The 50,384-nt window shown below is 64.1% G+C and carries 55 protein-coding genes, 1 tRNA gene and 1 pseudogene (1 of these 57 only partly in view); 40 read left to right on the top strand and 17 right to left on the bottom strand.

Annotation, left to right across the window (positions count from 1 at the left end; translation table 11 throughout):
* The first annotated feature begins 173 nt into the window (after positions 1-173).
* From KBZ14_RS09685 to KBZ14_RS09660, 6 genes are read left to right on the top strand one after another with little or no spacing between them, the layout of a single operon-like run.
* A complete protein-coding gene (locus tag KBZ14_RS09685; RefSeq protein WP_255118121.1) occupies positions 174-1,340 on the top strand; it encodes an HsdM family class I SAM-dependent methyltransferase in 1,167 nt (388 codons plus the stop codon).
* On the top strand, positions 1,333-1,869 hold the full coding sequence (locus tag KBZ14_RS09680) for an ATPase (protein ID WP_255118120.1): 537 nt from the start codon (positions 1,333-1,335) through the stop codon (positions 1,867-1,869). Before KBZ14_RS09685 ends, KBZ14_RS09680 begins: the two co-directional genes overlap by 8 nt.
* On the top strand, positions 1,866-2,063 hold the full coding sequence (locus tag KBZ14_RS09675; RefSeq protein ID WP_255118119.1) for a hypothetical protein: 198 nt from the start codon (positions 1,866-1,868) through the stop codon (positions 2,061-2,063). The genes KBZ14_RS09680 and KBZ14_RS09675 overlap by 4 nt, the downstream gene beginning before the upstream one ends.
* Entirely contained in the window at positions 2,053-2,256 is a 204-nt protein-coding gene (locus tag KBZ14_RS09670; protein WP_255118118.1) for a hypothetical protein, read from the top strand. Before KBZ14_RS09675 ends, KBZ14_RS09670 begins: the two co-directional genes overlap by 11 nt.
* Entirely contained in the window at positions 2,253-3,311 is a 1,059-nt protein-coding gene (locus KBZ14_RS09665; RefSeq protein WP_255118117.1) for a virulence RhuM family protein, read from the top strand. Before KBZ14_RS09670 ends, KBZ14_RS09665 begins: the two co-directional genes overlap by 4 nt.
* Positions 3,308-4,678, top strand: coding sequence for a restriction endonuclease subunit S (locus KBZ14_RS09660; RefSeq protein ID WP_255118116.1), 1,371 nt, complete (start codon positions 3,308-3,310; stop codon positions 4,676-4,678). The genes KBZ14_RS09665 and KBZ14_RS09660 overlap by 4 nt, the downstream gene beginning before the upstream one ends.
* 111 nt (positions 4,679-4,789) lie before the next feature.
* Here KBZ14_RS09660 and KBZ14_RS09655 read toward each other — a convergent pair whose 3' ends face one another.
* Together KBZ14_RS09655 and KBZ14_RS09650 are read right to left on the bottom strand one after the other, a co-directional pair.
* Positions 4,790-4,975 carry a hypothetical protein gene (locus KBZ14_RS09655; RefSeq protein ID WP_255118115.1) on the bottom strand — a complete coding sequence of 62 codons (186 nt, stop codon included), beginning with the start codon at positions 4,973-4,975 and terminating at the stop codon, positions 4,790-4,792.
* On the bottom strand, positions 4,972-5,340 hold the full coding sequence (locus KBZ14_RS09650) for an addiction module protein (protein ID WP_255118114.1): 369 nt from the start codon (positions 5,338-5,340) through the stop codon (positions 4,972-4,974). The genes KBZ14_RS09655 and KBZ14_RS09650 overlap by 4 nt, the downstream gene beginning before the upstream one ends.
* Before the next feature lie 95 nt (positions 5,341-5,435).
* On the opposite strand from KBZ14_RS09650, the gene KBZ14_RS09645 reads away from it, so the two are divergent.
* The 12 genes from KBZ14_RS09645 to KBZ14_RS09590 all read left to right on the top strand — a co-directional run bounded on the left by KBZ14_RS09645 (position 5,436) and on the right by KBZ14_RS09590 (position 18,150).
* Positions 5,436-5,672: a hypothetical protein gene (locus tag KBZ14_RS09645; protein WP_255118113.1), complete on the top strand. Its 237-nt coding sequence runs from the start codon at positions 5,436-5,438 to the stop codon at positions 5,670-5,672.
* A gap of 57 nt (positions 5,673-5,729) precedes the next feature.
* Entirely contained in the window at positions 5,730-5,966 is a 237-nt protein-coding gene (vapB, locus tag KBZ14_RS09640) for a type II toxin-antitoxin system VapB family antitoxin (protein ID WP_255118112.1), read from the top strand.
* Positions 5,967-5,974: 8 nt separating this feature from the next.
* Positions 5,975-6,373, top strand: coding sequence for a type II toxin-antitoxin system tRNA(fMet)-specific endonuclease VapC (gene vapC / locus KBZ14_RS09635; RefSeq protein WP_255118111.1), 399 nt, complete (start codon positions 5,975-5,977; stop codon positions 6,371-6,373).
* 109 nt (positions 6,374-6,482) lie between these two features.
* Positions 6,483-9,611, top strand: coding sequence for a type I restriction endonuclease subunit R (locus KBZ14_RS09630; RefSeq protein WP_255118110.1), 3,129 nt, complete (start codon positions 6,483-6,485; stop codon positions 9,609-9,611).
* Positions 9,612-9,734: 123 nt separating this feature from the next.
* Positions 9,735-10,703, top strand: a complete 969-nt coding sequence (locus tag KBZ14_RS09625; protein WP_255118109.1) for an ArdC family protein — start codon at positions 9,735-9,737, stop codon at positions 10,701-10,703.
* Between the two features lie 196 nt (positions 10,704-10,899).
* Entirely contained in the window at positions 10,900-12,570 is a 1,671-nt protein-coding gene (gene kdpA, locus KBZ14_RS09620) for a potassium-transporting ATPase subunit KdpA (protein WP_255118108.1), read from the top strand.
* A gap of 1 nt (position 12,571) precedes the next feature.
* Positions 12,572-14,668, top strand: coding sequence for a potassium-transporting ATPase subunit KdpB (gene kdpB / locus KBZ14_RS09615; protein WP_255118107.1), 2,097 nt, complete (start codon positions 12,572-12,574; stop codon positions 14,666-14,668).
* Between the two features lie 9 nt (positions 14,669-14,677).
* The gene (locus KBZ14_RS09610) at positions 14,678-14,866 is read left to right on the top strand and encodes a potassium-transporting ATPase subunit F (RefSeq protein ID WP_255118106.1); all 189 of its coding nucleotides are present in this window, start codon (positions 14,678-14,680) and stop codon (positions 14,864-14,866) included.
* The gene (locus tag KBZ14_RS09605; protein ID WP_255118105.1) at positions 14,866-15,405 is read left to right on the top strand and encodes a potassium-transporting ATPase subunit C; all 540 of its coding nucleotides are present in this window, start codon (positions 14,866-14,868) and stop codon (positions 15,403-15,405) included. The genes KBZ14_RS09610 and KBZ14_RS09605 overlap by 1 nt, the downstream gene beginning before the upstream one ends.
* Positions 15,402-16,505, top strand: a complete 1,104-nt coding sequence (locus KBZ14_RS09600) for a universal stress protein (protein WP_255118104.1) — start codon at positions 15,402-15,404, stop codon at positions 16,503-16,505. The genes KBZ14_RS09605 and KBZ14_RS09600 overlap by 4 nt, the downstream gene beginning before the upstream one ends.
* Positions 16,502-17,503, top strand: coding sequence for a sensor histidine kinase (locus tag KBZ14_RS09595; protein WP_255118103.1), 1,002 nt, complete (start codon positions 16,502-16,504; stop codon positions 17,501-17,503). The genes KBZ14_RS09600 and KBZ14_RS09595 overlap by 4 nt, the downstream gene beginning before the upstream one ends.
* Before the next feature lie 2 nt (positions 17,504-17,505).
* Positions 17,506-18,150 carry a response regulator gene (locus KBZ14_RS09590; protein ID WP_255118102.1) on the top strand — a complete coding sequence of 215 codons (645 nt, stop codon included), beginning with the start codon at positions 17,506-17,508 and terminating at the stop codon, positions 18,148-18,150.
* Between the two features lie 228 nt (positions 18,151-18,378).
* Here the strand turns inward: KBZ14_RS09590 and KBZ14_RS09585 are convergent, their stop codons facing one another.
* The gene (locus KBZ14_RS09585) at positions 18,379-18,642 is read right to left on the bottom strand and encodes a Nif11-like leader peptide family RiPP precursor (protein WP_255118101.1); all 264 of its coding nucleotides are present in this window, start codon (positions 18,640-18,642) and stop codon (positions 18,379-18,381) included.
* Between the two features lie 278 nt (positions 18,643-18,920).
* Positions 18,921-19,160: pseudogene (locus KBZ14_RS09580) on the bottom strand (nuclear transport factor 2 family protein); the annotation flags it as partial.
* Between the two features lie 70 nt (positions 19,161-19,230).
* Here KBZ14_RS09580 and def point away from each other — a divergent pair.
* Positions 19,231-19,776, top strand: a complete 546-nt coding sequence (gene def, locus KBZ14_RS09575) for a peptide deformylase (RefSeq protein ID WP_255118100.1) — start codon at positions 19,231-19,233, stop codon at positions 19,774-19,776.
* Here def and KBZ14_RS09570 read toward each other — a convergent pair.
* Positions 19,727-20,281 (bottom strand): VOC family protein, encoded by a 555-nt coding sequence (locus KBZ14_RS09570; RefSeq protein WP_255118099.1) that lies wholly within the window; start codon positions 20,279-20,281, stop codon positions 19,727-19,729. The genes def and KBZ14_RS09570 overlap by 50 nt on opposite strands.
* Before the next feature lie 315 nt (positions 20,282-20,596).
* On the opposite strand from KBZ14_RS09570, the gene KBZ14_RS09565 reads away from it, so the two are divergent.
* The 3 genes from KBZ14_RS09565 (at position 20,597) to KBZ14_RS09555 (ending at position 22,155) form a co-directional block, all read left to right on the top strand.
* Positions 20,597-20,782, top strand: a complete 186-nt coding sequence (locus KBZ14_RS09565) for a hypothetical protein (RefSeq protein ID WP_255118098.1) — start codon at positions 20,597-20,599, stop codon at positions 20,780-20,782.
* 22 nt (positions 20,783-20,804) lie between these two features.
* A complete protein-coding gene (locus tag KBZ14_RS09560) occupies positions 20,805-20,990 on the top strand; it encodes a hypothetical protein (RefSeq protein ID WP_255118097.1) in 186 nt (61 codons plus the stop codon).
* Between the two features lie 409 nt (positions 20,991-21,399).
* Positions 21,400-22,155: a carbonic anhydrase gene (locus tag KBZ14_RS09555; protein ID WP_255118096.1), complete on the top strand. Its 756-nt coding sequence runs from the start codon at positions 21,400-21,402 to the stop codon at positions 22,153-22,155.
* 8 nt (positions 22,156-22,163) lie between these two features.
* Here the strand turns inward: KBZ14_RS09555 and KBZ14_RS09550 are convergent, their stop codons facing one another.
* Positions 22,164-23,333 (bottom strand): ligand-gated ion channel, encoded by a 1,170-nt coding sequence (locus KBZ14_RS09550; RefSeq protein WP_255118095.1) that lies wholly within the window; start codon positions 23,331-23,333, stop codon positions 22,164-22,166.
* Positions 23,334-23,807: 474 nt separating this feature from the next.
* Positions 23,808-24,512: a hypothetical protein gene (locus tag KBZ14_RS09545; protein WP_255118094.1), complete on the bottom strand. Its 705-nt coding sequence runs from the start codon at positions 24,510-24,512 to the stop codon at positions 23,808-23,810.
* 331 nt (positions 24,513-24,843) lie between these two features.
* On the opposite strand from KBZ14_RS09545, the gene KBZ14_RS09540 reads away from it, so the two are divergent.
* On the top strand, positions 24,844-25,110 hold the full coding sequence (locus KBZ14_RS09540) for a hypothetical protein (protein WP_255118093.1): 267 nt from the start codon (positions 24,844-24,846) through the stop codon (positions 25,108-25,110).
* A 255-nt stretch (positions 25,111-25,365) separates the two neighbouring features.
* Here KBZ14_RS09540 and KBZ14_RS09535 read toward each other — a convergent pair whose 3' ends face one another.
* The gene (locus KBZ14_RS09535) at positions 25,366-26,664 is read right to left on the bottom strand and encodes a site-specific integrase (RefSeq protein ID WP_255118092.1); all 1,299 of its coding nucleotides are present in this window, start codon (positions 26,662-26,664) and stop codon (positions 25,366-25,368) included.
* A gap of 238 nt (positions 26,665-26,902) precedes the next feature.
* Positions 26,903-26,974: transfer RNA gene (locus tag KBZ14_RS09530), tRNA-Lys, on the bottom strand.
* A 94-nt stretch (positions 26,975-27,068) separates the two neighbouring features.
* On the opposite strand from KBZ14_RS09530, the gene KBZ14_RS09525 reads away from it, so the two are divergent.
* The 6 genes from KBZ14_RS09525 to KBZ14_RS09500 all read left to right on the top strand — a co-directional run bounded on the left by KBZ14_RS09525 (position 27,069) and on the right by KBZ14_RS09500 (position 31,796).
* Positions 27,069-27,593 (top strand): gamma carbonic anhydrase family protein, encoded by a 525-nt coding sequence (locus KBZ14_RS09525; RefSeq protein ID WP_255118091.1) that lies wholly within the window; start codon positions 27,069-27,071, stop codon positions 27,591-27,593.
* A 90-nt stretch (positions 27,594-27,683) separates the two neighbouring features.
* Complete coding sequence (locus tag KBZ14_RS09520) at positions 27,684-27,806, top strand: photosystem II protein Y (protein ID WP_255118090.1); 123 nt, start codon at positions 27,684-27,686, stop codon at positions 27,804-27,806.
* Positions 27,807-27,883: 77 nt separating this feature from the next.
* Positions 27,884-29,266 (top strand): FADH(2)-oxidizing methylenetetrahydrofolate--tRNA-(uracil(54)-C(5))-methyltransferase TrmFO, encoded by a 1,383-nt coding sequence (gene trmFO, locus KBZ14_RS09515; protein ID WP_255118089.1) that lies wholly within the window; start codon positions 27,884-27,886, stop codon positions 29,264-29,266.
* 39 nt (positions 29,267-29,305) lie between these two features.
* Positions 29,306-30,868, top strand: a complete 1,563-nt coding sequence (crtH, locus tag KBZ14_RS09510; RefSeq protein WP_255118088.1) for a carotenoid isomerase — start codon at positions 29,306-29,308, stop codon at positions 30,866-30,868.
* An 80-nt stretch (positions 30,869-30,948) separates the two neighbouring features.
* Positions 30,949-31,245, top strand: a complete 297-nt coding sequence (locus KBZ14_RS09505; RefSeq protein ID WP_255118087.1) for a hypothetical protein — start codon at positions 30,949-30,951, stop codon at positions 31,243-31,245.
* 23 nt (positions 31,246-31,268) lie between these two features.
* On the top strand, positions 31,269-31,796 hold the full coding sequence (locus tag KBZ14_RS09500; RefSeq protein WP_255118086.1) for a hypothetical protein: 528 nt from the start codon (positions 31,269-31,271) through the stop codon (positions 31,794-31,796).
* Here KBZ14_RS09500 and KBZ14_RS09495 read toward each other — a convergent pair.
* Positions 31,756-32,535, bottom strand: a complete 780-nt coding sequence (locus tag KBZ14_RS09495; protein WP_399219632.1) for a response regulator transcription factor — start codon at positions 32,533-32,535, stop codon at positions 31,756-31,758. The genes KBZ14_RS09500 and KBZ14_RS09495 overlap by 41 nt on opposite strands.
* 93 nt (positions 32,536-32,628) lie before the next feature.
* On the opposite strand from KBZ14_RS09495, the gene KBZ14_RS09490 reads away from it, so the two are divergent.
* The gene (locus KBZ14_RS09490; RefSeq protein WP_255118085.1) at positions 32,629-32,895 is read left to right on the top strand and encodes a DUF6761 family protein; all 267 of its coding nucleotides are present in this window, start codon (positions 32,629-32,631) and stop codon (positions 32,893-32,895) included.
* 7 nt (positions 32,896-32,902) lie between these two features.
* On the opposite strand, the gene grxD is transcribed toward KBZ14_RS09490, so the two are convergent.
* Genes grxD through KBZ14_RS09470 form a run of 4 tightly spaced genes read right to left on the bottom strand, consistent with a single transcriptional unit; the run spans position 32,903 to position 34,818 of the window.
* Entirely contained in the window at positions 32,903-33,223 is a 321-nt protein-coding gene (gene grxD / locus KBZ14_RS09485; RefSeq protein ID WP_255118084.1) for a Grx4 family monothiol glutaredoxin, read from the bottom strand.
* 20 nt (positions 33,224-33,243) lie between these two features.
* Entirely contained in the window at positions 33,244-33,477 is a 234-nt protein-coding gene (locus KBZ14_RS09480; protein WP_255118083.1) for a BolA family protein, read from the bottom strand.
* 57 nt (positions 33,478-33,534) lie between these two features.
* Positions 33,535-34,059 carry a hypothetical protein gene (locus KBZ14_RS09475; protein ID WP_255118082.1) on the bottom strand — a complete coding sequence of 175 codons (525 nt, stop codon included), beginning with the start codon at positions 34,057-34,059 and terminating at the stop codon, positions 33,535-33,537.
* 27 nt (positions 34,060-34,086) lie between these two features.
* Positions 34,087-34,818, bottom strand: coding sequence for a lysophospholipid acyltransferase family protein (locus KBZ14_RS09470; protein ID WP_255118081.1), 732 nt, complete (start codon positions 34,816-34,818; stop codon positions 34,087-34,089).
* A 128-nt stretch (positions 34,819-34,946) separates the two neighbouring features.
* Here KBZ14_RS09470 and KBZ14_RS09465 point away from each other — a divergent pair, with 128 nt between their 5' ends.
* Entirely contained in the window at positions 34,947-35,696 is a 750-nt protein-coding gene (locus tag KBZ14_RS09465) for a pyridoxine 5'-phosphate synthase (RefSeq protein WP_255118080.1), read from the top strand.
* Positions 35,693-36,013 (top strand): MgPME-cyclase complex family protein, encoded by a 321-nt coding sequence (locus KBZ14_RS09460; RefSeq protein WP_255118079.1) that lies wholly within the window; start codon positions 35,693-35,695, stop codon positions 36,011-36,013. Before KBZ14_RS09465 ends, KBZ14_RS09460 begins: the two co-directional genes overlap by 4 nt.
* A gap of 48 nt (positions 36,014-36,061) precedes the next feature.
* On the opposite strand, the gene KBZ14_RS09455 is transcribed toward KBZ14_RS09460, so the two are convergent.
* Positions 36,062-36,391 (bottom strand): hypothetical protein, encoded by a 330-nt coding sequence (locus KBZ14_RS09455; protein WP_255118078.1) that lies wholly within the window; start codon positions 36,389-36,391, stop codon positions 36,062-36,064.
* A gap of 94 nt (positions 36,392-36,485) precedes the next feature.
* Between KBZ14_RS09455 and KBZ14_RS09450 the strand changes: the two genes are divergently transcribed.
* The 6 genes from KBZ14_RS09450 to KBZ14_RS09425 all read left to right on the top strand — a co-directional run bounded on the left by KBZ14_RS09450 (position 36,486) and on the right by KBZ14_RS09425 (position 48,123).
* A complete protein-coding gene (locus KBZ14_RS09450; protein WP_255118077.1) occupies positions 36,486-37,151 on the top strand; it encodes a metallophosphoesterase in 666 nt (221 codons plus the stop codon).
* 5 nt (positions 37,152-37,156) lie between these two features.
* On the top strand, positions 37,157-40,426 hold the full coding sequence (locus KBZ14_RS09445; RefSeq protein WP_255118076.1) for an exodeoxyribonuclease V subunit gamma: 3,270 nt from the start codon (positions 37,157-37,159) through the stop codon (positions 40,424-40,426).
* The gene (locus KBZ14_RS09440) at positions 40,423-44,094 is read left to right on the top strand and encodes a UvrD-helicase domain-containing protein (protein WP_255118075.1); all 3,672 of its coding nucleotides are present in this window, start codon (positions 40,423-40,425) and stop codon (positions 44,092-44,094) included. Before KBZ14_RS09445 ends, KBZ14_RS09440 begins: the two co-directional genes overlap by 4 nt.
* Positions 44,091-45,752: an exodeoxyribonuclease V subunit alpha gene (gene recD / locus KBZ14_RS09435; RefSeq protein ID WP_255118074.1), complete on the top strand. Its 1,662-nt coding sequence runs from the start codon at positions 44,091-44,093 to the stop codon at positions 45,750-45,752. The genes KBZ14_RS09440 and recD overlap by 4 nt, the downstream gene beginning before the upstream one ends.
* Positions 45,753-45,777: 25 nt before the next feature.
* Complete coding sequence (locus KBZ14_RS09430) at positions 45,778-46,155, top strand: phosphomannose isomerase type II C-terminal cupin domain (RefSeq protein ID WP_255118073.1); 378 nt, start codon at positions 45,778-45,780, stop codon at positions 46,153-46,155.
* A 93-nt stretch (positions 46,156-46,248) separates the two neighbouring features.
* The gene (locus KBZ14_RS09425) at positions 46,249-48,123 is read left to right on the top strand and encodes a DEAD/DEAH box helicase (protein ID WP_255118072.1); all 1,875 of its coding nucleotides are present in this window, start codon (positions 46,249-46,251) and stop codon (positions 48,121-48,123) included.
* Between the two features lie 78 nt (positions 48,124-48,201).
* Here the strand turns inward: KBZ14_RS09425 and KBZ14_RS09420 are convergent, their stop codons facing one another.
* Positions 48,202-48,402 carry a hypothetical protein gene (locus KBZ14_RS09420; RefSeq protein WP_255118071.1) on the bottom strand — a complete coding sequence of 67 codons (201 nt, stop codon included), beginning with the start codon at positions 48,400-48,402 and terminating at the stop codon, positions 48,202-48,204.
* A 242-nt stretch (positions 48,403-48,644) separates the two neighbouring features.
* On the opposite strand from KBZ14_RS09420, the gene rbp reads away from it, so the two are divergent.
* Positions 48,645-49,064 carry an RNA-binding regulator gene (gene rbp, locus KBZ14_RS09415; protein WP_255118070.1) on the top strand — a complete coding sequence of 140 codons (420 nt, stop codon included), beginning with the start codon at positions 48,645-48,647 and terminating at the stop codon, positions 49,062-49,064.
* Positions 49,065-49,194: 130 nt separating this feature from the next.
* Here the strand turns inward: rbp and KBZ14_RS09410 are convergent, their stop codons facing one another.
* The gene (locus tag KBZ14_RS09410) at positions 49,195-49,347 is read right to left on the bottom strand and encodes a hypothetical protein (protein WP_255118069.1); all 153 of its coding nucleotides are present in this window, start codon (positions 49,345-49,347) and stop codon (positions 49,195-49,197) included.
* A gap of 644 nt (positions 49,348-49,991) precedes the next feature.
* Here KBZ14_RS09410 and KBZ14_RS09405 point away from each other — a divergent pair.
* Positions 49,992-50,384 carry the 5' end (the start) of an ABC transporter ATP-binding protein gene (locus KBZ14_RS09405; RefSeq protein ID WP_255118068.1) on the top strand. 1,407 nt of this gene lie beyond the right edge of the window, so only the first 393 of its 1,800 coding nucleotides appear in the window; the start codon lies at positions 49,992-49,994; the stop codon falls past the right edge of the window.

Here is a 50,384-nt window from a genome sequence, read left to right as displayed (position 1 = left end):
GTACCAGGCCGGAATGCGGACACCCCGCCGCATCCGAGCATCCGGGATCGCCTTGAGGTAGCTGATCAGATCGAGATCGGTTGCGGCAGAAACGCTTTGGAGCACTGAGAGGGGGCAATTCCACCGATCTCACCCCATGCTCGCAGCCATTGCAAGAATGCCTGTGACACACTTTGAATCAGCCCTGGACGCAACCGGGCATTGTCCGCAGCCTCTATGACCCCACAGCGGGAACGGGAGGAATGCTGAGCGTGGCCGAGGAGCACCTGGTGAGCCATAATCCCTCAGCCCGGCTGGTGCTGAGCGGCCAGGAGTTGAACGCCGAGAGCTACGCCATTTGCAAGGCGGACATGCTGATTAAGGGGCAGAACATCCACAGCATCTGCTACGGCAACACCTTGTCGGACGACCAGCTGCCGGAGGAGAAGTACGACTACATGCTCTCCAACCCGCCGTTTGGCGTGGAGTGGAAGAAGATTCAGAAGGAGGTGCAGCGGGAAGCTGAGCTGATGGGCTACAGCGGCCGCTTTGGCCCTGGCTTGCCCCGAGTTAGTGATGGCTCCCTGCTCTTCCTTCTACACCTCATCAGCAAAATGAGGCCTGCCCAGGACGGCGGTTGCCGCTTCGGCATCGTCCTCAATGGCTCACCCCTGTTCACGGGAGGAGCGGGCTCAGGCGAGAGCGAGATCCGCCGCTATGTGCTGGAGAACGACCTGGTGGAGGCGATTATCGCCCTGCCGACAGACATGTTCTACAACACCGGAATCAGCACCTACATCTGGATTCTCAGCAACCGCAAGCCTGCCGAGCGAAAGGGCAAGGTTCAGCTGATTGATAGCAGCAGCTTCTGGCAGAAGATGCGCAAGAGCCTGGGCAGCAAGCGGAAGGAGCTAAGCACCGAGCACATTGAGGAGATCACGAAACTGTTCGGGGCGTTTGAAGAGGCCGAGAAGGATGGCAAGCCCATCAGCAAGATCTTCCGCAACGAAGACTTCGGCTACCGCACCATCACGGTGGAGAGGCCACAGCGGGACGACGCAGGGAATGTTGTCCTGGGACAGCGAGGCAAGGCAAAAGGAAAGCCCCAGGCCGACAGCAGCTTGAGGGATACGGAAAACGTGCCTCTCTCGGAAGATGTGGAGAGCTACTTCGAGCGCGAGGTGTTGCCGCATGTGGCGGATGCCTGGATTGACCACGACAAGACCAAGACTGGCTACGAGATTCCGTTTAACCGGCACTTCTATGTATTCACGCCGCCGAGGCCACTGGAGGAGATTGACGCCGAGCTCAAGCAGGTGACGGACCGGATCCTGGAGATGATCGGAGGGCTGAGTGGCTGAGCTACGCAGCAATGAGAAACGAATCATCATCATCGCTGGCCCCAATGGCGCCGGCAAAACCACGTTTGCCCGCGAGTACCTGCCTGTTGAAGTAGGCATAACCACCTTTATCAATGCCGATCTGATTGCGGCCGGCCTGTCGCCCTTTGCGCCGGAACTGGCCGCTCGGCGGGCGGGGCGGTTGATGCTGGAGGAGATTGATCGCTGCGTGGGCGACGGAATCAGCTTCGCCTTTGAAACCACACTAGCGGGCAAAGGCTATGCCCATCGGATTGGCTATTGGCAGACCCTGGGATATTCGGTGAAGCTTGTCTTTCTGCAACTGCAATCTGTGGATCAAGCGATGGCGAGAGTTCAACTACGTGTCCGACAGGGTGGACATGCGATCCCGCCGGATGTGATCGCCCGGCGCTTCAAGGCTGGCCTCAGCAACTTTGAGAGCCTGTACCGGCCGTTGGTCAACGAGTGGCAGAGAATCGATAATGGTGGCTCAACCCCACGGCTGCTGAGCGAAGGAGGCCAAGCGTGACGGCAGGATTCACCACGGAGCGCCAGGATCCTGATCTGCAGCGGGTCTCCGCTGCCCTGCTCCGCGCCGGCCAGCAGGCCAGACAGCTGGCGCGGCAGACCGATACAGGCATTGCTGTTCAGATCGATGGCGAACTGCGCATCCTGCAAGGCGCAGAGCTGGACAGGGCCATGGAGACCAGCGATGAGGACTGAGGCACTGGAGCTGGATACCGCTCCCGCACCCGCCGCCTGGATCCATCACGACAAGACCAAGGTGGGCCACGAGATCCCCTTCAACCGGCACTTCTATGTGTTCACGACGCCGAGGCCACTGGAGGAGATCGACGCTGAACTCAAACAGGTGACGGACCGGATCCTGGAGATGATTGGGGGGCTGTCGGCGTGAGCGACACGAAGGAACCAGCCCCAGGCTCGGATCTGATTCTGTATCAGACAGAAGATGGCAAGACCCGCATTCAATGCCGGCTTGAAGACGAGAGTATCTGGCTGACGCAGGCACAAATTGCGGAACTTTATCAAAAAGATGTCAAGACGATTAATGAGCATCTTCTGAACATCTATGAAGACAAAGAGATCGAAGAGGATTCAACCATCCGGAAATTCCGGATAGTTCGACTCGAGGGCAAACGCGAGGTATCCAGAGAGATCAGCCACTACAGCCTCCAGGCAATTCTGGCTGTGGGCTTCCGCGTGCGCAGTAAGCGCGGCACGCAGTTTCGCCAGTGGGCGAACGAGCGCCTGAGCGACTACCTGGTGAAGGGCTTCGCCATGGATGATCAGCGACTGAAGGAGCCGGTGACATCTGGTCTCCCTGATTACTTTGATGAGCTGCTGGAGCGGATCCGCGACATCCGCGCCAGCGAGCAACGCTTGTATTTGCGCGTTAAAGACATTCTGGCCCTTGCTGCCGACTACCAGCCTTCTGATGCCCAGACCCAAACGATGTTCCAGACAGTGCAAAACAAGCTGCACTACGCCGTCACAGGCCTCACAGCCCCTGAAATCATTGCCCAACGGGTTGATCCGAAGCTCCCCAACATGGGGCTGACCAGCTGGAAGGGGACGCGAGTGCTCAAAGGCGATGTCAAGGTAGCCAAGAACTACCTGAAGGAGGATGAGATCAAGGAGCTGAATCGGATTGTCGGAATGTTTCTCGACTATGCCGAGGACCAGGCCCAACGCCGCAAACAGGTATTCCTCAAGGATTGGCCAGAACGGCTGGATGCGTTTCTGTCCTTCAACGATCGCAACGTGCTGCCAGGGTTGGGCAGCATCTCCCGCGATGCTGCTGAGCAGCGTGCATTCGCTGCCTATGAGCAGTTCAGTGCGCGCCGCCGGCTCACCGCTGAAGAACAAGGCGCCATCGACTCCATGATTGCTTTAGAGGATGCTGCACAGATTGCAGAGCAGCGCCGCGGTGATCGGGAGGTGCAGCGATGAGCTTTCCCCGTTACCCGGCCTACAAGGACAGCGGCGTGGAGTGGCTGGGGGAGGTGCCGGAGCATTGGGAGGTCAAGAAGCTAAAGAATATTGCCTCCTTTACTGGAGGAGGCACGCCAAGCCGAGAAAACCTTGACTTCTGGGGTGGTCCAATTCCATGGGTTTCGCCCAAGGATATGAAGGCCGAAAAGATCACCCAGGCCGAAGAAGGAATTACGCAAGAAGGCCTTGATGGGAGCACTTCAGCTCTGATCGAGCCTGGACACGTCCTGCTTGTCGTCAGGTCCGGGATCCTGAGGCACACTATCCCGGTGGCAGTCAATGCTGTTGAGGTGGCGCTCAATCAGGATATGAAAGCAATCCGGCTAAACGACGAGATTTGCTCAAGCTCATTCCTTCTTAGATGGATCCAGGGCTTTAACGATCAGCTCCTCCTTGCATGGGGAAAACAGGGAGCGACTGTCGAAAGCATTGAGCAGGACTATCTATCCAGGTCATTTGTGCCTCTGCCACCCCTGACTGAGCAGCACGCGATGACCAACTTCCTTGACCGCGAAACCGCCAAGATCGACGCCCTGATCGCCGAGCAGCAGCGCCTGATTGAGCTGCTGCAGGAAAAGCGCCAGGCCGTTATCTCCCATGCCGCCACCAAGGGGCTGAATCCAGACGCACCGATGAAGGATTCGGGGGTGGAGTGGCTGGGAGAGGTGCCCGAGCATTGGGAGGTTCAAAAGGTTAAACACCTTTGCAGGCATATTGAACAAGGCTGGAGTCCTCAATGTGAAAACGAGGCGTCCGAAGGCGATGCACCTGGAGTCCTTAAGGTTGGATGCGTGAATGGGGGTATTTTTCGGCCAGGCGAGAACAAAAGACTGCCCCCAGATCTCAGCCCAATTCGTGAGTACAGCGTAAGAACGGGTGACCTCCTTATTTCGCGGGCAAACACAAAGGAGCTAGTAGGAAGCGCAGCAGTAGTCGGCGAGGACTATCCATGGCTATTTATCTGTGATAAGCTTTACAGGATTACCGTCGACCGATCCTTCGCTTCTACCTATTTTTTGGCGCTCTATCTAGGGTCAAGCGCGGTCAGAAGCCAGGTTGAGCTTGGTGCATCCGGAGCGAGTCAGTCGATGCAGAATATTTCTCAGTCTGTTCTCATGGATCTACCCATAGCACTGCCGAATTTGGACGAACAAGAGGCAATTCAAAATGCCATCGCAAACGAGTGTTGCTTGATTGATGAATTAGTAGCCGAGGGGAGCAGAGGCATACAGCTCCTCCAAGAACGTCGCTCCGCCCTGATTTCCGCCGCCGTCACCGGCCAGATCGATGTGCGGGGCTTGGTGCCTGAGGCCAGCGCCGTCTGAGCAGCACCCAAGACGATTCAGATTGCCCTGCATGGCGGTGAGCCCCATGGCATCCGCATCGCCGTAGGTTGCTTATTTCACCATCCCTCATGGTGACTCTGAACAGCCTTTTCAGCGATCATCCATGCGGCCGTGCCAGTAGCATAGGCGGCGCGCGTGATGGGCAAGGGCACGAGCCGTTGCTTCTTGAACTGCAGCAAGAAAGCGTCCACTAAGTCCCGGCTCCTTGTCTTCGTAATAAGAAATTTCGGCAAGCAACTCGCTTTTTGTCGGGTCAACAAAGCGTGCGTGCTTCACCGCAGTGTTTGGCGGGCTTCGGCAAAAACCTCATCCGCAGAGGACGAAGATAGTTCGCCTCGCTCAAATGCACTGACGCGCTTTTCAATCTCTTCGGCCCAGGCGGCTTCAATGCCTGCGATCGATGGCTGGAGTGATTCCAGCATGCTCTCAGCAAGCCTGGCGCGATCTTCGGCGCTGAGGGCACTTGCTTGCTCTTCAATACTCTTCAGTAGGGCTGACATTGCACGACTCCCAATGTGCCACCTTCTCAGATCACTCCATTTCAGCGGCTGAGAGGTGTCTTGGATCCAGGCCCTGAACCGGGCACGTTCTGCGGGATCCAGCTGCTCCACGGCAGCCTCGATGGCTTGAACAGTGGTCATGGAGTGACGCTAGTCGCCCTCAACAGACCGCCCACACCTCAAAGGCTGACGACAAGGAATCCGCCATTACGCTGCTAGCAATGAGCAAGCAGGAGATGCCTGTGACGCGCACGCTCTACATCCGCCACGTGCCCGACGACGTGGCCGAACGGCTGGAACAACTGGCCAGCCGTGCCGGCGTGCCGCTGAGCACCTTCGCGTTGCAGGAACTGAGCGAAACCGCTCGGCGGGCCGACAATGCCGAGCTGCTTCAGGCGTTGCCCTCGGCGGACCTCGAGACCAGTGAGATTCTCGAGGCCCTGCACCAGGTACGCGCTGCTCGGTTGAGCTGACCGCGAGACCACCCCAAACCAGGGGATAGACTACTCGTATATCCAGTGAGGGTGGCCATGGTTGCGATCACCAAGTTGTTCCTCAGCAATCGCAGCCAGGCGGTTCGCATCCCGGCCGACCTGCGTCTGCCCGAATCCGTGAAGGAGGTGGAGGTGCGTGCATGCGGTCAGGAGCGGATTATTGCCCCGGCGGGCCGCAGCTGGGACAGTTTTTTTCTGGATGGCTCGAGCGTGAGTGACGATTTCCTCCCAGAGCGTGCCTCGCAGGAGCAGGCCGATCGCGACACCTTCTGAGCCAGGCCATGCTCCGTTATCTCTTGGATACAAACATCTGCATCTACGTGATCAAGCGGCGACCGGCCCAGATGCTGGAACGCTTCAATCGGCACTCCGGGCACATGGCGATCTCAGCCATCACGCTGTCTGAGCTCCTCCATGGCGTTGAGAAAAGCGCAGCACCAGATCGCAATCTTACCGTTGTCGAGAACTTCTGCGGCCGTCTAGAGGTGCTGCCCTACGGCGGCAAAGCCTGCCTCCACTACGGCCAGATCCGTGCCGGTCTGGAGCGCCAGGGTCTGCCGATCGGCGTGACCGATCTGCACATTGCCGCCCATGCCCGCAGCGAGGGCCTAACTCTGGTGAGCAACAACCTGCGTGAGTTCCAACGGGTTGACGGCCTGTTGCTGGACAACTGGGCCTGAAGACTTGGGCGGCCTGAGCTATGCAATCTCTGCATCAATACCCAGGCCTGAAGCGGCGCCTGCGATTAACTTGCCTGAATCGACCGGTGTTGACGCCGCCGCCCAGCCCATGAGCGTCCACCTCGAAAACGCCTTCGAAACAGAGGTCTGTGATCACCTCGGCTGCCACGGCTGGCTCTACGAAGACAAGACGGCAAACCACTACGACCGCAAGCTGGCCCTCTACCCGCCAGACCTCATCGGCTGGCTTGAGGAGTCGCAGCAGGACGCCTGGGAGACCTACAAACAAAAGAACGGCAGCAAAGCGGAAGCCAACCTGCTGCAACGCATCCGCAAGCAGCTCGACCAGCAAGGCACCCTCGACCTCCTGCGCAACGGCATTGAGGTGATGGGTCTACCCAAGGCCCTCAAGCTGGCGGAGTTCAAACCCGCCTTGGGGCTGAACCCAGACATCCTGGCCCGCTACAACGCCAACCGCCTGCGGGTTGTGCGCCAGGTGCGCTACTCCCTGCACAACGAGAACTGCATCGACCTCGTTCTCTTCCTCAATGGCATCCCGGTGGCCACCGTTGAGCTAAAAACCGACAACACCCAGACCATTGAGGACGCGGTGTGGCAGTACAAGAGCGACCGCCTGCCCAAGCTTGCCGGCAAAACCCCTGAACCCCTGCTGAGCTTCCCCAGCGGTGCCCTGGTGCACTTCGCCGTGAGCAACCGCGAGGTGCGCATGACAACCAAGCTGGCAGGCCCTGCGACGGTGTTCCTGCCCTTCAACAAAGGCAGTGACCCCGGCGGCAAGACCTGTGGTGCCGGCAATCCTATGCCCGACGGGCCTGGCTACCCCACGGACTACCTGTGGCAGGAGGTGTGGGAGCGGGAGAGCTGGCTGGAGATCCTTGGCCGCTACTGCATTGCCGAGCGGAACAAGAAGAAGCAAATCTCCCGAGTGCTCTTCCCCCGCTACCACCAGCTGGTGGTGACCCGGAAGCTCCAGGAGGCTGTGAGAACTGAGGGACCGGGGCAGAAATACCTGATTCAGCACTCGGCCGGCTCGGGCAAAACGAACTCCATCGCCTGGACCGCCCACTTCTTTTCCGAACTCCACGACGCTGAGAACAAGAAGGTGTTCGACTCGGTGCTGGTGGTGAGCGATCGCAACGTGATCGACACCCAGCTGCAGGAAGCCCTGGAGGCGTTCGAGCGCAAGAAGGGCGTCGTCGCTTCGATCACCAGCGAGGACGGCAGCAAGAGCGGCAAGCTCGCCCAGGCCCTGGGCGGCGACAAGAAGGTGGTGGTTTGCACGATTCAGACCTTCCCCTTTGCCCTGGAGGCCGTGCGCGAGCTCACGGCCACAGAGGGCAAGCGGTTTGCCGTGATCGCCGACGAGGCCCACAGCTCCCAGACCGGCCAGGCCGCCGAGAAGCTGAAGAAGGTGCTCAGTGCTTCAGACGCAGCGGACCTGGCCGATGGGGGTGAGGTTGCTATGGAGGAGGTTCTGGCGGCCCAGATGGCCGACCGGGTAAGGGAGAACGGCATCACCTACGTGGCCTTCACCGCCACGCCCAAAGCCAAAACCCTGGAGCTATTCGGCCGGCGACCCAATCCCAACGAGCCAGCTAGCGAAGGCAACCTGCCGGAACCGTTCCACGTGTACTCCATGCGGCAGGCCATCGAGGAGGGCTTCATCCTCGATGTGCTGCAGAACTACACCGCCTATTCCATGGCCTTCCGCCTGGCCCAGGACGGCCAGAGCTTCAGCGATGAGGAGGTGGAGCGCAGCGCCGCCAAGAAGAAGCTGATGGGCTGGGTGAAGCTCCACCCCCACAACATCGCCCAGAAGGTGCACATCATCGTGGAGCACTTCCGGCAGTTCGTTTGGCCGCTGCTGGACGGCAAAGCCAAAGCCATGGTGGTGGTGGGCTCCCGCAAGGAAGCCGTGCGCTGGAAGCTGGCCATCGACAACTACATCCGCGACAAGGGCTACCCCCTGGGCACGCTCGTGGCCTTCAGCGGTGAGGTGAACGATGCCGAATCAGGCCCCGAACCCTTCACCGAACGCAGCAGCACCCTCAACCCCGGCCTCAAGGGCGACATCCGCGAGGCCTTCAAGGGCGACGAGTTCCAGATCCTGCTGGTGGCCAACAAGTTCCAGACCGGCTTCGATCAGCCCCTGCTCTGCGGCATGTACGTGGACCGCCGCCTCTCCGGCATCCAGGCCGTGCAGACCCTCTCCCGCCTCAACCGCTGCCACCCCGGCAAAACCACCACCTACGTGGTGGACTTCGCCAATGAGCCCGATGACATCCTGGCGTCGTTCAAGGCCTACTACGAAACCGCCGAGCTGGCCGAGGCCACCGATCCCAACCTGATCCTTCAGCTCAAGGCCAAGCTCGATACCCAGGGCCACTACGACGAGTTCGAGATCGAGCGGGTGGTGAAGGTGCTGCTCGATCCCAACGCCAAGCAGAGCCAACTGATCGGAGCCCTTGAGCCGATCGCCCAGCGGCTCATGCACGCCTACAAGGAGGCTCGCCTGGCCATGCGCCATGCCGAGGACAGCAACGACCCCGATGGCATCAAGGCCGCCAAGGACGAGCTGGATGCCCTCACCCTGTTCCGAAGCGACCTGGGCACCTACGTGCGCTTCTACACCTTCCTGTGCCAGATCTTTGACTACGGCAACACAGCCCTGGAGAAGCGGGCGATGGTCTTCAAGCGGCTACTGCCGCTGCTGGAGTTCGAGCGGGAGGTGGCCACCGTGGACCTCAGCAAGGTGGTGCTCACCCACCACACGCTGAGACACAAGGGGCAGACAAAGCTGAACCTCAGCCAAGGCGAATCGGTGCAGCTGGCCGGGCTGGCCCCCGGTGGCGGAACCGTGCAGGACAAGGACAAGGCCCTGCTCTCCGAGATCATCGCCAAGCTCAACGATCTGTTCATCGGCGACCTCACGGAAGAGGACAAGGTGACCTATGTGCGGGCGGTGATCCGCGGCAAGTTGCTCGAATCCACCACCCTGCAGCAACAGGCCTCAGCCAACAGCAAAGAACAATTCGGCTCGTCTCCGGACCTGGGCACGGCCCTGATGGACGCCATCATCAGCGCCCTGGATGCCCATCAATCCATGAGCAGCCAGGCGCTGGGCTCTGAGTCCATTCGCGCTGGCATGAAGGAGATCCTCCTCAACCAAACCGGCCTCTACGAAGAGCTGCGGGAACGCGCGGCTGTGTCCGCCTAGCCATGCCCACCGATCCCAGCACCGCCTGATTCTCCCCCGCCGCAGCCGCTGAAACACCGGTGGCATTGGCTTCCTTGAGCGCTGTGGCCAGCCCGGCGCTTGCGGTCCTGCGCTTGCCCCTCCGTGGCTGTTTCATCTCCTGCCCGCTCCAGCCGATCCGCTGGTGCGGCTACGGCCAAAGTCTCCAGCGAGGACAAGCTGGTGGCCTCGCTGATCACCCTGCTGGAGGCCGGCACCAGCCCCTGGCGGCGGGAGTGGGATGCCGCCGCCGGCGGACACCACGTGAATCTGCTCTCGGGACGCCGCTACCGCGGGGCCAATCCAGCACTGCTCACCCTGGGCCTGCACCTGCGGGGATCGGCCCTGCCCTACTGGTGCGGCTTTGCCGAGGCCAAGGCGTTGGGGATCGTTCCCCGCAAGGGCAGCAAGGCGGTGCATGTGCTGCGGCCCCAGGTGCATCAGCGGGGCGAAAGCAAGCTGGCGGAGCCGGGTTCAGCGGCTGAAGCGGAGCGCAGCTGGGTGAGCTACCGGCCGGTGCCGCTCTTCAATGCCGGCGATCTAGTGGGTGAGCCCCTCGAGGCGCTGATCCGCAAGCGCCGGCTGGCCGAGGGCGCCATGCAGCGGCCTGAACCCGAGCGGCTTGCAGCAGCGGAAGCGGTGCTCAGCCGCTGGCCCGTGCCGGCGGCCTTCGCAGGGGATCGGGCCTGTTACCTGCCAGGGCCAGACCGCATCCAGCTGCCCGATCGCTCCGCCTTCCATTCCGCCGGGGCCCTCTATGCCACCTGGGCCCATGAGGCCATCCACTCCACGGGCCACAGCTCCCGACTGGCCCGTGATCTCTCCGGTGGCATGGGTGCTGATCGCGAGGGCGGCCGCGCCTATGCCCGCGAAGAACTGGTGGCCGAGCTGGGCGCAGTGCTGCTCGGCGATCGCCTGGAGATCGGCAGTGCCATGGCCAATCACGCTGCCTATCTGGGCCACTGGGTGGAGCTGCTCAAGGAGTCGCCGCGGGTGCTGCTGCAGGTGCTCAGCGATGCCCGCAAAGCCGCCGAGCTGATCTGCCCCGAGGCACCAGAAGTGAGTGGCCGTTGAGGCGGCTGATCCAGATCCAAAAAAGCCGCCAGGATGGCGCGATCCTCCTCACAGTCGTAGGCGCCGCATCGGCCGGGTGCAGGGGAAGCCCACTCCTGGAAGAAGGCGATCAGAGCACAACTGGGGCCTCTACCTTTTGGTAGTTGCTGCCGCTCCGCTGCCCAACCATGATTGCAGCGTCTGGTTTCCAGCGGACATGCTTCCTTGGTTGTTGGCCGCCTTGACCCTGGCGGCGGCCGCGTTGACCGCTCCGGCTCTGGGCAGTCATCTCTACGACGTCTTTGATGACCGCCCCAACCCGGCCTGGGATCGCTGGATCACTCCGTTTGAAACAACCCTGCTGCGCTGGATCGGGGAGACCGGACGCAGTGCCGAATCCGTTGCCTCCTATCTGCAGCCGCTCCTGCTCAGCAATCTCCTCTGCGGGGCGGTGGCACTGGCGCTGCTTCTGGCGCAGCCCGGTTGGCTCAACACGCGGGGCTTCACAGGGCTGCGCTGGGATCTGGCCCTCCACACCACCATCTCCTTTCTCACCAACACCGATCAGCAGCACCTGATCCCCGAGCAGAGCCTCGGGAACCTGGCGCAGCTGGGAGCCATGCAGTTTCTGATGTTTGTCTCGGCGGCGAGTGGGCTTGCCGTGGGCTTCGCCGTGATTCGTGGCTTCAGCGGCCGGCCGATCGGCAACTTCTACCGCGATCTGCTGCGCTCGCTCACCCGGGTGTTGATTCCAGCCTCGGTGTTGCTGGCGCTGTTCTTCCTGGTGAGCGGTGTGCCGATGACCCTGGCGCCGCCCCTGCAGATCACCACCCTGGAGGGGGCCAGCCAATGGCTACCGCGGGGGCCGATCGCCCTGTTCGAGGCGATTAAGCAGCTCGGTGAGAACGGCGGCGGCTTCCTCAGCGCCAACTCCGCCCACCCCTACGAGAACCCCACCCTGCTCACCAACCTGGTGAGCACCTGGGCGATGTTGATCATCCCGGCGGCCACGCTTGATGCCTTCGGGCGGTTTATCGGCAACAGGCGTCAGAGCAATCAGCTCCTGGCGCTGGTGTTCGGGTTGTTATTGCTCGGCGTGACGGTGGCGATGGCCGCTGAGCAGGCCGGCAATCCACTGCTCACCAGCTGGGTCAGCGGCGGAAATTTGCAGGGCAAAGAGCTGCGTTTCGGGCCGGCGCTCACGGGGTTCTGGTCCGTGGTGACCACCGGCACCATGACCGGCGCGGTGAACGGCTCGATCGATGCGGCGATGCCTCTCACCATCCTCACTGCCCTGTTCAACCTGTTTCTGCAGGTGGTGTTCGGCGGCCAGGGCACCGGCGCGGCCTACTTGCTGGTGTTTGCCCTGCTGGCGGTGTTCCTCACCGGGCTGATGGTGGGGCGCACACCGGAATTCCTCGGCCGCAAGGTGGAGAAGGCCCAGGTGGTGTGGGCCAGCCTGATCTTGTTGATCCACCCCCTGTTCGTCCTGATTCCCGCCGCCCTCACCCTGGCGGCTGGCGCCGGGGTGAACGGCATCACAAACCCTGGCTCCCATGGCATCAGCCAGGTGGTGTACGAGTACGCCTCGGCAGCCGCCAACAACGGCAGCGGCCTGGAGGGCCTGATCGATGGCACCCGCTGGTGGAACCTCACCACCAGCCTCAGCCTGCTTGGCGGCCGCTATCTGCCGATCGCCGCGCTGCTGGCCCTGGCCGAGGGCTTCCGCCGCAAACCGGCCCTTGAACCCAGTCCCGGGACCCTGCGCACCGACACCGCCCTGTTCACCGGCGTCACGGCCGTGGTGTTGGTGATCCTCGGGGCCCTCACCTTCTTCCCGGTGCTGGCCCTCGGGCCGATCGCGGAAGCACTCACCCTGGCGTCCTGAGATGACCACCACAACCCGTGTGATGTTCCCCCGCATGCCGCGGGGGCCCCGCCAGGAGCGCCGCTATCTCGAACGCCCACGCCAGCAGGGGCTGGTGCAGCGGGCGGTGGTGGAGTCGTTTCGCAAGCTCGACCCACGCCAGGCGGTGGCCAATCCGGTGATGTTCGTGGTGTGGTGCGGCACGGCTCTGTGCCTGCTGCTCACCGTTGAACCCAGGCTGCTCGATGCACAGGCCGGAGCACCGGAGCGCGGCTTCAACGCCCTGATCAGCCTCACGCTCCTGGCCACGCTGCTGTTCGCCAACTTCGCCGAGGCGCTGGCGGAAGGCCGAGGCAAAGCCCAGGCGGATGCCCTGCGCCGCACCCAGGCCCGCACCCAGGCCCGGCGTCAAGGCGCCGATGGCTCCATCGAGCTGGTGGATTCCTCCGATCTGCGCCGCGGAGACCTGGTGTTGATCCAGGCCGGGGATGTGATCCCCGCCGACGGGGAAGTGATCGCCGGCGTGGCCTCTGTGGATGAATCGGCCATCACCGGCGAATCAGCCCCCGTGCTCAAGGAAGCCGGCTCTGATGTGGCCGGGTCGGTCACCGGCGGCACGCGCATCCTGTCCGATCAGCTCACGCTGCGGATCACCGCTGATCCAGGCAAGGGATTCATCGACCGGATGATCGCGCTGGTGGAAGGTGCGGAACGCAGCAAAACACCAAATGAGATCGCCCTCACCGTGCTGCTGGCGGTGCTCACCCAGGTGTTTCTGATTGCGGTGGCCACCCTGCCGCCCGTGGCGGGTTTCCTCCAGGACGCCCCATCGGTGGTGACACTGGTGGCGTTGCTGGTGGCTCTGATCCCCACCACGATCGGCGGCCTGCTCAGTGCGATCGGCATCGCCGGGATGGACCGGGTGGCCCAGTTCAACGTGATCGCCACCTCGGGCCGGGCCGTGGAAGCCTGCGGCGATGTGAACACCCTGGTGCTCGACAAGACCGGCACGATCACCCTGGGCAATCGGCTGGCGGAGGAGTTTCTGCCCGTCGGTGGTCACAGCGTGGCGGAGCTGGCCGAGGTGGCTCTGGGTGCCAGTTGCTTTGATCAGACGCCGGAAGGGCGCTCGATCGTGCGGCTGGCCGAGAAGCTCGGGGCTGTGCTGCCTTTTGCGGCCGAGTCCGCCAGCGGGATCGACTTTTCAGCCCGCACCCGCATGAGCGGATCTGACATCCCCGATGGCAGCGAGTTCCGCAAGGGAGCCGTTGATGCCATCAAGGGGTTCGTGCGCTCCCGCGGTGGGGAGGTGCCCGAGGCCCTCGACCAGTGCTTTGAGCGGGTGTCACGGCTGGGGGGCACCCCCTTGGCTGTCTGCCGCGGCGCCGACGTGTTCGGGGTGATCTACCTCAAGGACATCATCAAGCCCGGCATTCGCGAGCGCTTCGAGCAGTTGCGGCGCATGGGCATTCGCACGGTGATGCTCACCGGCGACAACCCGATCACCGCTGGTGTGATTGCCCGGGAAGCCGGCGTAGACGACTTCATCGCCGAGGCCACACCGGAAGACAAGATCGCGGTGATTCAGCAGGAGCAGAAGCTCGGCAAGTTGGTGGCGATGACCGGCGATGGCTCGAACGACGCCCCTGCTCTAGCCCAGGCCAATGTGGGTGTTGCCATGAATTCCGGCACGCAGGCCGCCAAAGAGGCGGCCAACATGGTTGATCTCGATAGCGATCCCACCAAGCTGATCGACATCGTGACGATCGGCAAACAACTGCTGATCACGAGAGGCGCGCTCACCACCTTCTCGATCGCCAACGACATCGCCAAATACTTCGCGATCCTGCCCGCGCTGTTTGCTGGTGTGGGGTTGGAAGCGCTGAATGTGATGAAGTTGGCGTCACCGCAATCAGCCATTCTCTCGGCGATGGTGTTCAACGCCCTGATCATCCCGGCGTTGGTGCCCCTGGCCTTGAAGGGTGTCAAATTCCGGCCGCTGAGCGCCGAGCAACTGTTGCGCCGCAATCTCCTGGTGTACGGCGCCGGCGGCGTTGTGGCGCCATTCCTGGGGATCAAGCTGATCGACCTGGCGATCGGTGCGCTCCGTTTGATCTGAGGACCTGAGATGACACGTTTTCTGCACATCCGCTTCTGGTTGCCGCTTCTTCTGGTCGCCGGCACCCTTCTGCTCACCCCGCTGTTTCGCAGTAGCCAGCCCCCCTTGCAGAGCCACACCCTGGCCCTGCTCCTATGCGGCACCGTTGCCCTATCGGGCTACCTGTTCGCCGTGATCGCCCAACCGGAGAAGTTCTGATGTCATTCACGGCCCAAGTGCTGCGGGGCGTGCGCGTCACGCTCATCCTCTGGCTGCTCACCGTGGTGGTGATCACCCTGCCGATGCTCGGTCTGGCGAGGTTGGTGGCCCCCGGTTCTGCCGATGGCAGCCTGCTGCGGCGCGGCGAGCAGGTGGTGGGTGCCCGCCTGATCGGCCAGAGCTTCCGCTCCCCCCGTTACCTGCAGGGCCGGCAGGCCGGTGCTCCAAACCTTGCCGCCAGCAACCCTGAGCTGGCTGTCCGAGTCGCTGATGTCGCCAGTGGGTGGGAGCTGGCCGGCGTGAGCCAACCGGCTCCTGATCTGCTGCTCGATTCCGCCTCCGGCGTGGATCCCCACATCAGCTTGGTGGCGGCCCGCCAGCAGTTCCCGCGTCTGGCGCGCGAACGCAAGATCGCCCTGGCCGAACTGGAGGCCCTGTTGCGCCAGGCCCAGGAAGGGCCCCTGGGGCTGCAGGCGATTGAGCCGGTGGTGAATGTGCTGCGCTTCAACCTGGCGCTCGACAACCTGCGGCCGTCATGATCCGCTCCACCCACCGGCGCGGCCGCCTCAAGGTGTTCATCGGCATGGCGCCGGGTGTGGGCAAAACCTGCCGCATGCTCCAGGAGGGCAAGGAGATGCTGCGGGAGGGCACCGATGTGGTGGTGGGCCTGCTGGAAACCCATGGGCGCGTGGAAACGGCACGCCAGGCCGAGGGGCTGGAGCAGATCCCGCGCAAACGCATGCGCTACCAGGAGGTGGACCTGGAGGAGATGGATGTCTCGGCTGTCCTCGCCAGGCGCCCGCAGCTGGTGCTGGTCGATGAGCTGGCCCACACCAACGTGCCGGGCAGCGAACGGGAGAAGCGCTGGCAGGACGTGGAGATGTTGCTGCTCTCCGGGCTGGATGTGTACTCCACACTGAACATCCAGCACCTCGAAAGCCTGAACGATGTGGTGGCGGAACTCACCGGTGTGGTCGTACGCGAACGCATCCCCAACCGGATGCTTGAGAACGCCGATGAGGTGGTGCTCGTGGATGTCACACCGGAAACACTGCAGGAGCGGCTGAAGGAAGGGAAGGTGTACGCCTCGGACAAGGTGGGCCAGGCGCTGGCCAACTTCTTCCAGCGCCGCCATCTCGTGGCCTTGCGGGAACTCTCGTTGCGCGAGGTGGCCGATCGCGTTGAGAACGACATCCTTCCCTCGCTGACGCCCCTACGCGAACGGGTCATGGTCTGTCTGGCGAATTACCAGACCAGCAAACGCCTGTTGCGCCGCGCGGCCCGACTGGCTGCGGCCATGGATGCTCCACTGTTGGCCCTGACGGTGCAGGATCCCAATCGATTTCTCAGTCGCGAGGAATCGTTGCTTCAGGAAGAATGCCGCCAGCTCTGCGACGACGTGGGCGGCACCTTTCTGCGGGAGGAAAGCGCAGATATTCTCCCCACCATCGCCCGGGTGGCCGCGGAGAAACGCATCACGCAGATCGTGTTGGGTCAGACGATGCGCTCACGCCTCAAGGCCCTGTTTCGTCGACCCCTATCCGAGCGACTGCAGCACCAGCTGCGGGGACTCAGTATCGACCTGCACCTGATCTCTGAGGGCCTGCCGCTCCAAGATCCAGGGTCGAACGAACCATGACCAGGCCCGGCCTGCCCATCGGATTGGTGTGGGCAACTTGGTTGGGGATCCTGCTGCTGGAGCTTGCCACACCGACGGGCGTCGTGCTCGGCATTCTTTACGTGATCCCCTTGGTGATCGGAGCAGCGCAGCGCTCCAGCCAACAGGCCTGGCGATTTCTGATCGTCTGCTGCGTCGCAACACTGCTCAATCTGTTTGTACCTACTCCTCTGGCGCTCAACGTCAGCCTGGATCTGGCGAACCGGTTGCTGGTCTGTTTCTGCCTGACCATCACCACCCTGTTGCTCATCCGCAATCAGGCGTTGCAGCAGCAACGCATTGCCCTCGATGTGCAACTGGCTCAGGCTCAGTTGCGCGGTGACGTGATTGCCACCCTGGCCCACGACCTCGAGACGCCGATCCTCGGAACACTAGCAGCGATCACTTCCCTGGAGAGCAACCCGGCTCTTGCCGCGATTCGCACCAGTCAACAGCGCTGTCTTCGCTTGATTGATGATCTGCTGCAGGTGTTTCGTGCTGAACAGGAAGGCCTCAAACCCAATCTGGTCCACTGCAATCTGCTTTGCATTGCCCAGGACGCGCTGCAGACCGTGGAGCCGATCGCCACGCAACGGCAGATCAGCGTGGTGCTTCGTCAGGGAGGCCAGGTGGATCAGACCCTTTTGGCTGATGCCACCTTGTTGCAGCGATTGATCGAAAACCTGTTACTCAATGCCCTGCACCACAGCTGCCGTGGGCAGCGCATCTGGTTGCAACTCAGTCGCGCAGAGGAGGCGTGGCGATTGGAGATCCGCGATGAAGGGCAGGGGTTCCGCTCCGGTGAGCTACCTGGGCTATTTCAGCGGTTCTCACCCGTGAGTTCCGATCGGCCCGGCGCAGGCCTGGGCCTTTATCTCTGCCGCTTGATCGCTGAGGCTCACGACGGCACAATCAAAGCCGGCAACTGCCAAGGCGGCGGCGCCAGCGTGGTTGTGCAGCTACCGCACAGGAGGGATTGAGCGTGCGGCTGCTCTTCATTGAGGACGACCAGGCCTATCAACTAGCGATGGCCACCCATCTGCGAGCACTCCCCGATGTGGATGCAGTGGCTGTTGCCTGCGACGGCGAGCAGGGTCTGGAGATCCTCGAGAGAGAAGCGATGGATCTGGTGCTGCTCGATCTGGTGCTGCCGGGCATGGGTGGTCTTGCAACCTGCTCCGAGATCAGCGGCAGGCAATGGGCTCCCGTACTGATGCTCACCAGCCAGGACGATCCACACTGGGTGCAACGCATCTGGCAAGCCGGTGCGCTGGGGTACCTACACAAGGAACACGCTTTTGACCAGGTTGCTTTGGCGCTGGGCTCCCTCATGGCTGGTGCCAGTTGGTGGGATCAGCGCGCGACTGCCGCCCTGCGGCCACCGGCACCAGTGGATCCGTGCCGCCCTCGTGATGTGCAGGCCAAGCTCAACGGCCTCACGCCGCGTGAGCGTGAGGTGCTCGAGTGCTTGGCCGCTGGTGCGAATAACCGCCTCATTGCCTCAACGCTGGGTATAGGAGAAGGAACGGTCCGCAGCCACGTGCACGTGCTGTTGCAGAAGCTCCAGGCCGACAACCGCACTGAGGCAGCACTGCTTTGGATGGCTGCAGAGCGCGACAGGGGTTGAGGCAGGCGTTGCTGAATGAAGTCGCCAGCAGCGCCTGATCGTTCGCAGCCTGTCAAAGCGGGGAACCCTGAAGAGTTTGCTGAAACAACTACCGAAACAGGGCTTTTGCCCTGTTCGTGACCGCCATCAGCACCGCGCCCATCAGGTTGACCGGCCTCTGGCCTGGATCGGCTTGGCATAACCCTGATGACGGGCGGTGGCTTTTTGCCGGTTGACGTTCAACGAGTGCTACATGGGGTTACTCCATCGCCTAAACCATTCCAGTCCAGCTTCCAGCCTTGCGGCTTGATCTGAGTTTCCTCCACACAAATCAGCCAAATCGTCAGACGAAACATCTTTCCCTAGCCTTATCTCTTCAACAGAAATGGTAAATCCCGCATCCTTTGCAATCGCTACAGCTGCTTCTGCATTTACTGCCGCATCAAGCTTCTCCTGGAGGGTTGAATCTGCTTGAACAGCTTCCAGAAACGACTTGAACTGGCCAGCTGACATAGGCCAGACGTGCATCGACAACCACCCTGGCAACCACCGCCTGAATTCACAACCAACCGTTACCGGATCTCGCCACCAGCTAGCTCCAGACTCGCCCCATGGCAGAAGGCTGGCTGCAGGCACCTGATGAGCGTGAGGCCAGGTGCTATCACCGAGACCCCGAGTGCTGTTGGCGAATCGCGATGGTGCCCATTGACCCGGCGAGCCACCGCTCCTGAAGCGCCGGCGTCGAGCTGCGCAATCAGCTTCCAAACAGTCATCCCCTAACTGCTCCGACTTCACCCTCCGGACAGGGGCAAAGCATGGAGCAGTACCAGCTTCCATTCACCGCCTTCCAGTGCCAACACCACCGTGGTTGGGGCAGTGATGGTTTGCTGCTTGCCATCAAGGGTGTAAGTCTGCTCTAGCCAGGCCGTGATCCAGGCCGTTTCAGCCTGCTGCTGGCAATGGATATCCCCCAGTTGGGATTTCACGGTTTCCGTAGCAGCGAGGGTTTTGAGGAGGTAAGCTTCAACGTCAGCACGTCCTCTTCAGGGGTGCGATTGCTCTTTGTCTTGGGTGCAGAGTCCTTAGGTGTGAGTTCTCATCATGGTCGTCCGCCCAGTTCTGCGCCTTGGTGATCATCGCCTGCGCTTACGCAGTGCCGAGTTGGAGGCAGCTGATTTCGGCAGCGTCAAACTGATGGCCTTGGTTGATGATCTACGTGACACCATGGCGGCCTCTGCCGGTGCTGGCCTAGCGGCTCCACAGATCGGGGTCCCCCTGCGGGTGGTGCTCTACGGGATCGACGCGAATCCGCGCTACCCAGAGGCTCCGCCCATTCCGGAAACGCTGTTGGTGAATCCCGTGATCACCCCCATCGGTGAGGAGGTTGAGCTGGGCTGGGAGGGCTGTCTGAGCGTGCCTGGGCTGCGGGGTCAGGTACGGCGCTGGCAACACATCCGAATTGCCTGGCGCACGGCGACAGGCGAGCCACAGGAGCACATTGTGAGCGGCTTTCATGCGCGGGTGGTGCAGCACGAGTGCGATCACCTGGATGGTGTGCTGTTCCCCGATCGGCTAAGCGATCCGGCGGCTTTTGGCTTCATTCCAGAGCTACAGGCGGCTGGATTGATTCCTGCCGTGCCTGGATAAGGGGCCGGGCAGCATTTTCAAACAGCCCCAGACTGGCTGGAAATTGCCGCTGCTCTGGGTCCCGATCCGTTGCCCCAGGCAATCGCAGCCTGGTGGTGTACTCAAGCCTCAGACCATTCACCGGATCGTCAAAAAAGAATGACCGGTAAGGGTCGAGATCAAGCAAATCTCCCACCAGTACCTCGGCAGCAATCAGCTCCTGCCTGCGCTGCTCAAGGGCCCCCTGGGATACGCACCGCAATGCGAAGTGGAAGGTGCCCCTGGGCACCCCCAATCCACGATTGATGCCGCAGTCGTAGGCGCCAGCCACGCCAGGCACGTTCTGCCATTGCATGAAGGCCAGAGCACAATCACCACCGCAGTCAAAGAAGATATGCTCAACCGTTCCACCTTCCCGAATCAACATGCGCTCGTGGATCAACACGGGAAATCCAAGTCTTTCGGCATAAAACGTGCGCGTTGCGGCGATGTCGTGGGTGCCAAAGCTCAAGTGGTCAATCGTCATCTCGGGATAATGAATGAGGGATTCATGATCTCTTTAGATCGCGTGCTATAGAGACAGTTCTCCATGGTTCACGTTAAAGGATCCCATGATCCACGTAAACCATGGGTGATAGTGAGCGGACATTCTAGATGTGCTTGCTCACTGAGATGATCGGCCATTGGGATCATCCAGTCAGTCGCCGAGCCAGGGCGATGGGCACCAACCGGTTGCCGGTGCTGGTGGGGATGGCTACCGCCATCTGGCGCTTTCAATGGAGCAAGGCGATCCCCTGGCGCTTGTGCCTGAGGTTGCTACCAGCCTTTTTTGATCAGCGCCGTGGTTCTGGCCCTGGTGCTGTTGATGCTCAAACCGCAGCGCTGGTTACGTGACGGTGATCCCGAGAGCACCAGTCACAACCCCAGCCTGACCTGGCTAGTCCTGACCGCAGGCATAGGACTGTGGACCGGTTTGATCGTGCTCGATTCCGGTGCTTACCTTCTGATGAGCATGGTGTTGGTTTGACGGCGCCGCCACGGTGGTGTCCTTGGCGGTCTTCATCCACAGCGGCGAGGTGGCCTGGGGAGCCGCCTTGCCATTGATGCTTGGCAGTGCGCTGGGGCCCAATGCCCGTCTGTGGATCTACCGACTGTTGATTGCTGCCTTGGCCCTCGAGCTCCTAGGAATGGCATTGGGCTGGCATCAGCCTGGGATGCGCATGATGCAGGTCTGATGGCAACCCCAATGTCCTCGGATGTCGGCCTGGCTGGCCTGGCCTTTCAGTACGGCCACTGATCGCCTCCATGGCGACTCTGGCCTTGAACTGGGCTGTGGATGCGGCGCTTGCTCATGGGTAGGAGCCCCTTTCAGGGGCAGGACCTCGCCTCATCAGTACAGACCGGGTCTTTCTGTGTTGGGTCAATCGGTCCCCTCTCAACAGCGGTGTGGAAGAACGCATGACTGCGGAAGCCATCACAGGAGCATCCAGCACGACAAGACTTGTGATTAATCCGCAATCATGTCCGATCACCAGTGAATGACCAATAAGACAGCAGCAACACGACAACACCAACGGCAACGTTATGACACCCTAGTTTGTACTAGGCATTAGACTTTCATCGCGGAACAAGAATCTGCATCCTATGAGCAAGCCATCCAGAAACTCGCGGCGCCACATTTTGCAAGCCGGCCTCGCAATGGGCGGCCTGTCCTTATTCGGCGCAAGAGGACTAGCCCAAAAGCAGCAAACGGGCTCACCCGTCGCGAGCAGCTTAAAACGCTGCACGCCAAAAGGAGATCTTTTAACAGCCTTGCTGACAGGCAATCGTCACTTTGCAATCGCCTGGCAAGAAATTAGATCCATATCTGATCCTTCCGAGCGTGCCCTCAGGCTTCGCAACCATCTGAACAGCAACTGCCAGGTGGATCCCCAAGCACTAGAACAGGGGCAACAGCCTTGGGCAGCGGTTCTCACCTGTTCAGACTCAAGAATCCCGCTTGAATGGATCTTTGGGGTGGGTGACGGCGAAATCTTTGGTGTGCGCAGCGCTGGCAATACAGCATTTACAGAAGGGATAGCCTCTCTGGAATACGCAGTAGCAGAGCTACAGGTGCCCATCATCCTTGTCATGGGCCATCGTGGATGCGGTGCAGTCAAAGCAGCTTTATCAAGAAAGAAGATCTCCAGCCCTTTACTGCGCAGCCTTGTCGAACAAATCAGTTCCAACACCAAAGCCACAAACAACTTAGAAGACGCGGTCAAGGCCAATATTCAAGCAACCGTTGAACAAATCAAAAGCCGAAGCACGCTGCTGTCCGAAGCAATTCAAAGCAAGTCGGTTTCCTTGGCATCCGCCTACTTTGACATTGACCTTGGCACGGTTGAATTACTTCGTTAACACGTCGATTAATACAGCCATGCCTCCAGGCTGACTGCCGCCAACATAGCGATGGCGGCAAGCTGGAATCGCTGATCGTAGGCATCAAGGCGACGAACCAAGGCTTCTCGCTGCTCAGGAGGCGTGCGTTCGTAAACGTTAGAAGACCATGCGAACAACACAAACAGCAAAACACAGATTAGATATGAAACCGCATAGAGACGATCTAGATAGGTGAGATAAGGCGACGGTGGGACTTCGGAATGATAACCCTGCTGGAGAAACACCATCGTGAGAAGCGCAGTCGATGGAATGGCGATCCGCACATCACCCAGTGAACCCTCAAGATACGGTGAGATCAAAACGATCAGCAAGACGATGGCGAGTGGCAATACATCTGACACGAAGGCCGGCCAGAAGGTGTGACGGAAATGGAGAACTTCCTCCAACTGGCTCACCTTGACCATTCGCATCAATCCGTAATCCGTCCGATAGGTGCGAACACGTGAAAAAACATCCGCAGAAATAAGCTCATATCCCTCCAGATTCGCATATTCACCAATAATTCCACGCTCATTTCTTATGGGAAGAAGAAATAGCTTGCGGCCATCCAAACTCGAGTACGCCGGTGTAACCTGCAGGGTGATCGGCAGTGTCAGTGTATTAAACGGATAGCGTCGTAGATCGAGAGTATGAAGATAAAAGCGCTGAGAGAAACGAAAGCTCTGATGCCACTTGCCATTCCACTTGACAGGCTCAAGCACATCGGGAACGAGCTTACCGTTCCAATCTTCTACTTGGTTAACAAAGTCGATTAGCTGAACAGGCTGTGTATTCTGGCTCAGCAGAATACGTTGAACATCCTCGCCCCACTCGAGCCAGATCCGACCATCGGCCGAGTAGGTTTTGCTTCTGAGAGATAAATCATAGATATTTTCAATATGAATTCCAGTGTCAATTCGAATTTCATTATCAGCAAGGGCAAATGCAGGAGCTAGTGTCTGAATTAAAGGCTGCTGGGAAACTTGCCGACTCCAGGACATCAGCCGCTCCATCTTTGGAGCTTGCCGCGCCATTCGAACGACACTGGCAACAGGCACCCATAACAAAAGGAGGATTAAAAGGGATGCCACAAGGATTGGCAGCCAACCCAGCTTCAGCGACGGTGTGCGCCAACCTTGCTTTGGAATGAGGGACACTACTGACAACCTCTCAGATACAGAGGGATTTTTGATACATTATCTCATACTCGTCGAAATGCCACTTTCAAGACGATTCTCAAAATAACTCCGGAAGCGAAGTCAGCCAAGTGGATCATGTGCCTACGCTGATGCCTCAAGACCTATCACCTAGCGCCCTGATCCGGCTCGAAATCCGAGCCCGGCTACGCTGGGCATTCTGTTGCGATCATCATTTGGGCTTCACGATCGCTGTCATCCAGGTGGGAGCAAATCTCGGCGGCGGTCCCGATGATCTGCACGGCGACACGTGACGGCAGCAGTGTCTGAACGCAAGCGTCAAACCAAAGCTCGACCATGCACCTCAGACACTGGATCATCGCCCTGGCTTGTGTGAGCGGGGTTGTGGCTGTGGTCGCCACTGGTCGGAAGGGAGTGGGATTGCACGAAAAAACAATTCAACACAGAACAACGCTCCTCGAATTCTGGCCACATTCATTTGCTCTGCCTAGATGTATCAAGCCGCTCAATAAGCTGTTGCAGTCGTTGATCTTGCTGCTTGATCTGGCTCGTGAGTGAGACTCCAAGCACTGCCAGGGCAGTCAACCAGACGGCAGAGGTCAGCGTGATAGCCCTCCAGGGCAAGCTTTGCCCACAATCAGCAGACTGCTCTTCATCGAAAGATGTCTTCTGCTTCTTGGTCTTGGCGCTGAGGACAGGCTCGACCTCTGGTTCTTCAAGGGTCAGAATCAGACGCAGGAGAGCTTCTGGCGTGGCGGGTACAATCGAGCTTGCTGTTGATTCTGTCTCCATCAGCTTGGTGAGCTCGCCACGGCATTGATTGAGGCCACCACCTGCCCAGAACAGCCCCCATGCCTTCTTATGGCGGTGCAGGACAACCCAACGCTCGGGTCTTCTGTCGTTGCGGACCAGTTGGCACGCCTTAGCCAGTGACCAAGTTCTCCCAGCGCTGACAGAGGGTTCAGAGCTAAGGAGGAGCCTGCCTTGTGGGTCTTTGCTATAGCCAGTGGCCAGCTCAAGAGCAAAGACGTCAATGATCTGAACTTTGACTCCCTTTTGGTCTGGATTCCACGTAGGGGACATGAAGAGCTGGGCTCCTCCGACCTTGTGGAGGCAGTCACGCATTGCAGTGTTATCAGGCATCCAATGTTGATCGATCCATGACAGTGTATACAACACCAGCCTAGATTATGCCACTCAAAAATGGATGGAGCAGCATCGTCGTGATACCAGTGCAACATTCTCCCGATGACCAATCGTTGAGCAATCCACAGGTCAGTTGTGGAGCAACCAACGGTGGCTGAGGTGATCGCCATGGCTGATCCGGCTGGATAGCAAGACCTTCTGATCGAGGTAGGGCCAAGCGTCGATGGGGATCTCGCCGGCGGCGGGATCGTGACTCGGGCCACGGGAGCGAACGCGAGCAGGGGTGCAGGGCTTGGCGCCCCTCCAGCAGGGGTGAGATCTCCAGCGCTGGATAAGGTCGGAACCCTTTAGGGCCTTGCACCGTTTGCCTTGTTCCCCCGCCGACCGGCATCCCCTCCAGGAGCACCACGCCCTTGCCGCCTTGGAGCAGGGTGACTGGCTCAGGGAACTGGCTCTACTCCATCTGGGCGATGACCTGCATCGCAGCGCCCTTTCCCACAACGGTTACGACGACACCGCCTTTGATGTGATGCTTGGTATCGCCGATCTGCTCGAAAGCGATCACGGCTGGAGCACCGAGCAATCAGAGGCCTGGCTCGATCGCATGGGCCTCTGGGAAGAGAACTTCTAAGTCCGCAAAACGCCGCCGGTAGCCTCCAGCTCTGCCGCTGGCAGCAGCGCAAGGTGTTCCGGCCGGGCGTCCACTGGGTGCGCAAGAACCCTGCAGCTCTCTGCTCAACAAGCCATAACCACAAGAAAGGGGGCCGATGGCCCCCTTTGGCTACTCAGTGGGTGAGGAATCTCCTTGTGATCAGGCCGCCTCGCTCTGGTCCCCGAGCATCCGCCGCGCCACAGACGCCTTGGTCTGTTCGCCTGTGATCTCACTTCAATAGGTGCGGCGGTGCACCTCGGGGCTGTGGCCCATCACCGCTGCCACGTCCGCGTCGTTCCAAGTCGTCGTCTCACGCGCCCGGATCGCATAGGCGTGCCGCAGGTCATAAGGCACGCAGCGCTCCTTGCGTTTCTGCGCCTTCTTCTTGCCCTGGGCAGGCGCTGTTTCCACCCAGGCATAGAGCTTGGTCTTGAGCTCAAACTCCGCCTTGGCGTCTGAGCTGCGCAGCTTGTGGCAACACACCGCCCCCAGCCGTTCGTTGTTGTCGCAGCGTTTCACCAGGTCGCGCTCGGAATCAAACGGCTGGCCGTCCTCATTCACAAACTTGGGCACATAGCGGCGGCGCAGCTCCTCGAGCCGCTGCTCTCCCTTGGCCCCGCCCAGCTGATAGCGCTCCACCCACTCCGCCGGCAGCGGCAGGGCCACCCGGAAGCCCGTTTTGGTCACCTTGATATGGCGGGCTGCCACGCCGATGCTCACCATTCCCTGCGCATCCGGCAGCTCCGCGATGTGCCACACCTCATGGGGCCTGAGCCCGTAGGTGGCCACCATCGCGAACACCCACCCCCACAGCGGGTCTTCCTCCACCACCTGATCCAGCCACTCCTGAATCGCGGCCGTGCTCGGGATGCGCCGTCTGGATTCACCTGCGGCCACCAACGCGCCCTTCTTGCGGTTCACCATCCCCTTGAGCTCTTCGCTCAACGACTCAGGCGCAATCGCCCCATACCCGGCCCGCCGCAGCAGCGACACCACCTCCCGCTTCTGGCGGAACCCCTGGCGATGCGTCGCCATCGGGATCAGCGGGGCCGTCGGGTCCTCCAGCCGCGCCTTGAGGCTCTCGCTGCTGTGCAAGGCAAATCTCCGCACATCCGCCTCCGTGGCCGCACGGTCCGCCGGCAAGAGGCAGAAGTAGCCCTTGCCCTTGAACGGGCCCACCAGGTTCATGTTCACCCCCTGGCCCCGTTGGAACGCCACCACGGCGGCGCAGATCTCCGGCCAGCAGGGAGCGGCGAGATGGGCAGCGCTGCCAGCACTCGGCTCCGCCAGAGCCGTCCACGGCTGGGGCCGATCGCTCCGGCCTTGCTCCACCAGCGAATCGCAGAGCCGCTGCACATCCACGTCGCTCTGGGCTGAGTAGCCCCGCATGGCCCGCTCACGCGTGCCCCCACCAGGAAGGATTTCGTAGACGCTCAGCCACTGGCTATGGCGGCGCACACGGATGCGCAGGGGCAGGTCATGGAGGCGCAGGATCCCGTTGGCGCGCTCCAGGGGAGAAACGAGGCAAGGCATGACGGTGGAACCACTGAGGTGAGGGTTCCCCGCTTCTGTGAACGAGGGCCATGAGACGGACCCTGAGACGGCGTGCGTCCTTGGCAGTTTCTTGGCAGTTATGCCAAGGAAATGACACAACTACGGTTTTCGGCGTCCTTGTGCGGTCTCATTTCGACCGACTCAGAAGCCTTCTGAAAAACCTGGAATCCCTTGTGCCGCAGGGCTTGGCCCTTACAGTCCAAACGAACTCACTAAGTGGGTCGCCTGAGATTCGAACTCAGGACCAATCGGTTAAAAGCCGAGTGCTCTACCGCTGAGCTAGCGACCCGCGCCCGTTGGGCACAGGGAAAACGTATCACCTGGGGGTGCCCTGCTCCAAGCCGGCTGAGGATGGTGGCCCTGCCTGCTGCCGCTCTGCCGCCATGGCCTCCTTCCCCTGGCCTGAACCCACCGTGCATCCCGATGCCTGGGTAGCCGAATCCGCCGTGATGATTGGGGATGTGCGCCTGGAGGCCGGTGCCAGCCTCTGGCCCACCGCCGTGGCCCGGGGCGATGTGTGCGCCATCGTGATCGGCGAGGGCAGCAATGTGCAGGACGGAGCTGTGCTGCATGGCGATCCCGGCCAACCGGTGCGGATCGGCTGCGACGTGACCATTGGCCACCGGGCTGTGGTGCACGGGGCCACCCTGGGAGATGGCTGCCTGATCGGCATCGGCGCAGTGGTGCTGAACGGTGTACGCGTGGGTGAGGGCGCCCTCGTGGCAGCTGGCGCGGTGGTAACCAGGGATGTGCCCCCCCGGGCCGTGGTGATGGGCGCCCCCGCCCAGGTGAAGCGCGAGCTCAGCGACACCGCGGCCGCCGACCAACGGGACCACGCCCGCCGTTACCGCCAGCTGGCCATGGCCCACGCCGGCCGCTCCCAGGATCCCGGCTTCCACCCCGGTTGAAATTGCTGCGATTTGGATCAACCCGGGCCGTGGGCGTCACGCTGCCCCTGGAGAGTCCGTAGGATCCGCCCACGCAGTTTTTTCCCAGCCATGGACGCACGGCTCCTGCTCGTAGTCACCCCCGTTCTTCTGGCCGCAGGCTGGGCCGCCTTCAACATCGGTCGCGCCGCTGTGGGTCAGCTCCAGCTGATGCTCAAGCGAGCCAACGGCTGATCCACACAAGGCCCCACGTTCCAGCACCAAGCCAACCGGCTCCTAGCCTGATGTCCTCAGGCAGAGCCGGTTTTTTCATGGGCACCTCCAATCCAGTGCTGGTGATTGGGGCCGGCCTGGCCGGCACAGAAGCCGCCTGGCAGATCGCCAGGGCCGGTATTCCGGTGCGGCTAGTGGAGATGCGGCCGGTGCGCCGCTCGCCCGCCCACCACAGCAGCGAATTCGCCGAGCTGGTGTGCAGCAACAGCTTTGGCGCCCTGAGCAGCGATCGGGCCGCTGGGCTGTTGCAGGAGGAATTGCGGCGGCTGGGTTCCCTGGTGATCCGCACCGCCGATGGCCACGCCGTTCCCGCCGGCGGCGCCCTGGCGGTGGACCGAGGCCGCTACAGCGCCGCCCTCACCGCCGCCCTGGAGCAGCACCCGCTGGTGAGCGTGGAGCGGCGTGAGCACACCACCCTGCCGGAACCAGGGGAGATTGCGGTGCTGGCCACCGGCCCCCTCACCAGTGAACCCCTGGCCGAGCAGCTACGGGCTTTCACCGGCCGCGACGACTGCCACTTCTTCGATGCCGCCAGCCCAATCGTGGAGGGAGAGAGCATCGATCTCTCCGTGGCCTTCCGGGCCAGCCGTTACGACAAAGGCGACGCCGACTACATCAACTGCCCCATGGACAAGGAGCAGTTTCTGGCCTTCCGCGAGGCCCTGCTGGCGGCGGAGCAGGCCGAGCTCAAGGATTTTGAAAAAGAGAACGCCACCTTCTTCGAGGGCTGCCTGCCCATTGAAGAGCTGGCCCGCCGCGGTGAAGACACCATGCGCTACGGGCCGCTCAAGCCCATCGGTCTGTGGGATCCCCGCTGGGGCGACGTGAGCGACCGCGACGTGCGCCGCGCCAACCGCGCCTATGCCGTGGTGCAGCTGCGCCAGGAGGACAAGGATGGCCGGCTGTGGAACCTGGTGGGCTTCCAGACCAACCTCAAGTGGGGGGAACAGAAGCGGGTGCTGCGGATGATCCCAGGCCTGGAGAACGCCGAGTTCGTGCGCTTCGGGGTGATGCACCGCAACACCTTCCTGGAGGCCCCCCAGCTGCTGGACCCCACGCTGCAGTTCCGGCAGCGGCCCACCCTGCTGGCGGCGGGCCAGATCACCGGCACTGAGGGCTATGCCGCAGCCGTGGCGGGGGGCTGGCTGGCGGGCACCAACGCAGCGCGGCTGGCCCTCGGCCAGGAGCCCATCAGCCTGCCGGCCACCTCCATGATCGGCGCCCTCACCCACTTCATCGCCGAAGCTCCCAGCGAGAAGTTCCAGCCCATGCCACCAAACTTTGGCCTGTTGCCGGAGCTGCCGGAGCGCATCCGCGACAAGCGCCGCCGCTACGGCGCCTACCGGGACCGGGCCCTGGCGGACCTGGAACCCTTCGGGGCCGCTGCGGCTCCCCCTGCGACCCAGCTCTGCGCCGCCTAGGGCAGCCTGACTCCTAGGGTCGCCCCAGTGGCCACCAGCGTGTTGACCAGCCCCGCCCCCAGTTACGACGTGATCGTGATCGGCTCCGGCATCGGCGGCCTGGTGACCGCCTCCCAACTGGCAGCCAAGGGCGCCAAGGTGCTGGTGCTCGAGCGCTACCTGATCCCCGGGGGGTCAGGCGGCAGTTTCACGCGCGATGGCTACACCTTCGATGTGGGCGCCTCGATGATTTTTGGCTTCGGCCAGAAGGGGCACACCAACCTGCTCACCCGCGCCCTGGCGGATGTGGGCGAGGTCTGCGACACCATCCCCGATCCGGCCCAGCTGGAGTACCACCTGCCCGGTGGTCTGAACGTGGCGGTGGATCGGGACTACGACAGTTTTGTGGCCCGGCTCACTGCCCTGTTTCCCCACGAAGCCCAGGGCATCCGCGCCTTCTACGACACCTGCTGGCAGGTGTTCAAGTGCCTCGATGCGATGCCGTTGCTCTCGCTGGAGGATCCCGCCTACCTGGCCAAGGTGTTCTTCAAAGCCCCCCTGGCCTGCCTGGGGCTGGCCCGTTGGCTGCCGGTGAACGTGGGCGATGTGGCCCGCCAACACATCCGCGATCAGGCGCTGCTCAAGTTCATCGATATGGAGTGCTTCTGCTGGAGCGTGATGCCGGCAGACCTCACCCCCATGATCAACGCGGGGATGGTGTTCTCCGATCGCCATGCCGGCGGCATCAACTACCCCAGAGGGGGCGTGGGCGTGATTGCCCAAAAGCTAGTGGCGGGGCTGGAACGCCATGGCGGCGCCATCCGCTACAAGGCCCGCGTCACCAAGGTGCTGCTGGAGCAGGGCGAGGCCGTGGGGGTGGAGCTGGCCAGCGGCGAGCAGATCCGCTCCCGGCGCGTGGTGAGCAATGCCACCCGCTGGGACACCTTCGCCGGCACCGCTGGCAGCGCAGGCACTGGGAGCCAGCCGCTGGTGGATGCCGAGCACACCCCTAAAAGCGAAACCACCTGGCGCCGGCGCTACAAGCCCTCCCCCTCCTTCCTCTCCCTGCATCTGGGCGTGAAGGCAGACATCGTGCCGGCGGGATTCCACTGCCACCACCTGTTGCTGGAGCACTGGGAGGCCATGGAGGCGGAACAGGGGGTGGTGTTCGTGTCGATGCCCACGCTGCTGGATCCCTCGCTGGCACCGAGCGGCCACCACATCGTGCACGCCTTCACGCCCTCCTCAATCGAGGCGTGGCAGGGCCTCAGCCCAGGGCAGTACGCCGCCAAGAAACAGGCGGATGCCAACCGGCTGATCCAGCGGCTGGAGGCGATCCTGCCGGGGCTGGAAGGTGCCATCAGCCACCGCGACGTGGGCACACCCCGCACCCATCGCCGCTTCCTGGGCCGCATGGGCGGCAGCTATGGGCCCATCCCCTCCCTGCGGCTGCCAGGCCTGCTGCCGATGCCCTTCAACCGCACCGGCCTCAAGGGCCTCTATTGCGTGGGGGATTCCTGCTTTCCCGGCCAGGGCCTCAATGCGGTGGCCTTCAGCGGCTTCGCCTGCGCCCACCGCATCGGCGCCGACCTAGGCCTCAACCCCTGGGCCCTGCCCGCCTGAGCAGCGGTGGAAAACCCTCCATCCGGGCCCCGCAACGGGATCCCAATCTCCATAAGCTGAATCACCAACGGCGTATGGCCATGAGCTCCGCCCCCGGTTCTCCCCCCTTTCCCAGTTCCGAGGAACTGGCCCGCTATCTCGAACAGCGCGGCGAACTGGGCAAGCCCTGGATGCTGCAGCTGCTGCGGCTCACCAAGCTGAAGGAAGCCAAGGGCTCCATGGAACCCCAGGAGTACGTGGAGAAACTCCAGGAAGCCCACGCCGACCTGATGCGGCTCGGAGAGTTCTGGAAGGGCCGCGAGCAGGAGGTGTTTAGCGGCCGCTACCAGCCACCTCAACTGCTTGAACCCTTGCCAGGCTCCCCGGAAGATCGATGAGCCTCGAGGCGCGGTCGTACCCGATGGCCCCGCTGATCCGGTTCACCCTGATCAGCCTCTATCTGGCCCTGGTGTTGCCCCTGCCCGTGTTGGCCACGGCACAGCTGCAGTTAGCCCTGCTGCTGGCCCTGCCTCTCGGCCTTGTGCTGGTGCTCGCGGCCACGAGTGAACAGGTGCAACTCGATACCAACGGCATCCGGGTGACCCACGCCCCCTGGTGTGCCTGGCTCTGGCGCCGCGGCTGGGAGGTGACATGGAGTGACGTCACCGGCCTCACGCCCGTGGCCACCAGCCAGGGCGGACGCGTGTACTACGTGCGCAGCCCCAAGGGTGCCTACCTGCTACCGCAGCGGGTGGCTCACTTTGCCGACTTCCTGGGCCGCTTCCAGGCGGCCACTGGCATCGACACCACGGAGATCGGCCGAATCAGCCCGGCCTGGACCTATCAACTCCTGGCGCTGCTGTGTGGCCTGATGCTGGCCGGGGAAGCTGCAGCGGGCTGGGCCCTCGCTACGGGGCGATGGGACTTCCCACCAGGGTTGGGGGGATAGGGCTGGCTTCTGGAATCGTGTCGAGGCTGAAGCGGTAACCATGCTGGCGCACGGTTTCGATGCCACCGCCCTCCCCGAGCCCGGCCTGCTCCAACTTGCGCCGAAGCGTGAGCACCTGGGTGTCCACGGAGCGGGGGCCACCGCTGAAGGGAGGCCAGGCCATGCGCAGCAGCTCGCTGCGGCTGCGCACCATGCCAGGTGGCATCAACAGGGCGCATAGCAGGGCAAACTCCCGCGGGCTGAGTTCCACCGGCTGATCCCGCAGGGTGACCTGGCGGAGCAGCAAATGCACCTCCAGCGGCCCAACGCACACCCGCTCCTGCAGACCGCTGGCGCTGCGACGCAACAGCGAACGGCAGCGGGCCGCCAGTTCCTCTAGGCCGAAGGGTTTGCGCAACACGTCGTCGGCGCCGGCATCCAGCAGGGCCACCAGCGGCTCCGCCCCGGAGCGGGCGGTGAGCACCATCACCGGACAGCGCAACTGGGCCGCCAGCCGCAGGGCCGAGGTTTCCTCCAGCAGCTCAGCGGCCACCAACAGATCGGGAGCCTGGTCCTCGCAGAGGGTGAGGGCCTCAGTCACGGTGGCCACCGCCGCGGCCAGATGGCCGTCCTGGCGGAGGCGCTGGGCCAAAACCGTGCGCAATGTGGGGTGGGGATCCACCACCAACACGCGCTTCAACGCTGGTTCCGTGGCGCCACCGACAGCGGCACCAGGAATGGGATTGGGGTCTAGTTGCACCCGCTTCTCCGTGCCTGTTCCTACGCTATCCGCATTTCACGGCCCACAGTGGTATCAGGCGATGCCTTGCCAGCTGTCCCCTCCGGTCCCGTCATGACCGCTCTGCAGAACCCAGACGCCATCCGCCACTTCCAGTCGCTGTGCGACGCCTGCCAGTCCCTGGCCAGCCGTTACCACGGACCCGCCGAGCTGCGCCTCTACGCCGATGGCTATCTGCACGCCCTGCGACGCACGGCCATCCTCGATCCGATCTCCCAGCGTCGCCTGGAGGAGCTCGTGGATCGCTGGATCCTCGACCCCTCCAGCTTCATCGGCCCCGGCGACGACAGGAGCACCCTCTACGAAAGCGGGCGCCACTGACCCGGGATCAGGCCAGAGCCACAGCGAGCTTTTCGCGCAGTTCGCCGGAGTTGTACATCTCAATCAGGATGTCCGATCCGCCCATAAATTCCCCGTTCACGTACACCTGGGGGATGGTGGGCCAATCGGAAAACTCCTTGATTCCCTGGCGCACCTCCATATCGGAGAGCACGTCGAAGGTTTCAAACGGCACCGCGAGGGCGTTGAGGATCTGAACCACGTTGTTGGAGAAGCCGCACTGGGGCATCAGCTTGTTGCCCTTCATGAAGACGAACACGGGGCTGCTGCCCACCAGATCTTCGATGCGCTGCTTGGTGGAGGCGTCCATGGCAAATGGGATGGGAAGGATCAGGAAGGAAGGGACGTTTGCACCGCGAGGGCATGGATGGCCTCACTGGCCAGCTCGCTGCGCAGAGCGCCGTACACGAGCTGGTGCTGCTTCACCCGGCTGAGGCCAGAAAAAGCGCTGGACACCACCTTCACCTGCAGGTGATCACCACCACCGGTGAGGTCTTCCACGTCAACGGTGGCATCAGGCAGCGCCTGGGTGATGGCAGACCTCACCTGGTCGGGATGGACCATGGCCAGTGGCGATCGAACGGTTTGGAAATCTAGGTGGCGTGCCCTTGGGCTGAGGGATCAGCGGCCAGGGGTTGCGGCTGAGCCCGCGTAGGGCGTGCTCACAAAGCCCAGCTCCAGCAGGTTCTGATAGGCCTTCTGCCCAAGAGCGCTGGCCGGGGTCATGATCTGAACCACTTCCACCAGCAGCGGCACAGCCACCTCGGGTTGGTTCATGCGCCGCAGCAGGGCCGCCAGACGCAGGTCAACGGTGGCTTGCAGCTCTAGGGCTTCCCGGCCCTTTTGATCCATCTCCCGCGGAATGCGCGCATCCAGACCGCGGAACGAACCGCTGAGGTTGCGGTAGAAGCGGGTGAGGTTCTGGGCCCCGAGGCGAGCCTGGTCGTAATCCACCTTGGCCTTGGCCAGCTTGCCGGCGGCGGCGGCGGCATCTCCCTGGGCCACCTTGGCGTTAATGGCGCTGAGGTTGAGGCCGATAGTGCTGGACTCGAGCACCTTCTGGGGCTCGTCCTGGGCGATGGCCGGCAGGCTGGGGGAAAGGACCGCCAAGGCGGCAAGGCTGAGGGCAGCGAGGGGCCGGCGCACGGCAAAGAGCAGAGAAGTCGAAAAACTCTACGGGCGCTGCAGTGGTCGTCCCACGGCGCGGCGGGCCGCTTCCTCAGCTGATTGGAGGCTGGCCATCAGGGCAGCGTTGAGCACCTTGGCGGCCTCACGGCCCTGGCCCTGCAAGCGCAGGGGCTCGCCAAAGCAGAGGGCGGCCCGTCCGCCCAGGCGTGGCCGGGACGTGCCGTAGCCGATACCCACCGGCACCACCGGTACGGCCACACCTTGGCCCTCAGCCAGGGCGGCCAGGCGGCCCAGCCCAGGCATCAGGCGCAGGGGGGTGTCGTCCTGCTGAATGCGGCCCTCCGGAAACACCACCAATTGCTCACCCGCCTGCAGCAGCTGCACGGCAAAGCGCAGGGAGGCCGCCGCCGGCTTGCGGGGATTCACGGGAAAGCAGCCAAGACGATGCAAAAACCAGCCCTGCAGACCAGCCATCTCATCGCTACTCACCATGAAGCGGCAGTCGCGGCCGGTGACCCGACGCCCAGCGGCATGGGGCAGCATCAGCGCATCCCAGCGGGAGCGGTGGGTAGGAGCCAGCAGCAACGGCCCGGTGCGGGGCAGATGCTGCGCCCCCATCACCTCCACACCGCGGCAGAAGTAGCTCCTGAGCGCCACGTCCTGGGTGAGCACCATGGCCACGGGCGCCAGCAGGGGATTGATCCCATTGCAGAGGCTGCGCTCCCGGGTGGTGAGCGCCAGCGACTGCGTCGACTGCGCCGTGATCTGGCCGTTCACCTGCCCCCCCACAACTCTGATCTCAGAACCTAGAGCTGAGATTCGCCGCCCAACGGGCGCGACGGGCAGTTGCACGAGCGGGTCGCTCGCCATCCATAAGATCCACACCCACAGCCTCTCTCGGTGCCATGGCCAGCCTCGGCGTGAACATTGATCACATCGCCAACGTGCGCCAGGCCCGCCGCACCGTGGAGCCGGATCCCGTGAGTTATGCCCTGCTGGCTGAACTGGGCGGCGCCGATGGCATCACGGTGCACCTACGCGAAGACCGGCGCCACATCCAGGACCGGGATGTGCAGCTGCTGCGCCAGACGGTGCGCAGCCGCCTCAACCTGGAGATGGCTGCCACCGCGGAGATGGAGGCCATTGCCCTGGATCTCCGTCCCGACATGGTGACCCTGGTGCCCGAGAAGCGCGAGGAGGTGACCACCGAAGGCGGCCTGGATGTGGCCAGCCAACAGCAAGCCCTCACCGGCCTGGTGGGTCGGCTGCAGGACGCCGGCATCGGCGTGAGCCTGTTCGTGGATGCCGATGCAGCCCAGCTGGAGGCCTGCCGAGCCACGGGGGCCCGCTGGGTGGAGCTACACACCGGCACCTACGCCGAGGCGGACTGGCAACACCAGCCCCTCGAGCTAGCCCGGCTCACCGAGGGCAGTTTCATCGCCCGCAGCCTCGGCCTGCGGGTGAATGCCGGCCACGGCCTCACCTACCAGAACGTGGAGCCTGTGGCCGCCATCGAGGGGATGGAAGAGCTCAACATCGGCCACACCATCGTGGCCAGAGCCCTGGCCGTGGGCCTGGAGCAGGCCGTTCGCCAGATGAAGGCGCTGGTTCAGAATCCCCGCCGGGACCCCCTGTTCGGCAGCACCAGTTCATGACCCAGTACCACTTCGTGGCCGCCAGCGAGGCCTTCCTCACCGTGGAAGAACCCCTCGACGAAGTGCTCAAAGAGCGCGTTCGCCACTACGGCGAACAGGGCAAGGCCATCGACTTCTGGCTGGTGAAGCGCCCCGCGTTCCTGGATGCTCCCGAACTCAGCGCGATCGGCACCCAGGTGCCCCGCCCTGCTGCAGCGGTGGTGTCCACAGACGCCACATTCATTGAATTCATGAAGTTGCGCCTCGAGTTCGTGGCCAAGGGCAGCTTTGAAGCACCCTCCGCCGGGATCCCCGACGCGTTGGCCAGCGCCGGCTGAGCAGGACCTGGCACCCAGAACAGCCTGGCGCTCAGAACAGCCTGGCGCTCAGAACAGGCCGAGGAACTTTCTGCGGGGAGGCTCTCCATCCGAACGCTTGGCTGGATCGGCATCCTGCTGATAGCGGGGCTTGGCATCACCGATGGTGAGAACCGCTTCCTTGTTCTTCCACCAGATCCAATCGCGGATCGGGGGCGTGTTCACCAGATCACGGCGGCTGAGCCCCAGCCCCAACTTGCTGGAGGCATCAAGCAGCACATCCACCATCGCGTCGCCGTCCGTGCAGCGGGCCAGGGCTTCGTTGGTGCGCTTGGCGCCGTCCAGGGCCTTCACCAGGGCCGCGACCCGCTGACCCACCGGCAGCGACTTGGGATCCATCACAGCGTGCAGCTCTGATCGGCAAGCTACCAGCGATTCAGGGGCTGACAGATCAGCCCATGGACCGCCAGACTGGTCTTAACGCGTCCTCTTCATGACGTCCGTCAGCAGTCGCTGCCATCACTGGGTGATCGGCGACGTCCATGGGTGCGCAGGCTCGCTCGAGCAGCTACTGGAACGGCTGCCCAGCGGCGACCGACTGGTGTTCTGCGGCGATGCCATCAACCGCGGGCCGGCCATCGCCAGCACCATGGCCCGGATCTGGGGCCTGGTGGAGCAGGGCCGGGCCGTGTGGCTGAAGGGCAACCACGAGGCCGACCTGGTGCAGGCCCTGCGGCGTGGCCCTTGGGGCGGCCAACCGAGCCTGGCGGGCTGCGACACCTACCGCCATCTCGGCGATCAACTCTGCCGTCAGTGGCTGGAGCGACTCGACAACCTGCCGATGGCCTACTGGGGAAACGGCTGGGTGGCCACCCATGCCGGCTTTGATCCCACCACCTGGCAACCGGATCTCCGGATACGCATGGGTTTCTGGCAGCACTACGACGGCCGCTTCGGCGACGTGGTGATCGGCCACACCCCCGGCCCCCATGTGCGCCATCTGCGCCACATCGTGATGGTGGACACGGGGGCTTGCTACGGCGGCGACCTCAGCGCCTACTGCCCGGAAACGGGCGCCGTCATGGCCGTGCCCGGGCTGCGGCCCGAGGCGGCCGCCCCCCTGCCGGGCCTGCGCATCCCCAGCCTGAGTCGCTGCTGACCCCTGTGCTCACGGTATTCCGCAGCAACCGCGCCGAGATCCTGGCCCGGGTGCTGGCGGCCAAGCTGCAGCTGGACCCACCCGGCCCCTTTGAGCAGGCCCAGGTGATCGTGAACACCTGGCCCACCAGCCGCTGGCTGGGGGAACAGATCGCCCTGGGGGTGGGCGGTGAGGAAGGCACCGACGCCGGTGGCATCGCCGCCAATCTGCGCTTTCCCTTTCCTGGCAGCCACCTGCGGCAGCTGGTGGAGGGGTTACTCGCACCGCCGGACACCGCCATGGCCCCGGGCCCCGATCCCTGGCGGGCCAACCAACTGGTGTGGCCCCTGCTGGAGTTGCTGCCGGCGTTGGTGCAGCAACCGGAAGCACTGCTGCTGCGCCGCTGGCTGGAACAGCGGGGCCACGGAACAGGGGGCCAACTGGCCCAGCTGGATCGGCCCCTGTGGCAACTGGGGCGGGCCATTGCCGACGCCTTTGACGACTACACCCTCTACCGGCCGGCCATGGTGGCGGCCTGGTGCGCGGGCCAGCGCCTCGATGGCCACGGCCGGCCCCTGGCGACGGACCAGCACTGGCAGCCCCTGCTGCTGGCCCAGTTGGCCGAGCGCCTGGCCACCCAGCCCTTCGGCCTGCGGGTGGCGGCGGTGATCGAACGCCTGCAGACATGGCCGAGGGGCGAGCCGCTGCCCGGCCTGGCGCTGGACCAGCCCCTGCGGCTGTTCGGGCTCAGCAGCATGGCGCCGATTCAGGTGCAACTGCTGCAGGCCCTCTCGGGGGTGATGGAGGTGGAGCTCTACCTGCTCACCCCCTGCCGCGACCTGTGGCAGCGCCTGGAGGGGCAGCCCGGCGGCCTGGACCCCCTCGGCGAAGACTGGCTCCTCAGCGCACCGCGGCTCGAGGCCCGCTTCGGCCGGCTCGGGGCCGAGTTCCAGAAACTGCTGGAGGGGTCCGGCGAAACCCAGCTGGGCGCCTGGCGCGAGGAAGACCTCTTCTTCGCCGCCGGCGGCGACGAGCCCAGTCTGTTGGAGCAGCTGCAGGCCCAGTTAGTGGATCCCGAGGAACAGGCTCCCCTCCGGCGCGCCGACAGCGACAACTCCCTGGAGTTCCACGCCTGCCCGGGGCGGCTGCGGCAGGTGCAGATCGTGCGCGACCGGTTGCTGCAGCTGATGGCGGCAGATCCCAGCCTGAGCCCCCGGGACATCCTGGTGATGACGCCCCAGGTGGATGCCTTTGCGCCGCTGGTGGGGGCCGTGTTTGGCGACAGCGCCGCCACGGGGGTGACCCTGCCCTGGCGTCTCACCGACCGCAGCCAGCAGAGCGAGGCCGGCATCAGCCAGGGCTGGCTGGCCCTGCTTGCCCTGGGGGGGGAACGTCTCACCGCCTCGGCCCTGGAGGGGCTGCTCGCCTGCGGGCCCCTGCTCAGCCAACACGGCATTGCGACAGCAGAGGCCGGCGGTATCAGCGAACTGCTGCAGCGGGCCGGATTCCGCTGGGGGCTGGATGGGGCCGCCCGCAGCGGCGACCCAACCCACAGCCTGGCCTGGGCGATCGACAGGCTGTTGCTGGGGCTGGTACTGCCCGAGGAACCGGGCCTGGCCCCCTCCGCCACGGCACCCCTGGCCATGGGCGGAAGCCTCGAGCAACAGCTGCGCTGGCTGGCGCTGCTGGGCCAGCTGCGGGATGCCCTGCGCCAGCTCCGGCAGCCCCGAACCCCGGCCCAATGGGCACCGCTGCTACGGCAGCAACTCAACGACCTGTTCGGGGACGGTGGGGAGCAGGCCTGGGAAGTGCAGTCGATCCTGGCGGCCATGGCCGAGTGGCAGGAGGTGGCCGGTGGCAGTGGGCTGCAGCTGGAGGCGCCGGTGGTGGCCGAGGTGCTGGGGGAGCGGCTCAGTGCAGACAGCGGCCGCTTCGGGCACCGCAGCGGGGCCCTCACCATCAGCGCCCTGGAGCCGATGCGCGCCATCCCCCATCGGGTGATCGTGCTGATGGGGCTCGATGCCGGCGCCTTCCCGCGCCAGCGGGAACGGCCTGGATTCCACCTCATGGAGCAGCAACGGCAACTGGGCGACCCCAGCCCCGGCGATCAGGATCGCTACGTGCTGCTGGAAAGCCTGCTATCAGCTAGGCAGCACCTCCTGATCACCTGGAGCAACCGCGACGAACGCACCGGTGAGCCGTTGATGCCCTCCACCCCGGTACGCCAGTGGCTGGCGCTGCTGGAACAGGAACAGCTGCCCATGCCCCTGCGCGAGCACGCCCCCAATCCACTGGAGCGCCGCAACTTTCTCAGTGATGGCCCCTGGCCCGCCGCCAGTTGCGATCGCCGGCTGCTGCAGGCGCGGCAGCTGTTGGAGCAACAGGCCAGCCAGCCCCCCCAGGCCCTCGCCCTGGGGGCTAGGCCCCAACCCGAGCCCCGCGCGGTCAACGACCCGTATGCCGACCTGCAGCGCTGGCTGATGACCCCCCAGGAGCTGTGGCTCGAAAGCCTGGGACTGCGGCCCAAGGAATGGAGTCGTCGCATCGACGATCTCGAAGCCCTCAGCCTCGATGAACGCCAGCGCTCGGCCCTGCTGCGCCAACAACTCGATCACACCGGCGAACCACCGGACTGGGTCCAGCAGCAACGGGGCCGGGGGCTACTGCCGCCCCTGGCCGCCGGCGAGCTGGAGGCCAGAGGCCTCCACCAGCGCTGGAGCTCCCTGCAGCTCGCCCTAGCCCAGCAGGGTCCCGAGCAGCGGCGCCTTGCCGTCCATGGCGATCTCCAGGCCGAGCTGGCCTGGCGCGGCGACGCCCTGGTGTTGCTCCACACCGCCAAACCGCGCTGCCGCCAGCGGCTCCAGCTGTGGCTGGATCTACTGCTGGCAGCCGCGGCCGGTGAGGCCCCGCGGCAGGGCGTCCTGATCGCCCGTGACGCCAACAGCTTTGCCGTGGTGACACGGCTGAGACCCCCGGCCGGTGCCCAGGCCGCACAGCTGCTGGAACAACTGCAGCAGTGGCGCGAGAGCCACCGGCAACGCTGCTGGCCGGTGCCACCGGAAACGGGTTGGGCCTATGCCGAGGCCGAGCGCAAAAAGGTGGGCAGTGGCCTCCAGAAAGGCTGCGCCACCTGGGAGGGCAGCGCCTACAGCCGCGCCGAACGCAGCGATGAGATCCAGGCCGCCTGCTTCGGGGCCAGCCTCAGTGGCAGCGAGCTACTCAGCCCAGAGGTCCAGAATTTGGCCCTGGCGCTGTTCACGCCCCTGCTCGACCACAGCGAAGCGGTGACGTCATGACCCTCCAGCCGCCGGTGGTGCAGCCCTTCGAGGCCAACGGCTTTCCGCTCGACAACGGCGTTCAGCTACTGGAGGCCAGTGCCGGCACAGGCAAGACCTTTGCCCTGGCGCACCTGGTGCTGCGGTTGGTGTGCGAGCGACAACTCGCTCTCGAGCAGCTGCTGGTGGTGACCTTCACCGAGGCCGCCGCGGCCGAACTGCGCGACCGCATCGCCCAACGGCTGCAGCAGGCCCTGGCGCTGCTGGAGCAGCCCGGAAGCACAACCGCCGACCCGGTGCTGCTCACCTGGCTGGCAGCCCATCCCGAGCTGAAGCCAGGCCCCCTGTTGCTGGCCCTGGAACAACTGGACCGGGCTGACATCACCACCATCCACGGGTTCTGCCGGCGCACCCTGCAACGCCGGGCCCTGGAAGCTGGCCTGGGACCAGCCGTGGAATTGGAGAGCGACGACGGCGAACGGCGCCGCCAGGTATGCCACGACTACTGGCAGCAGCAGCTCCTGCCCCTACCCGCCCCACTGCTGGCGGGGCTGGAACTGCGGGGGCTGAAGCCGGCGTTGCTGGAGCAGCACCTCAAACAACTGGATAGCGATCCCGCCCTGGACCTCGATCCCCTGCCACCCGGCTGGAGCGTCGATGAACCCCTGGGCACCCAACTGCAGGAGCACTGGCTTAAGGCCTGGGCCGCCTTTGCCGAGGAATGGAACCACCGCGGCGAGGCCCTCGAGCATGACCTCTGCAGCACCGCCGCCGAACTCAAGGCCCTGGGGGGCGGTTCGACCACGCCCTATGTGGCCAAGCCCCGCAGCAACCGGGTGGCCCAGGTGAACCACTGGCTGGCGGCCCAAGCGGAGCCCCCTGGCTACGACGCCGTGCTCAGCCTGCTGAATGGCGAGAAAAGCACCCGCGAGCGGCTACTGCTCGACTACTTCCACCCCGGCGCCTTCTGCAAGGCAACCAGTGCCCTGGAAGGGGAGGGACGCTCCTTGCCGCAGGCCCCCCTGCTGGAGGCCATTGCCGGCCTGGTCGATGCTCCCGCCGAACTCACCCTGCTGCACAGCGCCCACTGGGGCCGGCGGGAGCTGCGGCAACGTCGCAGCCGCAGTGGCCGCATGGGCTTCGGTGAGCTGCTGGAGGGTCTCGACCCGGGCGAGCAGCCGGACGCCGCGGCCACCAGCCTGTTGCAGGCCCTGCGGGACCGCTACCGGGTGGCCCTGATCGATGAGTTCCAGGACACCGATCCGATCCAGTGGCGGATCCTGGAGCAGGCCTTTGCGACAGGAGATGCGCAGCGGCCCGCCAGCCATCTGCTGGTGATGGTGGGCGACCCCAAGCAGGCGATCTACCGCTTCCGCGGGGGGGAACTGGCCACCTACCGCCTGGCGCGTGACCGGGCTGGTGCCATCCATGGCCTGTTCGAAAACCGTCGCTCCTCAGCGGCCCTGGTGGCTGGCCTCAATGCCCTGATGGCCCCGGGGCTGGTGCGCTCCCAGCTGGAGGTGCCGCCGGTGCAAGCCCGCGCCGATAAGGGCGAGCTGGTACTGCCGGAGGGGGAAGCGGCGTTGCAGCTGCTGCCCTTGCGCGCCGACCAACTGCCTCAACAGGTATCGGGGCTGTGCCTGCAATTGCTGCAGCGGCGCTTGCTGCTGCGCCAGGGCGGGCCGGGGGAGGCGGTTCGGGAGCGGCCCCTCGAACCCAACGACCTGTGCCTGCTCGTGAGCAGCCACCGCCAGGCGGAGGAGCTACGCCGGGCCCTGGAGCAGAGGGGCCTGCCCAGCCGCCTGGTGAGCCGCGGCGATGTGTTCGCCAGCGAGGGCGCCACCGGATTGCAAAGACTGCTGGACGCCCTGGCGGACCCCGGCAGCCCCAACCGACAGCGCCTGCTGGCCGCCTCGCCCCTGCTGGGTTGGAGCGCTGAGACGATCGCCTCCGCCCCGGAGCAGCGGTGGGATGCCCTGGCCGATCAACTCTCACGGCTGGCGGCGGCCCTGCCGCGGCAGGGCCTGATGGCCGCCCTGGGCCAATTGCTCAACACCGAGGGAATGGCCCGGCTGGCGCTGGGGGGGCGGGTGCTGGCGGACATCCAGCAGGCGGCCGAACTGGTGCAGGAGCGACTGCACCGCGAAGGCCTTGGTGCCGCCGCCGCCGCGGACTGGCTCCGACGCCTGCGGCTCGATCCCGATCGCGAGGTGCCGGAGGCCCACCAGCTCAACAGCGATGCGGCCGATTCCGCCATCGCCGTGGTGACGGTGCACCGCAGCAAGGGCCTCGAATATCCGGTGGTGATCTGCCCCTACCTGTGGCGTGCCCCCAAACCCACCGTGGGGGTGGGCCGTCGCTGGCGGCCTCCCGGCAGGTCGGCCCCACGGCTGGACCTGCACCTGAGCCCCCACTGGGGTGTGGGCCGGCTCGCCTTCCGCGACCAGCAAGAGGCTGAGGAGCAGGAACGGGAGCGGCTCGCCTACGTGGCCGCAACCCGGGCCCGCCATCTGCTGGTGCTGGGCTGGGTGGAGGCCAAGGGCCAAGAGGCCAACCCCCTGGCGGGCTGGTTACTGGCCCAGGGTCAACGGCGGGAGCTGCCGCTCCATGAACTCGATCCGGATCAACTGCCGGGCCCCGAGGAACGCTGGCAGGCCCCCAAACAGGACGGCACCCTGGAGGTGGGTCCACGCCCCCTGCAAACCCTGGATACGACCTGGGGGCGCAGCAGCTATTCCGCCTGGGCCCACAGCGCTAGACCCCTGGCGCCCCAGATCACCGAGGAGGGCCGCGACACCGATGCCCTGAGCAGCGATGGCGCCGCCCTCCCTGGGCCAGGCACGCCGTGGCCCGCCCAGGGCCCCCTGGCCCAGTTCCCCCGCGGTGCCGGCCCCGGCGATGCACTCCACCGAATCCTGGAGCGCATCGACTACGAGACCCCCGCGGACAGCCCGGAGACGGCCAGCGTGGTGGCCCAGGAATTGCAGCGAGCCGGCCTGGACCCGGTTCACCAACAGTCCTTGCTGGCCGGCATCGAGCAACTGCGCCTCAGCCCCATGGGGGGAGCGCTGGGCGCGGCCCGCCTGGCAGATCTGCCGCGGCAGCAACGGTTGAACGAGATGAACTTCGATCTACCCCTGGCCGTGCCGCAGACACCAGGCCCACGCCCAGCCCTGGTCCGCGCCTCCGGGTTGGCCCGAGCCTTTGCCCAACACCCCGGGGGCCTATTTGGCGCGCGCTACGCCGGGACGCTGGCCCAACTGGAGGTGGCCAGCCGTGGATTCCTCACCGGCTCCATCGATCTGGTCTTCCGCTGGGGCGAGCGCTGGTGGGTGGCGGACTGGAAAAGCAACTGGCTGGGGGTGCGCGATGCCGGCGGACAACCCCTGGCCTGCGGACCGCTCCACTACAGCCAGGACGCCATGGCCCAGCTGATGGAACAGAACCACTACCCCCTGCAGGCGCACCTTTATCTGGTGGCCCTGCACCGCTATCTGCGCTGGCGCCTGCCCGAGTACGACGCCGCTCGTCATCTGGGCGGCTATGCCTACGTGTTTCCGCGGGGGGTGCCCGGCCCACTCGACCATCCCTGCAGCGAGGAAGCGGCCGTGCCGGGCATGCTGGTGGAACAGCCGCCCCTGCAGCGGGTTCTGGCCCTCGACACCCTGCTGCGGGAGGGCCAGCCATGACCAGCCTGGCCGTTGCCCTACAGGAGACCCTGCCCCGGCTCGGACAGTGCGCCGCGGAGCCAGCCGTGCTGGAGCTGATCGCGGCCCTGGCCAGCGGCCTGGAACGGGGGGAGCTGGAGCTCAACCTCGCGGGTGCGCCCCCTGAGGAGATCTCGCCGGAGGGCTGGCCGAGCCGCCATCGCCAGGCCCTGGCCGCCTCTCCCCTCGTGGCTCTGGCCGAGGCCAGCGAGTGCAACCCCGAGGCCCCGCTGGTGCTCGATGGCCTGCAGCTGCGTTGGCGGCGTTGGCACGTTCAGTTGCAAACCGTCCTGGAGAACCTGCAGGCACGGGCCCAGCAACCCCTCACGGCGGCAGCCACCGACGACCAGCTACAACAGGCCCTGGCCCACGCCGCCAGCCAGGGCCTCGATAGACGCCAACAGCAGGCGGTGCAGGCCGTGCTCTGCCACAGCCTGGTACTGCTGGGAGGGGGCCCCGGCACCGGCAAGACCAGTACGGTGGTCCAGATGCTCGCGGCGGCACTCCGGCTCCAGCCGCAGCTGCGCCTGCACCTAGCCGCCCCCACCGGCAAAGCGGCCACCCGACTGGGCCAGGCGGTGGTAGCAGGGGCCAGCCACCTGGATGCCGACGCCGCCATCGCCGAGCGCCTGCAGCAGGCCCCCTGCAGCACGTTGCACCGCCTGCTGGAGAGCAGTGGCGAGCGCTTCGGGCGTCACCAACGCCATCCCCTCGCCCTGGATCTGCTGGTGGTGGACGAGGTGTCGATGGTGGATCTCCCCCTAATGCAGGCCCTGCTCCACGCCCTGCCGCCCCATGGCCGCCTGCTACTGGTGGGCGACCCCGCCCAATTGCCACCGGTGGGCCCTGGAGCTGTGCTGCTGGAGCTGTGCAAACCCCAGCCCTTGCAGGCCCTGGGGGAAGCCGCCGTGGAGCTCACCACCACCTATCGCAACAACGGCGCCATCGCCGCCGTGGCCCAGGCCCTGCGGCCCAGCCCAACCCAGGAGCGGCTGCAGCTCGACAGTGCCTCCCTCATCACCCAGCTCCAGGCCCTCGGCCCCAACGAGAACCTGCGCTGGCACACCCACAGCACCAACCGCTTACCCCAGAGCGTGCTTGCTCGCCTGCGCGAGCACCAGCAGACGCTCGCTGGCCTGGCCAGGGAGCTCCAATGGCCCGAAGCGGACAGCCTGCCCCAGAACAGCGAGCCCCTGCTGGCGGAACTGGAGCAGTGCATCCTGCTCACACCCATGCGCCAAGGCCCCTGGGGGGTGGACAGCGTGCACCGCCAGCTGCTGGCTGAGCGCTACGGACAACCCATCCAGGCCTGGCCCCTGGGGACGCCGGTGCTGAACCAGCGCAACCTGCCGGAGCAGGGCCTGGCCAATGGCGACATCGGCGTACTGGTGGATCGAAACGGCGAACGGCTGGTGTTGTTCCCCAGCGGACGGCTGCTGCACCCCGCCCGTCTCAGCCAGGCCACACCAGCACTGGCCCTCACGATCCACAAATCCCAGGGGAGCCAATACGCGGAGGTGCTGCTGTTGATGCCTCCCACGCGCCACTGGGATCCGCGCCTGCTCTACACGGGCCTCACCCGGGCCCGTTCGCAGGCACTACTCGTCACGCCGGACAAGGCTGGCGTTTCCGCTGCCTAGGCTTGGTGGACACCTGGCTGCCAGCGTGACGGACCGCCAGCCCACCCCAGCCGATGGCCGCGTGCAACGCCCGTGGGGATGGTTCGAATGCCTCGGCAGCGGTGATGGCTATCTGGTGAAACGCCTCTGTATCAGGGCCGGCCAGCGCATCAGCTTGCAGCGCCACCATCACCGCAGCGAACACTGGGTGGTAGTGGCCGGCCGGGGCCAGCTGGAGTGCGACGGCCGGCGGGTCAGCGCGGCGCCCGGCTGCGTCCTGGCCGTGCCCTGCGGGACGGTGCACCGGGCCAGTGCCAGCGACGAGGACCTGGTGATCGTGGAGGTGCAGCGCGGCAGCCAACTGCGCGAAGACGACATCGAACGGCTGCAGGACGACTACAACCGCGTCCCCGCGCAGTGGTAATGTTTCTTCTCACCCTTTGTGAAGGGCAAGGCAGTTATTCACGGGTGTCTGCCGGCCTGTTGACGAAGGAATTCCCAGGCCCAGACCTAAACAGTGACCAATACTCCCTGCGAGAGCTTCAGCTACTCGGTGGATCTCAGCGCGGCTGAACTTCCCGCAACCCCCACCCAGGCCGAGGTGAACACCACCCTGATCGGTCCGATTGACGGGATCGAACCCACACCCGAAACGGGCGACGCGCCAGAGGTTGACGCCGAGACAGACAGCGAAGCCAAAGCCAATGGCTTTGCCGCTTTTGGCTTCGTGCCCGAACTCCTGCAGGCCCTGGAGGCCATTGGCTACAGCGAGCCCTCTCCGATCCAGAAGGCCGCCATCCCCGAGCTGATGCTGGGCCGCGACCTGGTGGGCCAGGCTCAGACCGGCACCGGCAAGACCGCGGCCTTTGCCCTGCCCCTACTGGCGGGTCTCGACCCTGACCAACGCACCCCCCAGGTGCTGGTGCTCACCCCAACCCGTGAGCTCGCCATCCAGGTGGCCGACTCGTTCAACAGCTATGCGGCCAAGATGCCGCACCTGCGCGTCCTGCCCATCTATGGCGGCGCCGACTTCCGCGACCAGATTGCCCGGCTGAAGCGGGGCGTGCAGGTGGTGGTGGGCACCCCTGGTCGGGTGATGGATCACATGCGTCAGGGCACCCTCAACCTCTCCGGGCTGCGCAGCCTGGTGCTGGATGAGGCCGATGAAATGCTGCGCATGGGCTTCATCGACGACGTGGAATGGGTACTGGGCCAACTTCCCGAGAAGCGCCAGGTGGTGCTGTTCTCAGCCACCATGCCGGCCGAAATTCGCCGCATCTCCCATCAATATCTGAACGATCCGGCAGAGATCACCATCAAGACCAAGGGATCGGACTCGAGCCGTATCCGCCAGCGCTACATCACCGTCAACGGTCCCCAGAAGCTCGAGGCCCTCAGCCGCGTGCTGGAGGCTGAAACCAAAGAGGGGGTGATCATCTTTGCCCGCACCAAGGCCATCACCGTGACGGTGGCGGAATCCCTGGAAGCCAAGGGCTACGACGTGGCCGTGCTCAACGGAGACGTGGCCCAGAACCAGCGCGAACGCACAATCGAGCGCCTCAAGAACGGCACCGTGGACGTGCTGGTGGCCACGGACGTGGCCGCCCGTGGTCTCGATGTGGACCGCATCACCCTGGTGGTGAACTACGACATCCCCTTCGATTCGGAGGCCTACGTGCACCGCATCGGCCGCACCGGCCGGGCAGGCCGCACCGGTGACGCCATCCTGTTCATCACCCCGCGGGAGCGCCGTTTCCTCAGTGGCCTCGAGCGGGCTGTGGGTCGTCCCATCGAACCCATGGAGATCCCCAATAACGCCACCATCAACCAGAACCGCCTCGACCGCCTGCGCCAGCAGCTCACCGCTGCCCTCGAGCCTCAGCCGGCGGACAGTAAGGGCGGCGAGGCCAAGGCCGAGGAGCGGGCCCTGCTCTCGGAAATCCTGCAACGGGTGGGCCAGGAAGCCGGTGTCACGGGCGAGCAACTCGCCCTGGCAGCCCTGCAAATGGCCGTGGGCGATCAGCCCCTGCTGGTGCACGGCGATGAGAACTGGCTGCGCCAGCAGCCGAGCAACCGCGACGGCCGGGTGCGCGGCGAGCGTGAGCGTCCCGCACTCGGAGGCCGCCGCGGCCCTCGTGACGAATCCGGCCCGCCGGAAGCCCACATGGACCGCTTCCGCATCGAGGTGGGCTGGAGGGATCGGGTCAAGCCTGGCAACATTGTTGGTGCCATCGCCAATGAAGCCGGTCTGAACGGCCGCAGCATCGGGCGCATTCAGATCTTTGACACCCACAGCGTGGTGGACCTGCCCAAGGGCATGCCCGACGAGGTGTTCCAAGGCCTCCGCCGCCTGCGGGTGATGAACAAGGAACTGCAGATCAGCCGCGTCTGAGTATCCCGGTCCGGGCCTGCAAACCAGGCCCGGATGATCAGCAGATCCACACCGATGGGGAGCGCTGACTCATCGCCCTCAGGCACAGAGCCGGGTCACATCACCGGTGGACACCAGGCTCAGCTGCTCCAGGGAGAGTCGCTCCATGGCCACCACCAGCCCCGGCTGGACAGATTCGGTTTCAGCAGCCACCAGGCTCTGCAGCAGATCGAAGTGATCCTGGGGAGCCAGCTCGCCATCGTCGCGCCAGGCCAGACTCCAGGGAACAGGTGCCGTCATCGGGAGAGCTCGGCAACGGGTGAGGATTTGCTGACAATGGGACAATAGGTGGGCCGGCGGGGGTTTCTTCCGCTTCCTTTCGCTGTTGCTTCAAGCCTTGTTACGGGACGGCCCCCAGAGCAGCCAGCGACGACAGGGACCTGTCATCCGCAGGGCTGTAAGGTGTGGCGTGATTCCAAGGCTCACAGGCTCCACTCGGAACCGCAGCATCCACGAATCAGTGTCCAGGTTCCGTTGAAGGAATGACCATTTACGTAGGCAACCTCTCGTTCCAAGCCGAACAGGAGGATCTGCTTGATCTATTCAGCCAGTACGGCGAAGTCTCCAAGTGCAGCCTGCCCCTCGACCGCGAGACCGGTCGTAAGCGCGGTTTTGCCTTCGTGGAGATGGCGAACGATGCTGATGAGCAAAAGGCCATCGACGACCTTCAGAACGTCGAATGGATGGGTCGGATGATCCGCGTTAACAAGGCCACCCCCCGTGAAGGCGGCGGCGGCGGCGGCGGTGGTCGCGGCGGCTACGGCGGCGGCGGCGGCAACCGTGGCGGTGGCGGCGGCGGTGGTTACGGCGGTGGCGGTGGCGGCCGTGGTGGTTACGGCGGCGGCGGCGGTTACGGCGGTGGTGGAGATGGCGGTTACGGTGGCGGCGGCAATCGCTGGTGATCTCCGGCGGACCTGAAGCGCACCACCAGCGCCCAGGTCCGTGCAGCAATCCTCCAAACCAAAAGCCCCGGGATGACGTTGGTCAGTCCGGGGCTTTCCAGTAGCTCAACGTGTTGATGGGCCGCCGGGCTCAAACAGCACCCTGGAGCTCCTCCACCTCCAGCAGATCATGCAGCTGATCGCGTTGCCACAGGCTGCGCCGCAGCTCAGCAACCGGATGGGTGGGCTGCAGCTCGCCTTCACGGGGCTCAGGCAAGGCGCTGCGCAGGGAACGGCGGCGCAACTTGGCGGTCCAGCGATGGAATCGGTGGAACGATCTTGAACGCGTCATGGACAGCTCCTTGTGGAGACCCCATCGGTCTACCGCAGCTGAGGAGCTAACAACAGAGGACAAACAACAGCTTCACAATTCTCTCCGAACAAACCCGTACTTACACCTATGGGCGATAGACCTCGACCGAGGCGATGCTGGTGTCAGGTCTAGAGAGGAGCCAGAGATGGACACCACTCCACCCCAGCAGCACAGCTGAAGCTGAGCATGGTTCAGTGATCCGATTCAGGCGATCCCGTTCCAGCATCAGAGCCGGCTAGGCCGAAGGGTTCGAGCTCTATGGCGCAGCATCCAATCAGCATCCAGCTGGCGGAGAACCTGCGAACGCTCCCGTGGCTCTGTCGAGCCGTCGAACCATCCCAGGCCTCAAGCCCATTCAGTCCCATCGACCATCCTCGTCCCAATCGGGAATCCAGATTCAGAGGCCACGTCTAAGTTCCAAACCCAACAACCCTCAACACGCTTACATCAGGAATCAACGCCCGGATCAAACCCTGCTCATCTGAGTCGCGTCATCCACTCATTGCGCCACAACGGTTCAACAATCCAAGACTCCCTAAGCCAGCCCCCCCGGGGCTGGCTTCTTAAATGGCGGCATGAGCGACACCTCCAACCCCAACGACGCACTGCAGCGCCTGCTGCGCACCCTGCGCCCCCATCGCCGCCTGGTGTGGCTGGCCACCGCCTGCTCGGTGCTCAACAAGCTGTTTGACCTGGCCCCGCCGGTGCTGATCGGCCTGGCGGTGGACGTGGTGGTGCAGCAGAACACCTCCTGGCTGGCGGCCCTGGGCTTCACCACCGTGCCGCTGCAGCTGGGGGTGCTGGCTGGGCTCTCCTTCCTGATCTGGAGTGCCGAATCTCTTTTCGAATACCTCTACGCGCTGTTGTGGCGCAACCTGGCCCAAACCGTCCAGCACGAGTTGCGCTTGGAGGCCTACAGCCATCTGCAGCAGCTGGAAATGGGCTTCTTTGAAGCCAGCAGCAGTGGC

Origin of the sequence: Synechococcus sp. HJ21-Hayes, assembly GCF_024345835.1 — a bacterium.
GTDB lineage: Bacteria > Cyanobacteriota > Cyanobacteriia > PCC-6307 > Cyanobiaceae > Vulcanococcus.
Note: the sequence above shows the minus strand (reverse complement) of the source record. Positions and strands in the feature narration are given on the sequence as shown.

What these genes read in the sequence shown, in the direction of transcription:
- KBZ14_RS09670 (WP_255118118.1), top strand. Translation starts at nt 2,053, where the DNA reads ATGAGGACTGAGGCACTGGAGCTGGATACCGCTCCCGCACCCGCCGCC.
- KBZ14_RS09660 (WP_255118116.1), top strand. Translation starts at nt 3,308, where the DNA reads ATGAGCTTTCCCCGTTACCCGGCCTACAAGGACAGCGGCGTGGAGTGG.
- KBZ14_RS09650 (WP_255118114.1), bottom strand. Translation starts at nt 5,340, where the DNA reads ATGACCACTGTTCAAGCCATCGAGGCTGCCGTGGAGCAGCTGGATCCC.
- KBZ14_RS09645 (WP_255118113.1), top strand. Translation starts at nt 5,436, where the DNA reads ATGCCTGTGACGCGCACGCTCTACATCCGCCACGTGCCCGACGACGTG.
- vapB (WP_255118112.1), top strand. Translation starts at nt 5,730, where the DNA reads ATGGTTGCGATCACCAAGTTGTTCCTCAGCAATCGCAGCCAGGCGGTT.
- vapC (WP_255118111.1), top strand. Translation starts at nt 5,975, where the DNA reads ATGCTCCGTTATCTCTTGGATACAAACATCTGCATCTACGTGATCAAG.
- KBZ14_RS09630 (WP_255118110.1), top strand. Translation starts at nt 6,483, where the DNA reads ATGAGCGTCCACCTCGAAAACGCCTTCGAAACAGAGGTCTGTGATCAC.
- kdpA (WP_255118108.1), top strand. Translation starts at nt 10,900, where the DNA reads ATGCTTCCTTGGTTGTTGGCCGCCTTGACCCTGGCGGCGGCCGCGTTG.
- kdpB (WP_255118107.1), top strand. Translation starts at nt 12,572, where the DNA reads ATGACCACCACAACCCGTGTGATGTTCCCCCGCATGCCGCGGGGGCCC.
- KBZ14_RS09610 (WP_255118106.1), top strand. Translation starts at nt 14,678, where the DNA reads ATGACACGTTTTCTGCACATCCGCTTCTGGTTGCCGCTTCTTCTGGTC.
- KBZ14_RS09605 (WP_255118105.1), top strand. Translation starts at nt 14,866, where the DNA reads ATGTCATTCACGGCCCAAGTGCTGCGGGGCGTGCGCGTCACGCTCATC.
- KBZ14_RS09600 (WP_255118104.1), top strand. Translation starts at nt 15,402, where the DNA reads ATGATCCGCTCCACCCACCGGCGCGGCCGCCTCAAGGTGTTCATCGGC.
- KBZ14_RS09595 (WP_255118103.1), top strand. Translation starts at nt 16,502, where the DNA reads ATGACCAGGCCCGGCCTGCCCATCGGATTGGTGTGGGCAACTTGGTTG.
- KBZ14_RS09585 (WP_255118101.1), bottom strand. Translation starts at nt 18,642, where the DNA reads ATGTCAGCTGGCCAGTTCAAGTCGTTTCTGGAAGCTGTTCAAGCAGAT.
- def (WP_255118100.1), top strand. Translation starts at nt 19,231, where the DNA reads ATGGTCGTCCGCCCAGTTCTGCGCCTTGGTGATCATCGCCTGCGCTTA.
- KBZ14_RS09570 (WP_255118099.1), bottom strand. Translation starts at nt 20,281, where the DNA reads ATGACGATTGACCACTTGAGCTTTGGCACCCACGACATCGCCGCAACG.
- KBZ14_RS09555 (WP_255118096.1), top strand. Translation starts at nt 21,400, where the DNA reads ATGAGCAAGCCATCCAGAAACTCGCGGCGCCACATTTTGCAAGCCGGC.
- KBZ14_RS09535 (WP_255118092.1), bottom strand. Translation starts at nt 26,664, where the DNA reads ATGCCTTGCCTCGTTTCTCCCCTGGAGCGCGCCAACGGGATCCTGCGC.
- KBZ14_RS09525 (WP_255118091.1), top strand. Translation starts at nt 27,069, where the DNA reads ATGGCCTCCTTCCCCTGGCCTGAACCCACCGTGCATCCCGATGCCTGG.
- KBZ14_RS09520 (WP_255118090.1), top strand. Translation starts at nt 27,684, where the DNA reads ATGGACGCACGGCTCCTGCTCGTAGTCACCCCCGTTCTTCTGGCCGCA.
- trmFO (WP_255118089.1), top strand. Translation starts at nt 27,884, where the DNA reads ATGGGCACCTCCAATCCAGTGCTGGTGATTGGGGCCGGCCTGGCCGGC.
- KBZ14_RS09505 (WP_255118087.1), top strand. Translation starts at nt 30,949, where the DNA reads ATGAGCTCCGCCCCCGGTTCTCCCCCCTTTCCCAGTTCCGAGGAACTG.
- KBZ14_RS09500 (WP_255118086.1), top strand. Translation starts at nt 31,269, where the DNA reads ATGGCCCCGCTGATCCGGTTCACCCTGATCAGCCTCTATCTGGCCCTG.
- KBZ14_RS09490 (WP_255118085.1), top strand. Translation starts at nt 32,629, where the DNA reads ATGACCGCTCTGCAGAACCCAGACGCCATCCGCCACTTCCAGTCGCTG.
- grxD (WP_255118084.1), bottom strand. Translation starts at nt 33,223, where the DNA reads ATGGACGCCTCCACCAAGCAGCGCATCGAAGATCTGGTGGGCAGCAGC.
- KBZ14_RS09480 (WP_255118083.1), bottom strand. Translation starts at nt 33,477, where the DNA reads ATGGTCCATCCCGACCAGGTGAGGTCTGCCATCACCCAGGCGCTGCCT.
- KBZ14_RS09465 (WP_255118080.1), top strand. Translation starts at nt 34,947, where the DNA reads ATGGCCAGCCTCGGCGTGAACATTGATCACATCGCCAACGTGCGCCAG.
- KBZ14_RS09460 (WP_255118079.1), top strand. Translation starts at nt 35,693, where the DNA reads ATGACCCAGTACCACTTCGTGGCCGCCAGCGAGGCCTTCCTCACCGTG.
- KBZ14_RS09455 (WP_255118078.1), bottom strand. Translation starts at nt 36,391, where the DNA reads ATGGATCCCAAGTCGCTGCCGGTGGGTCAGCGGGTCGCGGCCCTGGTG.
- KBZ14_RS09450 (WP_255118077.1), top strand. Translation starts at nt 36,486, where the DNA reads ATGACGTCCGTCAGCAGTCGCTGCCATCACTGGGTGATCGGCGACGTC.
- KBZ14_RS09440 (WP_255118075.1), top strand. Translation starts at nt 40,423, where the DNA reads ATGACCCTCCAGCCGCCGGTGGTGCAGCCCTTCGAGGCCAACGGCTTT.
- recD (WP_255118074.1), top strand. Translation starts at nt 44,091, where the DNA reads ATGACCAGCCTGGCCGTTGCCCTACAGGAGACCCTGCCCCGGCTCGGA.
- KBZ14_RS09420 (WP_255118071.1), bottom strand. Translation starts at nt 48,402, where the DNA reads ATGACGGCACCTGTTCCCTGGAGTCTGGCCTGGCGCGACGATGGCGAG.
- rbp (WP_255118070.1), top strand. Translation starts at nt 48,645, where the DNA reads ATGACCATTTACGTAGGCAACCTCTCGTTCCAAGCCGAACAGGAGGAT.